The following is a 54,314-nucleotide window of genomic DNA, read 5'->3' as shown; positions in this document are numbered from 1 at the left end:
CTCATAGCCTGTACAAGGTTTTCTAACTAACATACAAAGTAAAATATAGCTAAGTGTGTTCATATAAATGTTGTCTCCTTATTCATTTAATTTCTCATATTCTTATTATATCATAAAAATTCATGTATAAAAAAACATGTAATTATTGACATGTATCTTTTTTTGTAGTATTTTTTTATAGAAAGAAGGGAATTAAATGGAAGAAACAGAATTTTTGGAAAAAGAAACAAAACGAGTAATAGAAAAGAGTGGTCTTCGATCAGCTTATGCAGTTGCCTTTACGTGTATGATCGCGTTTATGGGAATTGGTTTAGTTGATCCTATTTTGAAGACAATTGCTCAACAATTAAATGCAACACCTGCTCAAACAACGCTATTGTTTACGAGTTATATGTTAGTAACAGGTATAATGATGTTGTTTACAGGATTTATATCTAGTCGTATAGGGGCGAAAAAAACATTAATTTTTGGACTTGCTATTATTATAATTTTTTCTTGTTTAGCTGGTTTTTCACAAACGATTGATGGGTTGATTTATTTACGTGCAGGTTGGGGATTAGGGAATGCGCTATTTATTTCGACAGCTTTATCTGCTATTGTCGGTGTTTTGGCAGGACAAACAGAAAAGGCGATTATTATGTATGAAGCGTCCATGGGGCTTGGGATGTCTATAGGTCCGTTACTTGGAGGCGTATTGGGGAGTGTATCATGGCGTTTGCCATTCTTTGGTGTTGCTACATTGATGCTTATTGCAACATTAGCGATTGGGTTCTTGTTAACACCGATTGCTAAGCCGAAAAAGAAGGTTGAGCTTTTAGCTGGGTTAAAAGCTTTAGCCAATCATAAATTACGTTCAATTGGAACAATTGCTCTGTTGTATAATTTTGGTTTCTTTACGTTATTAGCCTACGCTCCTTTTTTACTTGAGGGTTTTTCTGAAATGCAGATTGGTTTTGTGTTTTTTGGCTGGGGGGCTTTACTTGCAGTCGCATCTGTTTTTATTGCTCCTGTGCTGGAAAAAATTATTAACACTTATCGTACGATTTTATTCGCGTTATTTTTCTTTTTAGTGTGTTTACTTTTTATTGGAGTCAATGCACATACTCCTGAATTGGTCGCTTTAGGTGTTATCCTAGCAGGTTTTTTCCAAGGTCTGATCAATACGCTTTTAACAACAATTGCGATGGAAATACCTGATATCGAAAGAAGTGTCGCATCATCTTCTTATAGTTTTATACGCTTTTTTGGAGGAGCAATAGCACCGTTTATTGCTGGGAAACTAGCAGAAGTTTGGAACACAAGTGTGCCCTTTTATTTTGCAGGATTTATGGTACTTGTAGGATTGTTGTTTGTATTCGTACACAATCAATATTTCGCAACAGAAGAAGAGTATGAAACAATTTAGGATAGTATAAAAAATTAAAATGAACATATTAGGCGAAAGTAATTTGCTGTGGGAAATAAGCTAATTACTTTCGCTTTATTTTTGCTTTAAATCAACGATTCATTCATAAAAAAAGCAGTAATATAAAATAATTCATCTTCAGGTATAGTGATTGCGTAAAATGTTTCTAGAAATTGACTATTTTGTCGAACCATATGTATTTCTTTTTTATATTTTTCTTGAAATACATGCATATGTGGAAAAATACTGACAGATTTTCCTTGGATTAGTCGATCGACCATACAAATAATATGACAAGCTAACCCAACTTTGATTTCATAGGAGATGTTCGGATTGATTTGAATAGCCATTGCTTCAACCCATTCTCGAATAGACGTAATTAATTTTTCTCCATTTTTGTATTCTAGCATACTGGAAATATTGAGTCGCATACCTTCAAAAGCAATTTCATAATCGATCAATGATTGGATTTTTTCTGTTTTTGTTTCATCTAAAGCATCTGTGATCGAAAAATGAGGAGCAGCCATTGAAAGTTGAAATGTGCCGATCGTACAGATAATTTTCCCCGATTGATTCAAATTTTCAATTGTCTGTTGTAGCAGTTTTTTATCTGTCATTTGCAGGGAGATAATTTCGCAAGCACCCCCTCGTAAATTCAAACGAGATATAAGCATTTTTTTGATTAGCTGTGCAGAACCTTCACCTGTTGTGCAAAGAGTAAGTACATACAATTTTGCTTGTTTCTTTTCAGAGATATCTTTGTTTTTGTACATAGAAAGGCCTTTGATATTAACGGTGGATTCGAATACTTCATTTAACGTATAGCCAAGAGAGGCTTTTCTACTTGCTTCTAAGACATGTAGTGTGCTGACGAGTTCGATGCAACGAATTTGGATAGTTAATTTTTTTTCTAAATCATCACTGAAGTTAATCAATGAGCCCATATCAACGAGTAATAAAACATCTTTTAATTGCTGTTTACCTGATAGATAATTTTCGATATTTGTTAAAGCCACAATTGGTTTTTCTTCAAGAGGCATGTCAAAACCTACGGCAATTTGTTCTCCTAGAAGCTTATTCACAACAGTAGCCATGCTTGTTGCAGTCGATTCTCCATGAGCCACGACAATCACTTCAACTTTGGCTTTCTTTTTTTTCTTGCTTTCTTCCGTTGTAAAAAACAATGCTAAAAAACCAGCTTCATCTTCTGGTAAATGAATACTAAAATCGGCTTCAATGATCGAAAGACAGTTTAGGGCTGCTTCAAAAAGTCGAGTATGTTCTTGTTTTATTTCAGTGATTCGCGGATTGATGATGGTTTGCCCACGTTTGACTCGCTGGATCGTATTATATAAATGAAGCGCTAATCCATAGCGCACATTATCAGAGAAATAGGTATTTAGTAATCTAGCTATTTTTTCACATACTTTATTTGTCGTAGCGACGATTTCTGCACCGACAATTTGTTCCAGGTTCGCTAAATCAACGACAGACTCATTCTTATAAGAGTGATAGTAATTTGAAATTGTTGTATCGATAATTTCAGATGTTTGAGAGTTATTGAGTCCAATTCGTTCCATATCGCTCATTTTTTGTTCAATAATTTGGTAGATATCGTTGGCTTTTGAATCTTTAGGTAAAAATAAAGTCGTTTCTTCTTCATTGAAGAGAAAAAATCGAGTACTTGTATTCGGTAGAAGTAACCATATTTTTTTGCGTTCTTCGCTATTATAGAGTCCTTCCCGAATGTAATGAGGCAGTTCATAGCTACTAATCTTAATCGTTTCTTCTTGTCGTGCAATAAATTGTGAGTAGGCTTTGGCACATAATAATTGGATATCTGCCTTGAGTTGTCCAACATTGTTTTGACATGGATACCCTAATAGTGCTCGAATCGTGTTAGTTGAGACTTCAATCGGTGTGTTCAATTTTTTTGTTTCAGCTTGGAAAAAGGTTGAAATCAAACTTAGTCGTTCCTCTAAGCCACGCGCTATTAAACTAGGGATCTCAATTCTCATGGGAATTCTACGGACGAATGTTTGTAATAAAGAAGAGGTAGTATCTTCTGTTGTTGCGCAAATTAGCAATACTTGTGCCGTTCTTTCACTATTCGTTTCACCAAGTTTTCGATAAACGCCTCGATCAATAAATGTGAATAACATTTCTTGACCTTCTGGTGGAAGGCGATGAATCTCGTCTAAAAAAAGAATACCGCCGTTCGCCTTTTCTAAAAGACCTACTCGATCATCCTCAGCGCCAGTGTAAGCTCCTTTTATGATCCCAAAAATCGAGCCAACTAATAATTGAGGGTTATTCGCATAATCTGCACAATTGAACGTAATAAAATTGGAATCCGCTTTCATTTTTTGTTTTGAATTTGCATAGTTAAAAATCAATTCAGCAAACATACTTTTTCCAACACCAGTCTCACCTGTAAGTAGAATGTGCATACCATTGGGCGGATATAACACAGCAGCCTTTGCTTGTTCTCCACAGTGAAAAAGGCTAGGACTTTTTTTGATAAATTCATCTAGAACATTTTGCTCATTCTTTTTCTTAGGCGCAGTTGAGAAAAAATAGACGGGTTTTGTTCCTTTTTTTTTGGCTAAACCTAGTTTAACTAACTGATTTAAATCACTACTGACATTTGCTCGAGTAATGTTTAGTTGTGTTGCGATTTCACTCGCAGTTGCTGGCTTTTCTTCATTGTAATTGGTGAGTAGTGCGTTTATTCTTTCAATTCTTTTCATATTTGCTCCCCGACCTTTATCTGATAATCTCTATGACTTAAGTATAATGTTGAAAAATGAATTAGTCAAAGTCATCTGTTTTCCTTTTCTTTCATGTGTTTCAGTATCTGTTTGGAAAGTGTTTTATTATAGAAAAAAATAAAACACATAGAAGAGAATCCTTAGTTTAAAGGTGTTACAAATGTTTGGCACGTTTATTGCTTATATATTAGTATCAGCAGAATGAATGTTTGAAAGGAGAAAGCTAAATGATTTCAGAAACGGATGTCATGCAAATTATTGTGTATGCGGGTAATGCCAAGTCACTTGCCATGAATGCCATTAAAGAGGCAAAAACAGGAGAGATAGCCAAAGCTCAAAATATGTTGGAGGAAAGTAAAAGTAATTTAAAAATTGCCCATCAACATCACACGGATATTTTGCAACAATTTGCAACTAATCCGGATGAGCCTACAAATATGTTTTTGACCCATGCTCAAGATCATATGATGGCGGCAATTACAGCAACAGATTTTACGAAAGAATTTATCGATCTGCATGAGGAGTTACAGCAATTACGCAGATTGATGAAATAAGAAAAAAATAGGAAAAGGTGATCAGAATGAAAATTACATTAGCATGTGCAGGTGGTATGTCAACAGGAATGTTAGTAAAAAAAATGCAAGAATACGCGGTTTCTGTGGGAATAGAGGCGGATATTTCAGCATGTGGACTTAGTGAATTAGAAGAACGGGTCGTAGGATCAGATATCATTTTATTAGGTCCCCAAGTTGGTTACCAACAAGATGACGTGAAAAAAGAATACCCTGATATTCCTGTTCTCGTAATTGAAATGATGGATTATGGCATGATGAATGGCGAAAAAGTATTTAAAAATGCACAAGAAATTATTGCATCGAAATAAAAAAAGTAAAAGGAGAATGACGTATGTCAGAAGTGAAAAAAAGTTCTTTTATTAATGGGTTGAATAGTTTTGTCAATAAATTTTCAAATAATACATTTGTTAAAAGTATTGCTAATGGAATGATGATGACATTACCGATTACGATTGTAGGAAGTTTGACAACGATTATTGGTATGATTCCAGGTTTACCTGAAACCGTGGTGAAAGCTTGTTCTTTGGGAACGTCGATTTCTAGTAATCTGATTACCATTTATGTGATTATTGGTATTTCTTGTGCGATGGCAAGAGAGAAAAAAGGAGACGCGATTGCATCAATTATTTTGGCATTAGCTTCTTTCTTCGTTTTAACGCCAATCACGTCTTTTGATATTGGTAAAGAAAAACCAGCGCTTGCTTTTGAACTAACTTATTTAGGATCAAAAGGAATCTTTGTCGGAATGATTGTAGCGTTAGTAATAACTTGGCTTTTTGCTAAAATGGTAGAAAAAAGAATCACCTTCAGAATGCCTGAAAGTGTACCTACCGCGATTGCCAAGACGTTTGAAGCTATTGTACCAGCGGCTATTATTTTTATTGTGGTGATCATTATAAGTACGATTTTTGCTGGAACAAAATTTGGTAATGTGCATGATTTTATCTATACCAATTTACAAACACCACTTGAGGCTTTAGGCGGTTCAATTTGGTCAGCATTGTTTATTATGTTTCTGTCGGAATTATTATGGTTTTTCGGCATCCATGGAAGTATGGTTGTAGGTTCTGTGATTGCAGTGTTATTTACAACTCAAGCATATGCAAACATGGAAGCCGTAGCGGCAGGTGAAGTGGCAACCAACATTATCAATTCATTCTTCTTAGATGCTTTTAAAGGGCCTAGAGCGTTAGCCTTAGCAGTTATTTTAGTTTGGATGAGTAGAAGTGAAAAATTCAAATCGATTGGGAAAATTTCTTTTGTTCCAAGTATTTTTGGTATCACTGAGCCAATGAAATTTGGCATTCCGATGATTATGAATGCGATTATTTTCATTCCATTAACACTTTCTGCAGCTGTGTGTGTCGGTATTGCCTATCTTGCAACGATTATTGGTTTTTTACCTGTAATCAGTGTGAATGTTCCTAAAAACTTGCCAACTTTCTTATCAGGATTTATGGCGGCGGGCTGGCAAGGATTAGTTGTCCAACTGATTCAGTTTGTTGTGGTACTATTGTTGTATCTGCCATTTATGAAAAAATTAGATAGCCAAGGTGTAGCAGAGGAAAAAGCTACTCTTGAGAACAAGTAGGAGTGTGAAAAAATGCAGGCACTGCAAGTCAAAAGAGTTGAGGAAAACTTAGCTATTTATATTCCTGATACAGTTGAACTTCCTGCGACTGTTTATTATGGTAAGGATTGCTCCAGCGATATAAAAGGAGCGGATTCTCTAGTATTTAAGGAGAATGGGTGGCAGACTTTATCAGATCCCAATCGTGACGAACGGCTCTATTTTAAATTTGAGACAAAGGATGATTTCTTTATAGGGGCAGAACGTCGCTTACCTTTGACAAACTTATACAACTGTCGTGATATGGGAGGTTATTCCACCAAAGATGGTCGTTTAACCAAATGGGGAAATGTTTTTCGTTCAGATGCTTTGCATCAAATTGATGAAGAAGGTCAAAGTTATATTGAACGGATGGACGTAAAAAAGATTATTGATTTTCGTTCACCTGAAGAGATTTCAAAAGACCCAAATAAACCTATTTCTAATAGCCAAACAGTTAACTTTAATCCTCATGCAGATGTTGCACAACAGGCCAGTACACAATCTGTGTCAAAAAAAGATGAAGATAAAATTGCGCAATTAGAAATAATGGTCAAAACAGAAGAAGGTCGAAATCAGTTAATCAAAAATCGAAATGTAATGATTAAACAAATGGAACAATTAGTTGTAGGAGAAAATGCGATTAAAGCGTATAAGCAATTTTTTAATACGCTTTTACAAGAACAGGTCACACCTTTGATTTTCCACTGTCAAGGAGGAAAAGACCGAACTGGATGGGCTGCAGCATTATATTTAGGCGCATTGGGTGTTGATAAAGACCAAATTTACCAAGACTACTTGTTGACAGATAAAATGAATGCACCTAGAAATGCTAAAAGAATGGCTATCTACAAAAAATACACAGATAATGAAGATGTTTTAGCTTTTCTAGCTTCTTTGCAACAAACCAGAAAAGATTATTTAGATGGTGCTTATCAGACCGTAGAAGAACGCTATGGAACAATAACAAACTATCTGAAAGAAGTATTAGAAATAGATCAAAGACAAGTAGAGACATTAAGAAATAGATATTTGTATTGACTGATTAAGCAGCGAGATAGAGGGTTGGATCTATCTCGCTGTTTATGTACAATAAGTAATACTAATAGTTAGTCAGTAGGACTTCTTTTTTTGAAAGTGGCTTTTTTTGTTTTTTCCTTTATTGACAACGCTTTATTTTCATGTTTTAATAACAAGAGAAATCAAGATTGTTACTGAGTTTTCAGGCTATACTTTATTTCTACTATCAACATTTATTAGCTAGCTGATCTAATCTCATTGAGGAGATATTATGGAAGTAAAAAAAGTAATCAACAACAATATTGTCAAGTCTCTAGATGCAGACGGTCATGAAGTATTAGTGATGGGAAAAGGTATTGGCTTTAAAAAAAATATTGGAGATGCCATTGATGACGCTCTAGTTGAAAAAATTTATACTAGCAATGAAGATTTAACAACCAATAAGTTAGCCCAGCTATTATCGAATGTTCGCTTGGAGCATTTACAAGTTGCCAATGAAATCATTGGTTTTGCTAAGCTATCTTTAGGGAAAAAGTTAAATGAGAATATCTATCTGACATTAACAGATCATATTGATTATGCAATTGAACGGTATAACAATGGATTGCCTGTTAGAAATGCTCTTCTTTGGGAGATTAAACGCTTTTACAATCATGAGTATTTGATTGGTAAAGAAGCACTGACGATTATTTCTAATCGACTGAATATAACTTTACCAGAAGATGAAGCTGGATTTATTGCATTACACATTGTCAATGCAGAATTAGACTTATCTCAAGTTAGTCAGGTTTCCGAGATGACCAAAGTGATTCAGAAAATTCTCAATATCGTTAAATATCATTACAAGACCGATCTAGATGAATATACGTTAAATTATGAGCGTTTCATTACGCATTTAAAGTTTTTCGTTCAACGTCTATTCAGTGGAATCGAGCTGGATAAAGACAAAGATGAAGGCTTCTTGTTTATGTTAAAAGAAAAGTATCAAGATGAATACCGTTGTGCATTGAAAATACGTGAGTATATAAGTAAAGAATTTGACCGTGAGTTAAAAGAAGATGAAATGATTTATCTCACGATTCATATCAGACGAATAACAAACAATTAATTAAAGGATTGTTACTGCGTAAAAGCAGGCTATACCTAAGAAAAATCTCTTTGGATGAAGAGGTTTCTTAGGTATTTTTTTGTGGCTTTGAACCATTTATTACGGAACAATACGCTAGTATGCTATCTAGCTTCACAGGCAATTTTTTAATAAAAAAGAGAAATCTGAACGAGCCTGTTACGCTTTTATTTTTAGGAGGAGAAGGAATGAATTATCAAGAATTAGCTCAAACGATTATCGGAAAAATAGGTGGGCAAGAGAATATTAAAGGCTTAACTCATTGTGCAACCAGATTACGTTTTAATTTAAAGGATGAAGGGAAAGCACAAACTGATTCATTGAAAAATACGGTTGGTGTAATGGGTGTTGTGTCAAAAGGAGGTCAATATCAAGTCATTATTGGTAGTGATGTGGGAAGTGTTTATAAAGAAATTTTGAAAGAAGTACCGTCTTTAGATGGCGAAAAAGTTGAAACAAATGAAAAAGACGACCGCAGCATGGCTTCAAAAATCATCGACACAATTACTGGTATTTTTACACCGATTTTACCAGCAATCACTGCTGCTGGGATGTTAAAAGCTGTTTTATCACTTTTAGTTGTTTTCAATGCAATCGATAAAACTGGACAAACATATATTATCATTGATTTTATGGCGGATTCAGCTTTTTACTTTTTACCTATTTTGTTAGCTGCTTCATCTGCACAGAAATTTAAAACCAATATGTATCTAGCTATGATGGTAGGGGGGATTTTATTACATCCTAACTTTGTAGGCATGGTGAATGCGATTAAAGAAGCTGGAGAAGGCAGTATTCATCTGTTTGGGTTGCCAATTTCAGCCGTGACATACGGATCGTCTGTTATTCCAATTATCTTAGCTGTTTGGTTTATGTCCTATATTGAACCAATTGCTGATAAAGTATCACCAAAAGCAATTAAATTCTTTAGTAAACCATTGATTACGATTGCTATTGTAGGAACTGTTTCTTTAGTAGTGGTAGGTCCAATTGGTTATTTCATTAGTGACGGCATTTCAAATGGAATCAAAGCTCTTGAAAACTTTAGTCCTTGGTTAGTGCCAACGATCATAGGGGCATTAACGCCATTATTTGTTGCTACAGGAACGCATTATGGTTTAGTACCAATCGGCATTAACAATCGAATGACAACAGGATATGACAGTGTGATTTATCCAGGCATGTTAGCGTCAAATCTTGGACAAGGTGCAGCATCTTTAGCAGTCGGTGTTAAAAGTAAAGATTCTTCAATTAAACAAGTAGCTGCTTCAGCGGGACTAACAGGATTATTCGGTATTACAGAACCAGCGTTATATGGTGTGAATTTGAAATATAAAACACCTCTATATGCGGCGATGATTGGTGGGGGAATCGGTGGTTTATTTATGGGAATCAGCCGAGTAAAAAACTTTACTGGCGGTTCACCTGGTTTATTAACCCTTCCAAGTTACATTGGTGATGATACATTAAAACATTTATACATGGCTTGTATTGGCGCAGCTATTAGTATTGTTATTTCGTTCGTTGTTTCTTATGTTTTATATAAAGATCCAGTGCAAGAGGAAGTGGGAACTGAAACTAAAAACGATGAAGCGGGTACTTTTGCAACGACAAATACACTAACTGAAGTGAGTGTACCCATTAAAGGTGAAATAGTTTCTTTAAGCGCAGTGGAAGATGGCATGTTTTCAGAAGAAATTTTAGGAAAAGGATTTGCAATAAAACCAGCAGAAGGCGTTGTTTATGCGCCTGTTTCAGGAACAGTGACAGCTGTTTTTGATTCTAAACATGCGATTGGTTTAACAAGTGATTCTGGAGTAGAACTATTGATTCATATCGGTATTGATACGGTTCAATTAAATGGTGAAGGCTATAATTATTTTGTTGAAAAAGGTCAAAAAGTTCAAACTGGAGACAAATTAATTGAATTTGACTTAGAAAAAATTGCAGGAAAAGGCTATAATACAATTACACCTGTTGTTGTGACGAATTCAGCTGATTTTGGTGATATTATTACGTTAACTAAAACATCAGCTGAACCTGGTGAGCAAGCGATGAAAGTCATTCGTTAATCAGACTTTTGTTTAAATAAATTGTTGGAGGATGAATCAGATGGCATTTAGAAAAGACTTTTTATGGGGCGGCGCAACAGCGGCCAATCAATGTGAAGGTGGATATAACGAAGGAGGACGTGGTTTAGCAAACGTCGATTTAGCTCCTGTTGGACCAGATCGTTTTCCAGTAATCACAGGGGAGATGAAAATGTTTGATTTTGATGACGAACATTTTTACCCAGCTCAAAACGCAATCGACATGTATCATCGTTATAAAGAAGACATCGCTTTATTTGGCGAAATGGGCTTTAAAACCTACCGTCTATCTATCGCTTGGAGTCGTATTTTCCCTCTAGGAGACGAAACAGAGCCGAATGAAGAAGGCTTGAAGTTCTATGAAGATTTGTTCAAAGAATGTCGTAAATACAATATAGAGCCTCTTGTAACGATCACTCACTTTGATTGTCCGATGCACCTGGTGGAAAAATATGGGGCATGGCGCAGTCGTGAATTGGTCGGATTCTATGAAAATCTATGTAACGTAATCTTCAATCGCTATAAAGGACTGGTAAAATATTGGTTGACCTTTAATGAAATCAATATGATTTTACACGCACCATTTATGGGTGCTGGACTTTATTTTGAAGAAGGCGAAAACAAAGAACAAGTCAAATACCAAGCGGCACACCACGAATTATTGGCCAGTGCCATCGCGACTAAAATCGCTCATGAAGTAGATCCAGAAAACCAAGTGGGCTGTATGTTAGCAGCAGGAACAAACTATGCGTATACGTGTAAGCCGGAAGACGTTTGGGCAGCACGGAAAGCTGATCGCGAGAACTTCTTCTTCATTGATGTTCAATCTCGCGGGGAATACCCAGCCTATGCGTTGAAAGAACTAGAACGCCAAGGAATTGACTTACCGATTGAAGACGGCGATTTAGAGTTACTAAAAGAGCATACTGTTGATTTTATCTCGTTCTCTTATTACTCTTCACGTGTGCAATCAACGGACCCAGCCATCAATGAACAAACCGCAGGGAATATCTTTGCTTCAGTGAAAAACCCCTATCTAGAAGCAAGCGAATGGGGCTGGCAAATCGATCCACTAGGTTTGCGTACAACAATGAACGACTTATATGACCGTTACCAAAAACCATTATTCATCGTGGAAAACGGCTTAGGAGCAGTGGACACGCCAGATGAACACGGCAATGTAATCGATGATTATCGTATCGAGTATTTAGCGGCTCATATCCAAGCGATGAAAGATGCCGTAGAACTGGATGGCGTAGATTTACTAGGCTATACAACATGGGGCTGTATCGATTTAGTGTCAGCTGGAACTGGTGAAATGAAAAAACGCTACGGCTTTATCTACGTGGATCGTGACAATGAAGGGAACGGTACATTGAAACGTTCGAAGAAAAAATCATTTGACTGGTATAAAAAAGTCATTGCCACAAATGGGGAAGATTTGACGAATTAATACAAAAATAAAGTAGAAAAAGAACAGAAAATCGAAGGACAATTCATTCGGTTTTCTGTTCTTTTTCTTTTATAAGCCTGTAACGTGTTCCGTGAAATGGAACACGTTACAGGCTGCTTTTGTCTTTATCAATAACTTAGAAACCGCTTTAAAAACTTTCAAAATAGCGTTATGCTTAACTCGTCAAAAGGAATACTCGAGTAGCCGACAATAAAATAGACAGATGGGCGGAAGACATGATGAAAAAAAGAGATTTTGTAGATACAAATGATTTTACAAAAGAAGAAATCGAATATCTTATTCAGTTAGCTTTAAAATTGAAAGAGGCAATAAAAAATGGTTATTATCCACCATTGTTAAAAGATAAAACATTAGGAATGATTTTTGAACAATCATCTACACGAACACGAGTATCATTTGAAACAGCGATGACTCAACTTGGCGGGCATGCACAATATTTAGCGCCTGGTCAAATCCAATTGGGTGGGCATGAATCATTAGGAGATACCGCAAGAGTCTTATCTCGTTTAGTCGATATTTTGATGGCACGAGTAGAGCGGCATCAAACAATTGTAGACTTAGCTAAGGATGCTAGTATTCCAGTGATCAATGGAATGAGTGATTATAACCATCCAACACAGGAATTGGGAGATATTATTACTATGACCGAGCATCTGCCTGTAGGTAAAAAATTAAGTGATTGTAAAATCGTTTTTGTAGGGGATGCGACACAAGTGTGTGTGTCTACGATGTTTATGGCAACAAAAATGGGGATGGATTTTGTTCAATTTGGACCAGAAGGTTTCCAGATTAAAGAAGAAACATTGGCAATTGGTCGTAAAAATGCAGAAAAATCTGGTGGTAGTGTCTTGATTACAGAGGATGCTAAAGAAGCAATGATGGATGCCGACTTTATTTATACAGACGTTTGGTACGGCTTATATGAAGCGGAATTATCAGAAGAAGAACGAATGGCGACGTTCTATCCTAAATACCAAGTGAATAAAAAGTTAATTGACTTGGCAGCACCTCATGTAAAATTTTTACACTGTTTACCGGCAACAAGAGGTGAAGAGGTAACAGACGAAGTACTAGATGCTCCTTATTCTCTTGTTTTAGATGAGGCGGAAAATCGTTTGACGGCAATGCGTGCGTTGTTAGTCTATTTCATGAATCCCTATTTAGATTACGCTGGTGAAGCAGTTGTAAAGTATTACGATGCTGAATTTGAATTGATGTTAAGAAATGCTGTCGCCGCTAAAAGATAAGAATTTGTGGTGAGATAAAAGCATGAAGTGATTATATCAACGAAAAAGACATTCATGCTTTTTTTCCAGCCTCTTTAATGAAAGGTGCGTACAAAACATGAAAGAAAAAAAGAAATTTCGGTTGTTTGACGCAGTGCTAATGGCTGTTGTAGTTATTTTAGTAGTTGAATCTGCAGCACCAGCTGCAGCGATTGGGTCGTCACAGTTTTTCTGGTGGGGAGTTCTTCTGATTTTATTTTTCTTACCCTATGGACTGATTTCAGCTGAATTAGGTACGACATATACAGGTGATGGTGGAATTTATGATTGGGTAAAAATGGCTTTTGGACGTCGTTTTGGTGCACGTGTTGCTTGGTTTTATTGGATTAATTTTCCAATTTGGATGGCCAGCTTAGCCGTTCTTTTTACAGAGGTCATGACACAAATCTTTGGACTGACAGTTGGTATGCCGATACTAATCTTTTGTCAATTGATATTTATATGGTTGGTAACATTGATCAGCTGTTACCCAGTTAGTGATAGTAAGTGGATTTTGAACATTGCAGCTTTTGCCAAAGTTGCAATCATGGTATGTTTAGGTGTTCTAGGTCTCTATCATGCGGTAACAAAAGGAATGGCCAACGATTTTTCGGGTAAAGCTCTTTTACCAAGTTTTGATTTAACTAGTTTAAGTTTTATCTCTGTAATTTTATTTAATTTTTTGGGGTTTGAAGTCGTTACTACTCTGGCTAGTGATATGGAAAATCCTAAAAAACAAATCCCTCAAGCAATCATCTATGGTGGAATTTTAATTGCCTTTTTCTACCTGTTTGCAGCATTCGGTATGGGGGCGGCGGTTCCGGCAGATCAATTGTCTACATCAGGAGGATTAATTGATAGTTTTATCTTGTTAGTTGGTGGAATCAATCCATTTGTTATTATTATCGGTTTGCTGTTCATGTACACCTTAGCGGCGAATTTAATTTCATGGGCTTTAGGCGTCAACTATGTGGCTTTTTATGCAGCAAAAAATCATGATATGCCAAAAGTTTTTGCAAAGGAAAATCCTAAAAACGAAATGCCAATCGGAGCATCTGTAATGAATGGAATCGTTGCATCTATTTTGGTTGTAGCAGCCCCATTTATTCCTAATGAAAATATCTTTTGGGCATTTTTCGCCTTAAATGTAGTTGCATTACTGCTCTCTTATATCATGATGTTTCCTGCATTTTTAAAATTGCGCAAAATTGATCCTGATACTAAACGGCCATTTAAAGTACCTGGGGGTCCAGTTTTAATAAAAATAATGGCTTATATTCCTTTATCTTTATTAGTAATCACACTATTTTTCTCAACGGTTCCATTGTCAAGTAGTGAATTTAGCGAAAAAATCCCGATTTTAATAGGAACGATTGTTGCAACTGTTATTGGAGAATTTTGTATCCGGATAGGTGATAAGGAGTATAACAAAGAACAAACAATAAAAGAAAATCAAAAAAAGGAGCTTTTAGATCATGAGGACAATTGATAGTTCACCAAAAAAAGATGGGTTCCGTATGCCAGGAGAGTTCGAAACGCACCAAGGTGTATATATTTTATGGCCAGAGCGTCCAGATAATTGGCGGAACGGTGGAAAGCCAGCGCAAAAAGTTTTTGTTGATGTTGCAATTGCAATCAGTCAATTTGAACCAGTAACTGTTGGTGTATCTGCTGAACAATATGACAATGCTCGACATATGTTGCCAGAAAATGTTCGTGTTGTTGAGATTGCCAATGATGATGCGTGGGTTCGTGATTGTGGCCCAACATTTGTTAAAAATGATGAAGGGGAGATTCGTGGTGTTGATTGGACATTTAATTCATGGGGAGGTTTAGTAGATGGGCTGTACTTTCCCTGGGATAAGGATGATCAAGTTGCACAAAAAATTTGTGAATTAGAATGGAAAGATCGTTATCGCCTGAATGATTTTGTTTTGGAAGGTGGCTCAATCCATGTGGATGGTGAAGGCACATTGATTACAACGGAAGAATGTTTACTATCAAAAGGAAGAAACGCACAATTGTCAAAGGAACAAATTGAGCAAGTTCTCAAAGAGTATCTTTCATTAGAAAAAATCATTTGGCTTAAACGAGGGATTTACTTAGATGAAACAAATGGGCATGTTGATAATATTATCAATATCGTGAAGCCAGGCGAAGTTGTGTTGGCTTGGACAGATGATGAAAATGATCCGCAATATGAAATTTCTAAAGAGTGCTTAGACATTCTAGAAAATGAAACAGATGCCAAAGGGCGGAAACTTGTCGTGCATAAATTGCATGTACCAACCCCCATTTTGATTACTGAAGAAGAAAGTACAGGTGTAGATGCTGTCGCTGGCACATTGCCAAGGGAAAAAGGAGATCGTCTAGCTGCTAGTTATGCAAATTATTACACAGCTAATGGTGGAATAGTCGTACCTACATTTGATGATTCAAATGATGAAAAAGCGCTTAGTTTACTCCAAACATTATATCCTGATAGAAAAGTGGTTGGTGTGCCGGCAAGAGAGATTTTACTAGGTGGAGGAAATATACACTGTATTACTCAACAAGTACCGAAATGAGGTGTAACAAATGAAAAAAAGAATTGTAGTTGCACTAGGCGGTAATGCTATTTTAACAACAGATGCAAGTGCAAACGCACAAAAAGAAGCATTGATTCACACAGCACAATATTTAGTTGATTTTATTGAAGCAGGGCATGAATTGATTATTTCTCATGGTAATGGACCGCAAGTTGGTAATTTATTGTTGCAACAACAAAAAGGAGCCACAGAAAAAAATCCAGCAATGCCTTTAGATACAGCAGTTGCAATGACACAGGGTAGTATTGGTTATTGGTTGGAAAATGCCTTGGTTAATGAGTTAAAAAAAAGAAATATTTCAAAAAAAACAGTAACGCTTTTAACTCAAGTTGTTGTTAGTGAAACAGATCCCGCATTTCAATTACCAAGTAAACCAGTCGGTCCGTTTTTAAGTAAAGAGGAAATGAATAGTGAGAAAAAACAAACGAAAGCAACATATGTAGAAGATGCTGGTCGTGGTTTTCGTAAGGTTGTTCCTTCTCCTAAGCCGATAGATATTGTGGAGTATCCTGTGATAAAACAATTAGTAGAACATGGAATTATAACGATTGCTGGAGGTGGAGGCGGAATTCCTGTTGTCATGAAAGATGGAGGGTATCAAGGAATTGAAGCAGTCGTTGATAAAGATTTTGCTTCTGAAAAAATTGCTGCTTTGGTACATGCAGATATGCTAGTCATTTTAACAGGGGTTGATTATGTGAGTATTAACTTTAATCAACCAAATCAACTTGATTTAAATAAAGTAACAGTGGCTGAAATGGAGCGATATATCCAACAAAATCAATTTGCTCCAGGTAGCATGTTACCTAAAGTTCAAGCAGCGATTGCGTTTATTAAAGAAAATACGAATGGTAAAGCTGTTATCACTTCTTTAGAAAATATAAAAAAATTACTTGAAGAAGATACAGGCACGATTATTACTGCCTAGTTGAAAAAGAGTAGGGCAGAGCTAGTACCTACTCTTTTTTTCTGATATATTAACATATATCGCTTACATAAAAACTAATAAAGATAAAAGGAGTACATTCTTTATGAAATTAACAACCAGCAATCCTAAAAAAGATGGTTTTTGGGCACCAGCTGAATACGAGCGTCATGAAGAGACGTATATGATATGGCCAGAACGAGCAGACAATTGGCGAAATGGCGGGAAACCAGCTCAAGCAGCATATGCAGAGGTAGCTCAAGCAATTGCTTATTTCGAGCCAGTTACTATGTTAGTTTCTTCTAAGCAATATCAAAATGCACGTCAGATGTTGCCAGAATCAATTCGTGTCATGGAAATGAGCAATAATGATGCTTGGATCAAAGATTATGGGCCAGTTTATGTGGTTGATAAATGTGGTAGGATTCGTGGAGTAGACTGGAGATTTAATGCATGGGGAGGATTGCTTGACGGTTTGTATTTTCCTTGGGATCAAGATGATTTGATTGCAGAAAAGTTATGTGAATTTAATCGAATCGATTACTATAGATTAAGTGAGTTTATTTTAGAAGGTTGCTCAGTCCACTTAGATGGAGATGGAACTTTATACACGACAGAAGAAGTTTTGCTTTCAGAAGGCAGAAATGGCCAGCTTTCCAAGGTTGAGATTGAAGGTATTCTAATGGACTATTTTAACGTTCAGAAAATTATTTGGCTCAAGCAAGGCTATTTTTTAGATGAAACAAATGGAGATATTGATAATATGTTAAATATTGTCCGGCCAGGAGAACTTGTTTTAACATGGACAGATGACTCAGATGATCCGCAATATGAAATTTCTAAAAGTGCTTATGAACAATTAAAAAATGAGACAGATGCTAAAGGGAGAAAATTAGTCATTCATAAAATGCCAATGCCAGAACCAATGTATATAACGACGGAAGAAAGTGAAGGGGTAGATCCAATTAATGGTATGTTGCCACGATTTCCAGGTGATCGGTTAACCGCAAGTTATGTTAGTTATTACACAGCTAATGGTGGTATTATTTATCCATTATTTAATGATAAAAATGATTTGATTGCGCAAAATTTATTGGAGAACTTATATCCAGATCGTAAAGTTATGGGAGTTTTTGCGCGTGAAATTTTACTAGGCGGAGGCAACATTCACTGTATTGCACAAAGTATTCCTAAAACCTGTTAGGAGAGAAGAAGATGGACTTTTTTGAAGTAGTGACCCCTCATGTTTCAGAACTAACCAAAAATGAACACTTACTTTTTGATTATGTTGTAAAAAATTTAAATGAGATCAAAAATAAAAGCATTCGTGAAGTAGCTGATGATTGTTTTGTTTCAACGACTACCTTTCTACGTTTTGTTAGAAAGATTGGTTTTTCAGGATATAGTGAATTTATTACGGTCATCAAATATACTCTATTAAATCAAACAAAAGAAGAAAAAATTAGTCCTTTCGTTGTCTCACAAACGGACTATCGAGAAGAATATTTAAAAAATATCAATGAATCAGTTCGTGTAATTGATAAAAAGAGTTTAGATATAGTAGGACGGTACTTAAAAAAGAAACCAATCATTTATTTATTTGCTAAAGGAATGAATAAGCAGTTGATGCAATATGTCAAATATCTCTTCATAGCTGCTGGTTTTTTAGTTGTTTTCCCGGAAGATCAAGCGATGCGAGCGGTAGTAAGAAAACAGATTAAATCAACTGATATTATTTTTATTTTGACTTATCAAGGTAAGGATGAAGAATGGATTGAGTTGATGCAATATTTGAAAAATGTTGTACATCCACTGTTAGTTTCTATTACAGGAGCGGATAACAATGTGGTTCAAAACATGAGTGATGTTAATTTCTATGTTTTTACTGATGAATTGTTTCTAAATAAAATGGAGATAACCTCTCACATTTCTATGTTGGCAGTTTTGGAATTAATTTTGTATCAATATTTAGACAATGCAGAAGATGGAGAGTATCACTTGGTTTTTAAATAATTATTTTTTCCGAAATTACTATCAAGCTAGAACAAAAAAGGGAGCGAAACAAAACGAAAGAACAGTTTTGTTTCGCTCCCTAAATTTGAATAAATGGGGAGTAAAAAGTGAATTTTTCATAAATTCTCTCTTTTTCTTGGAGTTACCCCATTATATCTCGTCCTCTTTTTTTATTATAGTTTTCCATAATCATATGGATGCTTTGGTATAAATTTCAAAAATGAATATGCGGTAAGTGAGAGTGCAGATAAGGTTGCAGTTGTGACTAGGATTTTTATCATAGATCCTCTTTCCCTTCTGTTAGCATTTTTATAATTAAGTACTGATTTACAGCACATACGTGGACGGTAGGATTCGAACCTACACCTCATCGGGTCGAGAATAAACATCCGTTAGTCCTCAAAGAGTTATAACACCACGTTCATCCACAAAATTTATTGCTTGTTTACTATGATTAAACTATACCCTTAATAGATTAAATCAAACATAAAAAAAATCGAAAAAAGTGTGAATTCGTTTGAACTTGTTATGAAGAATAGGATGATACTTGGAGAATGGGTTAAGGAATTCTTACGATTCAACGTTTATGCTATAATAATTAATAAATTTCTGATTTTAGTTTTAAAAGAGAGAGGGAAGTAAATATGTGGAAAAGCAAAGAAGAGAAGATCGCAACGTATCAATTACTTGTTCAACAACAAGCTGCAATCAGCGAAATAGAGCATGATAAAATCGCTAACTTGGCAAATTCTTCAGCACTTTTGGCAGATGCCTTACCTAATACTGTTTTTGCAGGTTACTATTTATTTGACGGAAATGAATTAGTCTTAGGACCATTTCAAGGAAAAGTTTCTTGTACACGAATTAGTATGGGAAAAGGGGTTTGCGGGGAGGCTGCTGAAAAACGTCTAACGTTGTTAGTGGATGATGTGAAAAATCATAAAAATTACATCTCTTGTGATTCGGCTGCACGTTCTGAAATCGTCGTACCAATGGTTCAAGACGGCCAGCTTTTAGGTGTTTTAGACCTAGACAGTTCTGTAGTCAATGGTTATGATGAGATTGATCAAAAATATTTGGAGGCGTTCGTTGTTGCTTTATTGGAAAATACAGATTTTTCATGAACGTTGAGCTTGTCTTTCGCTTAATCTACACTGTCATGAGATAATTATGGAAAATAGATTGAGAGGATGAGAAGCATGTTAGAAGTATATTTAAATTTTAAAAATGAAGCGACTGAGGCAATTGCATTTTATGAAAGAGTATTTGATGTGACTTGTAAGGATAAAATGAGATTTGTGGATGCGCCTCAAGATCCAAATCATCCAATACCAGAAGAATGGAACGAACTTATTATGAATGCTTCTATGACCATTGAGGGAGTACCAGTTATGTTTTCTGATGTGCCAGATGGTATGGGCATGACATTTATTGAGGGCAACAATGTTTCTTTAGTTATTAATACAACAGATGAAATAAAAATTGATCGTCTTTTTGCGAGTTTATCAGAAGGCGGCAAGATTACAATGCCATTAGGAGAAACCTTTTGGTCAAAAAAATATGGGATGCTTGTAGATAAATTTGGCATTAATTGGATGTTTAATTTGGATGCTAGTGAGTAATAGCTGAATACAATAATTTTAGGATGATCGATGGACTATTTCTATAATCTGTCGATCGCCTTTTTGTGTAGGGGAAATAGTTGTTATTGTGAAATCCTAGAATGGCAGATCAGTAAAGACAAAACCTTTAAAAAAAAAACGAATTATGTTATACTATGTTAAGCGTATATTATGCTATTTAATCTTAACGGGGACGTTACGGATTCGACAGGCATAGTTGAGCTTGAATTGCGTTTCGTAGGTTACGTCTACGTAAAAACGTTACAGTTAAATATAACTGCTAAAAACGAAAACAATACTTTCGCTCTAGCTGCGTAAAAACAGCGAGTGAAGATCCTCCTGGCATCGCCCATGTGCTCGGGTAAGGGTCTCAAATGAAGTGGGATACGCTACATTTTTCCGTCTGTAAAATGTAGAAGAGATCATCAGACTAGCGAGAGTTTGGGCCTGTTATGCGGCATGAACTTCAGCGAAGCCTTAAAATAGTATGACTATGAACGTAGAAGTTTAAGTGGCAATGTGTTTGGACGCGGGTTCGACTCCCGCCGTCTCCATTCTTTTTATGGAGACAGACAGTAAAAACGTTGATGTACAGAGGTTTGTACAGCGTTTCTACTGTCTATTTTTTTGTTTGAAGTAGCTATTGAAGTAGTTTTAATTTACTGATTGACATAGTTAGCAAATTGGAGGGCTATTACATACTCAAAATTAGGAGCTTGTAAAATGATGACGCTAAGTTGTATAACTAAAATTTGTAAGATAATGATGCTAAGAATTTTATCAAAGAAAAGAATGGTAATATACGATTTACGCAGAGCTAAAAAAAAGTCTCTACAGTAAAACCTAAGGGCTTAAATAGGTTTAAAGCGTTTTTGAAAATGGATACAATTCTGAATTTAAATTATGGAAAAAGTTTTAACCAGTGCAATAAATACTTTTTCGTCGAACTTAGTAGTTTGCGGGACTATTTTATGGTTTTTTTGTATAAATAAATCCAGAACCAAATCATCGTACGAGGTATTATTTAATACTTGGTTAAAACCAATCAAAATTTTTTTACAACCCATATTGTTCATTATTTTGTTTTACATTTGTAGATTGAAATTCTTCGATTGATTTATCATAAGGATGATAATTTTGGCCGTTTGCGGTAAGTGTACCATCAACTTCTTTTATCGTTTCTTGCTTCACTCCGTTTACTACAGTAATCATTAATAATCGTCCATCAGGTGTTTGAGAAAATTCAATGCTTTCAGGTGTGGAAGTTACTAATCCAGTGCCGATTAATGGTGTAGAATTTGTTTTAATAATAATTTCAGTTAAATTTATAGAGAAAAGTAAAAAAGTGAAGAGTATTAGATTGAAATCTAACATAGTACGAGAAAGAGGTTCAATTCCTAGGTTCTTTCTTATTCGTGTTCTAATATGTATCATAAAGCGAACCATAGAATCAGGAGATACAGCCAGTTTTCTTCATAAAATCTGACTTCGTTCATCACAACCTCATATGTATTTTTGAAATTTTTTGTATGCTTCGATTAGATTTATGTCATATCGCTCCATTTTTTCAAATGAAACAATTCGACATTTCTTATTTCATCATAGTGTACCTTTTGTAGTCCGATCATCAATCCAAGTTCATCAAACCCTTCTACAAATCCGATAGTATCATCGTTGTAATTGCCTTCTGAATCAACTATTTCAAGTTGAATAGTGACTTGTCGGTTATTATTAAAAGCAAATTCAAGCAATTGTCCAATTTCACCTTCAGTCATTCTTCTTTTTTGAGGTATATTTTTTTTTGCTGCTGTTTTTTCTTTATCTATTATTGACGTGTGTTCAGATAGGTAAAAGCCATTCCATTTCTTTATACCTCTGTCCTGATAATCGTTAAAATAGGGATCAGATAAATCTATTTTAGATGGCATAATGACCATCCTTTCTATATATTATTCTTGAATACCATCCATTCCTCCAGCATGACCTCCAACAAGAGAAGCTCTTGAAACGGCAGTTCCTCCTTTTGTTATTGAGTTTGCATGGATAAGTGACGTATATCCGTATTTTTTTCTAATAGTGTCAATTAATAAGTCTAGTTTTAAATCTTGAACTTGCTCGTTTGGATCATGAAATAAGTCTAACTGTACGCTATCGGTGTATACAAGGTGAGAATAGGTAATTCCAACATGACGTATCTCTTGACCTTGCCAATTTTGTCTAAAAAGTTCAAGACAATATGTCGTTAATAGTTTTGTGCTGCTGGTAACTGGAATTTTGAGTTGTTGATGAAACCCTTTTTTACCTTTTGAATCTAGATAACCTATGGAATAGCCTATGAATAAACTGACGCACTTTGTTTGTGCATGGTGCCGTCTGATTCTTGCTGCAACTTGATCGGTCATTTCTCTAATCACTACTTCAATTTCTTCTTTCTTTAAATAGTCTCTCGGCAATATTTGGCTATTACTGTAAGATTTTTCTCTTGGCGTGTAGGTGTCTGATAATTTACTTCGATCGATTCCCCAAGCATGTGCGTGTAATTGTTGACCGATAATGCCTATTCGTTCTTTAAGTAGATATTGATTTGCATGTGCTAAATCATATACGGATTTTATACCAAATAGTTCTAAACGTTTTGCTGTCCGATTTCCGATTCCCCACATTTCGGTGATAGGGTGAATTTTCCACACTGTCTCAGGAACATCTTCGTATCTCCACTCAGCGACAAAATCACGATTGTACTTTGCTGCATTATCTAATGCGAGCTTTGCGAGGAGAGGGTTATCGCCAATCCCCACAGTAACATACAAACCTGTTTCATCATAAATACGTCTTTGGATTTTTCTTGCTAACTCATAGGAGGTTGAAGCAAAAAGATGTTTACTGGCAGTGATATCTAAAAAAGATTCATCGATAGAATAAATAAGTAAATCTTCTTCAGCAACATAAGTTTTATAAATACTGTTGATTTTCATATTTTCCTCTATATAAAGCTTCATGCGAGGTGGAACGATTTTTAACTCTGGATGATCAGGTAAGTCCCATTTTCTCATCACATTTGACACCCCTAGCTTTTTTTTTGCCATTGGTGAGGAAGCTAGGACAAGACCACTGGTATTTTCTGAGTGACTCATTACAACAAGCATTTCTCTCAAAGGATGAAGTCCTCTTTGTACACATTCAACTGATGCATAAAATGATTTAACATCAATACACAAGACATCTCTGCGATCTTCTTTGTTATAGTCAAATTTCATAATGTTCACCTCAAAATAGAATTATGATGTGAATTTATTATACGAACGTTAGTTCTGTTTGTCTAGCATAAGATACTTGTCTAAAAGATAAAAGTTCATAATTTTTTTACACTGAATACAACTAATTTAGAGCCTGTGTGAATCAAAAATAAGGAATAGTATGTAAATAGTTAATCCAAAGGACAGGTCTTTTTTTATTACTTTATAAAAAATGTTGTTATTTTAATTAATAAGTATGTATTATTCATAAAAAAAACAAACCTGTCCGTGTTAGTCCGATCAGGTTTGTTTCGCTACTTTGGAATGAAGTAAATATCTCTATAATTCTATCTGAACAAGAGAGTTACTTTGGCACATTGGACAGGCAACTTTTTCTCCTGGATGATAAGTCAAGACAAATGAGTACTTACATAGTAAACAAGAATAGCGATAAATGAGATGTTTTTTTTGTTTTTTAAATATTTTCATGAGGTATATTCTAACGTAAAAAGAATGGAAAATCAAAATATTAGAACGATCTTTTAGTTTTTCTAAAAATCTGCATGGGTAAAAGAGTTTTTCTTGGTCGTTTAGTGCTCTATGACTCTTAAATTCTGATATAATAACGTAGGTATAACGAGGAGGAAAATTCAAATGTTAGGATATGTATATCTGGTTATTGCAATAATAAGCGAAGTCATAGCGACCAATTTATTAAAGGCAACAGATGGATTTAGCAAACTTTTACCATCGCTAGAATGTTTGATTGTATATATCGTTTGTTTTTATAGTTTATCTAAAGCAATCACATATATTCCGCTAAATGTAGCGTATGCATTATGGGGAGCGGTAGGTATCATTTTGATTACCCTTTTTTCTGTCATTTATTGGAAAGAACAAATCAATCTGCCAACCATTATCGGCATTGGATTTATCATTATTGGTACGGTTTTAGTCAATATATTTGGTACTGGTCATTAAGTAAAAATCCAATCGTCTAAAAAGTTAGTAGCGTTCAAAAAAGATCATCATTGAGATATATTTTCTCTAATGAATGATCTTTTTTTGTTATCTAATCAACATTATTTATCAGAAAGTTGATTTCTTCGAATCCATCTATTTAAAATAAGAAAACCAGCTAATAAGAGTGAAAAAAGAGTAGATAGTTTTTGGATAGTTGTTTTTTTATAAGAAATAGTCACTGTGTGAATTCCTTTTGGCAGTTTGACTGCCACTACGCCATCTTTGTTATAGTATTGAATCACTTTCTGGTTGTCTTTAACCTCGTAACCGATGTAATAAAATTTAGGGAGTTGCACTTCTTGCGTCCCATTTGTACGCAAAATATATTGGTCATAGTTATATTTTGTCAACGTTTGACTTGGTGAATTTTCATAAGGAACGCCGTCAAGAAATAGTGTAGGAGAGCTAAAATATTTCTTGAAATCGGTATCTTTTACTAGGTATTCTTTTCCATGACCAATCTCAGATTCATAGAAACTAGTCACATTTTTATTCGTAACAGTTAGGTTGTTTTGGACCATACTTTTTTCTATATTATTCATATTAAAACTAAGCGTTAGAAAACTCGATAGTCCAAGCAATATAAGAACATTTTTAGTAGAAAGTAAGTGAAACTGCTCCATTAGACAAACGGCAAGCAAACTAGTGAAAAAAGACGTAAACAGTAACAATCTCCAGGGAAATTGAATTGTTGCTAATATAGATACTTTAAACAGTGCCCATGGGAAAATGTTTGTAGCAAGTCCTATTGAACAGATAGCTAATAGAGTAAGTTTTTTATTGGTAGGCGTCAGTTTAGGATAGCAACACAAAGCAATCACCACTGTTCCGAGCAACAGTAAACCTATATTTGGTTTTAAATCTGTGAAAGGAGCACTCATTGAAGAAAGACTGTTTACAAACAAGTCTCCTAAACTAAAATTCAACCCAGTAGCCCATAATTGTACTTTGCTAAAATTAAATATTGTATGATAAACCTGTTCAAAATAAGGCAACAGAAACCATGCGGATAATCCAATAGCCAAAGCTCCTGATTTGAGTAAATTTTGAATTTGAGCCCATTGACATTTTTTCCATTGAATTAAGATGAAAGCCACGAGAAATATAAAGGAATACAAAGCTGTGATTAAATGACTCGCGATGAGTAAACTCATGCTGATGCCTAGTAATTGCCACCTCTGTGTATTTGTATAAAAAATTGAGTAGATACTTAATACTAATAATGGCAAAATGCTAAATGCCAAGGTTTCTCCAAGCGCAGCTCTTACAGATTGATCGATCAAACGATAGGTAGACAATGTATAAAAACAAGAAAATAAAAGAGCCATTTTATTTGACTGTTTGATTGAATACATAAAATAATATGCAGTGCTTGCAGTAATGAAGCTAATTAGTAGCTGGTACAAATAATAAGAGGCAACAAAGTCGATGCCAATGATTCTAAATAAAGCAAAAGGGAATAGTAGAATTGATGGATAAAATAAATCTGCGGCATAACCAAAGTTTAACCCCATATTTTGAAATACTCTTGGGAAAAAATTCAAATGCTTTACTGCTTGGTAATAACTTTCCAGTCTTGTTCGATGGAAGAGAAGATCGTCTTGGCTAAAAATGGAATCATTTAAGAAATAAGGAAAGATTGAAACGAGACTGATTCCTAATAAAATCGTTACTATAACGAAGGGTGCTTTGGTTATGTTAGTTTTCACGTTATTACTCCTAGATCATATCATTTTCTTTATTTTACCAGAAAATGAGGTATTTGGATAAGGTAAGATAATGGGGGCTAGGGAACAATAATAATAGATACAAACTAGAAGAATAAACCATTAAATTAAAGGATGAGATGAGGAATAGGTAAGCTAAGCCCAGCAAAAAAAGGAAGATGTTTTTATATAAGATTTGAGTAAATAAAAACGCTCGAACTTAAGGGTTGATATTAATTACAATATGTAGTATTATAAATGTACCCTAACAGTATTTTCATTTTACTCACTTTGAGTAATACTCCTTATCCCACCTTGAGAAAGGTGGGATATTCTTGTTTTATGGATGTTTAATAAGGATTAACTTTCTTTTAATAATCCAACTGTATAGTTTTTCAGCATTTTTTCGCTATCTCTTTCATGGGTCAACATCTTTACTTCTTTTTTTACATTGTTTGCATGAGCAATATCTCCAGCGTTTTCTAATAGATGAATAAAGTCATAAACGCGCTCCATATAAATTGGTTCACCCTCAAGAAGATAGTTTAAAAGATTATTTAGATATTGTAAGTTCAATTTAAAATGATAATTTTCATTTTGTTTATCTTGTTTTTTTGCCAATTTAATCATTTTTTCCGCACCATCGTAATCTTTAGCATATAACTTTAAAGAAATTAGATTAATTAGGATATTAAGAGCGAATTTCTTCGTAGTGAAATCTCGTTGCTCTTCAAATTTAATTGGAAACATTTTGGCAATAAGCAAATCAGCTTCTTTAGCGTTGAGAAAGCGAATAAGATTACTTGTAATAACATAATCGTATTGAAGATAAAACGATTTATTTAATAGTTCGTTTAAAGTAGTGGTAATTTCTTCTGGAGTAATTTCGTCAACTTCATGCCAATGTATATGGAAAAAATTCTTAATTGCGATGTAATTTGATAATTCTCGCAATGTTTTTTTTTCTTTACTTACTAGTGAAAAATAATAGCTTAGTAATTTTTGCTTAGTACTTTTATTTTCTAAATGATTAGCACAATAATAAAAGTATTTTCTAAAGTTTTGTTGTTCTTTATCAAAAGTTGCGAAATTGAAAAATTCTTCAGTATTGATAGATATATGGCTCAGTATTTCTTCTAGTTCACTTACTTTCAAGGAACGTCGGTGACTTTCGATTTTTGAATATGTTGATGGATCCGTATAATCAGGCATCATTTCTTTTTGTGTGAGTTTTAGTTTCAATCTAAAAAAACGTAAAGTATCTATGATATTCAAGGGTTTCCCTCCTTTGTTATGCGATTATAGCATAACATTAGTCTTTAATTGCTTTTTTTTATAAAAAATTGTGATATTTTTATGTTTTACATGCTAATTTCGCATTTTGAAAATTTTTTACTTTCCATTTTCAACTTTGTTTGTTATTCTTTACTTAAGGAAAATTATTTGTTTGCAAACACTGGTTTTTTTGAAAATTAAGTAGGAGGTGTTTTGAATGGTTTCTTTTTTGGCGTTAGTATCAGGAGCTATTAGTGTCTATGTCATTTGTGCTGGAGGCTAAAAGTGTATTTTTTCTTTGATTTTAAATAATCAAAACAATTCTTGTAAACAAACAATTTAACTAAAAAAAACTAAAATGTATTAGTAAAAAGTGCGTAACAAAAAAAAGTGCGAAATAATAGCTTCTGATTTACTTTTCCTGTTGAATGAAGTAAATCAGAGGCTGTTATTTGTTTTGCTCACGCTACTCTTTTAAATCCTCAGAAAGTACATATTCTTCTATGGCGTATTTAGTGGCCAAGGCTTTTGAAAACATTTTTTCTTGGACAAGTTTCATATAATTAAAAAATAGAATGTCATTTTCAGTAGGGGGTTCTTTAGATAAGACCTCTTTGTTATATGTTAAAGGGACTGCTTCTGAAAAAAAATAGGAATCATTTTTGGAAATAGAGAGTCTCAATGTATCGCCAAATAAAATATCATTTTTTTCAGAAAACGAATCTTGTTTTAGGTCGATCAGCCAAGTGTTGTGAAAACTTGTGGTTATTTTGATTAAGTTTTGCGCCATTGTTTATCCTCCAATTTGATAAAATACTAAGTGTTCTTTTTTATTATATCAAAAAGTGCTCAATTTTAAACATAAAGATTTTATCCCTTTAAATACTGTGTGGATAGCATAATAAAGTCAATGGTAGCAGAAGTTGGATGAATATTGTTTATCTTTTAATAGTTTGCTATGATAAAACGAGCGAAAATCAAAGGAGAAAGCACATGAAGAAAATCACCACTAAAATGTTTACCCTATTGCTAGAAAATAAGGATGAGCGATTTGTAGTTGTTATCAATCATTGGTTTTATTACATAGAAAAGGGACGTATTTATCGCTTTCAACAACATAGTAATACAAAAATGATTGCCTTGTTAGGAACATTTTATGACGGCGAGATTGATAATGAATCAATGCTTACAGAGGTGAAAAAAAGCATTATCAATCAAATTCAATACGATTGGTTTACAGACGTGTGGAAAGAGACGATTGTTGAACGAGTTAGCCAAATTCCATATGAATTAGAAGCATTTTTCTTTTGAGTTAAAAAAGAAAAATACTTGTGCATATCATTTGTAAAAGTCAAAACGGGAGAGTAATATGAACGTATCCTAACAATAAACTTTTTTTCATTTACTCTCATGAGTAAAACTCCTTGCCTATCTTCTAGAGAAGATAGGTTTTTTTGTTCAAAAAGGATAAGATGAACAGGAAGGATCAAGTAAGTGAACACTTAATATTTGTTGTAATTTAGCTGGAATTTTGCTAAAATAATTTTATATTAATAATAATGGTTGGGCGAAAGCTTCAAGGATCGGGTTCTTCAAGGGGTGAGAAGAACGATTTTTTGAACTTACGTCCTTTTTTATTTTTTATTTGTAAAGAGTAATAGGGATAGCTTATGTTTTTGATTTCTAAAAACATGATATATTCCTTTTTTAAATGTCTAAAAATATGTTTGAAATACTCTTTAGGTTATACTAACAATAGGTACCTATTATGGAAATGACAGGGGTGAAGAAATGGTTTTAGAAGCGTTAGATCGAATTCGTGAAGCTGAGGAAAAAGTTGAATCAATGAGACAAAAAACAAGAGAAGAATTGATTGCCTACGAACAAAAAAAGTCAGCAAGTCTTAAGAAGCAACAAGAAGACAGTCAAGAAAAAGTAACGACATTCCTTCACGAATTTGAAATGAAAAGGACAGACGAACTCCAAAAAGAAAAAGAAATTTTGCTCAAGGATGCGAAGAATCAAGACCAAGAGTTTAGAGAAAAATATCAAAAGAACAAAGAAACAATGATTGATCACGTAATAGAAAGGGTGAAAGAAATCTATGGCAGTCAATAAAATGGAAAAAATGACGATTATTGCCGCTGCAGAAAAAGAAGAGAACATTCTTCAGCTGATTCAAGGCTTGCAAACAATCGAGATCAAAGATTTTTTTCATTCGAATGTAGATAGCTCTTATGTAAAAGAACACTTTTCTTCAACAATGATGCCAATGGATAATACAAAAAAGAAACGCTATCAAACAATGCTTACAGAGATTCAAGAAGCGCTTATTTTTATAGAACGATATGCGCCGAGTAATGCTAAAAAGAAATCGTTAAAAAGACAAGTATCTACATTGTCTTTGCTTGAAGAATCATTTGATGAACAAACTATTAACCGCTATTTAAGCGAAATAGCTACCTTAAAAAAAGAGTTAACGCTCATTGAATCAACACGAAAAGAGTTACACGCCAAAGAAGAATGGCTGACACGTTGGCAGTATTTAGATATTGTTCCACGAAATAATTCCTTAGAAACAACAGCTATTTTATTAGGTACAATCAATACAGCGAATCAGACTGTTTTTTTGTCTGATATGAAAAATGTGGATTCCGTCTATGTAGAAGAAATCTATCATAGCCCAAATCACGTTTATTACAGTTTGATTTATCTAAAAAGCCAACAGATGGCTGTAACAGAGGTGACAGCGCGATATAGTTTTCAACCCTTTGACTATCCATATGATGTGTTACCTAAAGAGGCATATCTTAAAAACAAATCCGAACTTGTGCAGTTAGTAGAAGAAGAAAAAGAGTTGAAGACACGTTTATCTACTGTTAGAAATTATTTAACAGAGTTATATCAAGCGGAAGAAATGACCTATGCATACATTCACAGAGAAGCCGCTAAAAAACATTTATTGAATACTTCTTATTTTGTTTTGATGCAAGGATGGATTCCAGTTGACGAAAAAGCTGCACTAACGTTAGCGTTGCAAGAAGAACATCTTGAAAGTGAAGTCTATGTGGCGTTTGATCAGCCATCCGATGAAGAGATTAAAAAAGATATTCCTGTTAAGTTGAAAAACAATAGTTTAGTAGCGCCTTTTGAAATGTTGACTGAAATGTATAGTTTACCAAAATATGATGAAATTGATCCAACACCGATTATGACTCCTTTTTATATGGTATTTTTCGGTATGATGGTAGCTGATATAGGTTATGGTGTGTTGATGCTTCTTGGTGCATTTCTGGCTCGTAAATTAATCGTTTTGCCAAGAGAGATGAAACGTTTTGCAGATTTCTTTTTGATTTTATCTTTTCCCACAATTATATGGGGTTTTATATATGGTTCATTTTTTGGTGCATCATTGCCTGCATCTATCGGTGGTATCAACTTACCATTTCCTATCTTATCAACGACAGAAGATGTCAATACAATTTTAATCCTGTCTGTTATTTTTGGATTTATCCAATTAATGACTGGTTTGATGGTCAATGGCATCGAATTAACCAAGCGTAAGCGTTATTTAGAAAGTATTGGTGAAAGTTTCGCTTGGCAAGGGTTGCTAGTCGGGATTTTGATTGCTGTGTTAGGGATGTTAATTCTTGATAATGATGGTGTTGTTATGGCTGGTGTGATTGTTTCTGTGATTTCAGCGGTTTCGATTGTTATCGTTCCTATTTTCCAAACAAAATCTAAAGTAAAAGGATTGGCCAAAGGATTGTATGGTTTGTATGGTTTAACGGGCTATATTGGCGATTTAGTAAGTTATACGCGTTTGATGGCTCTAGGAATTTCGGGTGGAAGTATTGCTGCGGCTTTTAATATGCTAGTAGCATTTATGCCGCCAGTAGCTCGTTTTACAGTCGGAATAGTGTTGATTGTTGCCTTACATGCGTTGAATCTCTTTTTAAGCTTGTTGAGTGCTTATGTTCATGGTGCTCGATTGCAGTATGTAGAGTTCTTCGGAAAATTTTATACTGGTGGCGGTCGCGCGTTTCAGCCGTTAAAAACGGAAGAGAAATACATGAATATTGAAAAAAAATCAAAAGTCAAAAAATAGTGGAGGAATAAGAGTATGATTGATTATTTAATTAACAACAATGGTGGAATTATTTTTGCAGTTTTAGGAATGGCAATGGCAACAATTTTAGCTGGGATTGGCTCAGCTAAAGGAGTAGGCTTTACTGGTGAGGCAGCGGCGGCACTAACAACAGAACAGCCTGAAAAATTTGGTCAAGCGTTGATTTTACAATTACTTCCAGGTACACAAGGCTTGTATGGATTCGTTATTGCCTTTTTGATTTTTATCAACTTGGACAATAGTATGTCAATGGTTCAGGGAATGGATTATTTTGTTGCATCACTGCCAATTGCCTTCGCAGGTCTTTTTTCCGGAATCGCTCAAGGACGTGTAGCGGCGGCTGGTATTCAGATTTTGGCGAAAAAACCAGAACATGCAACTAAAGGAATCATCTACGCTGCAATGGTTGAAACATATGCGATTCTTGGGTTTGTTATCTCATTTTTACTTGTACTAAATGTGAAGTAACAGGAGGAAAAATATGGATGCAATTGAAAAAATTGTCGAACAAATTCTAGAAAAAGGTCAAGCCGAAGTTGAAGCATTACAACAAACTGAAACCCAACGTATTGATCAGGAATTTCAAGAACAAGAAGAGGCGCTTTTTTTGCAAGAGAGTACGATGATCAAAAAAAATGAAGTACAAGCCGATAAAGCGTTTAAACAAAAGCAAAATCGTCAACAACTAGAAATCAAGCAAGCGACATTGAATAAAAAACAAGGCTATCTGGAACAACTGTTTTCTGAATCAATTGAACGCATGAACCACTGGACTGAAGTTGAATTTCAAAACTTTGCACAACAAATTATTGCGCAGTTGCCGTTCGAAGGAGAAGCAATCATACGATTAGGTGAGTTTTCAAAAGAAAAACTCACTGAACAATGGCTATCAGAGCACTCAACTGAGCAAATTAGACTTGTGCTGGCAAGTGAAACAATCGCTGGTGTCGGAGGTTTTGTTGTAGCTAAAGCTGGGATTGAGTATAACTTTTTATTTCCAATTTTGGTTCAGGAAGTAAAGAAAATAGAGAGCTTTCATATCGCAGAAATGTTGTTTAACTAAGTGCAACAATGTAGCCGCTTTGACAATTTTTGAAAAGCAAAGCGGTTTGCTCCATTTTTTATGATAGGAGGATCATGATGAAAGAAACTGCGTACAATCAAATCAATCCTTTGATTCGTCTGAAAGAAACAGAGCTTTTGAGTAATACTCAGTATGAGCAACTATTACATGCTAAAAGCATAGAAGAACTGAAAGATAGTTTGAAGAACACTGTTTATGGCAATTACATGCTTGATGATTTCGTTGAGCGTTTTGAATATATCTATGCAAATGAAAAAGGAAAATTATACGAATGGCTGTATGAAATGGCACCAGAGCCTGAAGTTGTAACGATTTATACATCACGATTGACTTTTCATAATTTAAAAGTGTTAACGAAAGCAGAAGTGACTGGCAAAGAGTTAGAATATTTGTTTATTTACGATGGTTGTTATTCCTTGGAGACTGTTAAGAGTGCTATCCATACTCGAATGTCTACAGAACTACCTGAATTTCTAATGACTGCAATTAATGAGGTGTTAGATTATTTACAAGAATCTAATTTACTCCAGGCAATTGATATTATGTATGATCGAAGTTTTTTAACCTATCAACGACAGTTAGCTGAAAAGTTAGGGAACCAAGATATCTTGAATGAAGTAATGGCTTTTATTGATTTGACTAACATTTCAACTATGGCCAGAGGGATTATTCAAGAGCAACACGAAAACTTTTTATCTACGGTATTATCAAGTTCAGGAAGTATTCCTAAAGAGCAGTTTTTAGCTTATACAGGACAATCATTAGCTACATTTACCGATTTTGTATTGACAACGACTTACGGTAGACTTGTTGGATCAAGTGTTTCACCGGAAACGAAAGAACTTGATTTGGTTATTTTTGAAAAAATTAAAGATGACTATCTAACCAGGATGTATGAGAAAGCAAAAGTTGTTGCTTTTGGTCCCTTACCGTTACTTGCCTTTTTGAATGCGAAAGAAGTTGAATGGAAAAATTTGCGTTTGATTTTAGTCGGGAAGCGAAGTAATTTCCCTGTAGAAGTTATTAGAGAAAGGATGCGGATAACAGATGGCACATAAAATTGGTGTGATTGGTGATAGGGATTCTGTTATGCCGTTTAAGTTTTTTGGTTTTGAGGTCGTCTATGCCATTTCTGCAAAACAAGTGAGAGAAACGATTGAGTCAATGGCAAAAAATCAATTTGGTGTGATTTTTATTACAGAGGATGCATCAGTATTAGCTACAGAAACAATCGAACGTTATAAAAGTGAAGTAACACCTGCGATTATCTTGATACCAAGCCATAATGGTACGAAAGGGATTGGATTGAAAGAAATTCAGGATAACGTAGAAAGAGCTGTTGGACAAAATATTTTATAAGTAATTGAAATAGGTATTTATGTAATCCAGCTTCACAGGCTAATTCCTCGGAAAAAAGAAAAAATAAGCGGAGTCGAAGACCGACTCAGACATATTTTTCTATTTTTCGTTCGGAATCAAACGAGCCTGCTCAGCTTTTTGTGTAGTCTAGCTTTACAGGCTAATTCCTCGGAAAAAAGAAAAAATAAGCGGAGTCGAAGACCGACTCAGACATATTTTTCTATTTTTCTATCGGAATCAAACGAGCCTGCTCAGCTTTTTGTGTAGTCTAGCTTTACAGGCTAATTCCTCGGAAAAAAGAAAAAATAAGCGGAGTCGAAGACCGACTCAGACATATTTTTCTATTTTTCGTTCGGAATTAAGCGAGCCTGCTCAGCTTTTTGGAATAGGAGGAATGATTTTGCAAACTGGTAGAATTATTAAAGTATCCGGTCCTTTGGTTATGGCGGAGAATATGTCTGATGCAAGTATTCAGGATATTTGTCACGTTGGTGATCTAGGTGTTATTGGAGAAATTATTGAGATGCGGGGCGATGTCGCATCTATTCAAGTATATGAAGAAACAACAGGAATTGGACCGGGGGAGCCGGTTGTTACAACAGGAGAAGCGTTATCAGTTGAGTTGGCTCCGGGGTTAATTTCTGAGATGTTTGATGGGATTCAACGTCCGTTAGATACATTTGCAGAAGTAACTGAAAGCAATTTTTTAAGTAGAGGAGTTCAAATTCCTGCGTTGGATAGAGATAAAAAATGGTTATTTGAGCCAACTGTTTCACTAGGCGATGAAGTGTCAGCAGGAGATATTATCGGACTTGTTCAAGAAACGAAAGTAATACCTCATAAAATCATGGTTCCTTATGGTGTCAGTGGGACTGTGAAAGAAGTTAAAAAAGGCGAGTTTACCATAGAAGAAACAATTTACATTATTGAAACAGCAACAGGTGAGCAAGAATTTACAATGATGCAAAAATGGCCAGTACGTCGTGGGCGTCCGATTTATGAAAAACTAAATCCAGATGTGCCATTGTTAACAGGTCAACGTGTCATTGATACGTTTTTCCCTGTAACCAAAGGTGGAGCAGCAGCCGTTCCAGGTCCTTTTGGGGCAGGAAAGACGGTTGTGCAACATCAAATTGCTAAATGGGCAGATGTTGATTTGGTAGTCTATGTAGGTTGTGGCGAACGCGGCAATGAAATGACAGATGTGCTAAATGAATTTCCTGAATTAATTGATCCAAGTACAGGAGAATCTGTAATGGAACGGACGGTATTAATCGCTAATACGTCTAATATGCCCGTAGCGGCTCGGGAAGCTTCTATTTACACAGGAATCACAATTGCTGAATACTTCCGTGATATGGGCTATTCTGTAGCAATTATGGCAGATTCTACTTCACGTTGGGCTGAAGCGTTGCGTGAAATGAGCGGGCGTTTAGAAGAGATGCCAGGTGATGAAGGATATCCTGCTTACTTAGGAAGCCGTTTAGCAGAGTATTACGAACGTGCGGGACAAGTTGTGGCTTTAGGGAAAGATCATCGTGAAGGAAGTATTACTGCAATTAGTGCGGTGTCTCCATCGGGTGGGGACATTTCTGAGCCAGTCACTCAAAATACATTACGGGTGGTGAAAGTTTTTTGGGGATTGGATGCAACATTGGCGCAAAAACGTCATTTTCCATCAATTAACTGGTTGCAAAGTTATTCATTATATGAATCTGAGGTCGGCAAGTCTCTTGACCAAAAGCTACAAGTAAACTGGTCTGAAATGGTAATGGAAGGCATGCGGATTTTGCAAGAAGAGTCTCAGCTTGAAGAAATTGTCCGCTTGGTCGGAATTGATTCTTTATCAGATAAAGATCGTTTAACTTTAGAAGTCGCTAAATCAATTCGTGAAGATTACTTACAACAAAATGCTTTTGATGATGTGGATACATTCACTTCAAGAGAGAAACAATATAAAATGCTACGCTTGATTTTAACATTTTACAAGGAAGGACAAGAAGCGTTAGCTTTAGGTGCTTATTTGTCAGAACTTATGAATGGTACTGTTGAGCTGAGAGATCAAATTGCACGTAGCAAATATGTGCCAGAAGACCAAATTGAGCGCTTAGATGGGTTAGTTGATGAAATTAAGCTGACCTTGAAACAAATTGTAGCGGACGGAGGGATGTCTCATGATTAAAGAGTATCGTACGATCAATGAAGTCGTTGGTCCCTTGATGATTGTTGAAAAAGTTGAGGGAGTCAAATATGAAGAGCTGATTGAAGTTCGGATGCAAAATGGCGAAATCCGTCGAGGACAAGTGTTAGAGATCAATGGAGATAAGGCAATGGTCCAAATTTTTGAAGGAACTAGCGGGATTAATATCCGAGACTCAAAAGTTCGTTTTTTAGGTCATCCTCTAGAGCTAGGAGTATCAGAAGACATGGTTGGTCGAGTTTTTGATGGCCTAGGTAGACCAAAAGATAAGGGTCCAGAGATTTTACCTGAAAAAATGGTAGATATCAATGGAGAAGTAATCAATCCTGTTTCCAGAGATTATCCAGATGAATTTATTCAAACGGGGATATCAGCGATCGATCATTTGAACACGTTAGTTAGAGGTCAGAAATTACCAGTATTTTCTGGTTCAGGGTTACCTCATAAAGAATTAGCTGCTCAAATTGCTCGTCAAGCCAATGTATTGAATAGTGAGGAAGAGTTTGCTGTTGTGTTTGCTGCGATTGGTATTACATTTGAAGAAGCTGAATTTTTCATGGAAGATTTCCGTCAAACAGGAGCAATTGATCGTTCAGTAATGTTTATGAATTTAGCCAATGATCCCGCTATCGAACGAATTGCAACGCCAAGAATGGCTTTGACTGCGGCAGAATATCTCGCTTATGAAAAAGGGATGCATGTTTTAGTTATTATGACTGATATGACGAATTATTGTGAAGCATTGCGGGAAATTTCTGCTGCTCGTAGAGAAGTGCCGGGACGTCGTGGTTATCCAGGGTATTTATATACTAATTTAGCCACTTTATATGAACGTGCTGGACGAATTCGCGGGTTGAAAGGATCAGTAACACAAATTCCGATTTTGACGATGCCAGAAGATGATAAGACGCATCCAATTCCCGATTTAACAGGGTATATTACTGAAGGGCAAATCATTTTATCGAGAGAGTTGTATAAAAGCGGTATCCAACCTCCAATCGATGTATTGCCATCTTTATCTCGATTAAAAGATAAAGGAACGGGTGAAGGGAAGACCCGTGGTGATCATGCACCGACTATGAACCAATTATTTGCGGCATACGCTCAAGGAAAACAAGCAAAAGAGTTAGCTGTGGTTCTGGGAGAATCGGCACTGTCTGAAGTAGATAAAATTTATGCGAAATTTGCAGATCGTTTTGAAAAAGAATACGTAAATCAAGGGTTTTATGCTAATCGTTCTATTGATGAAACGTTAGATTTAGGGTGGGAATTATTATCTATGTTACCAAGAACTGAATTAAAACGAATCAAAGATGAGCTGTTGGATCAATACTTGACTGAAGGAGAGTGATCATAATGGCGCGTTTAAATGTAAACCCCACTCGAATGGAACTCTCTCGTCTAAAAAAACAATTAGGCACAGCCAGTCGCGGACATAAACTATTAAAAGACAAACAAGATGAATTAATGCGGCGTTTTATTTTAATGGTCAAAAAAAATAATCTTTTGCGTCTTGACGTAGAAAAAGAAGTAACGAGTGCTTTATCACGTTTTGTTTTAGCGAATGCAACATTAAACGAAGCGTTTATAGAGGAATTAGTAGCTGTGCCGGCAGACGAGGTAACTGTAGATGTAATCGAAAAAAATATTATGAGTGTTACAGTTCCCGTCATGAATTTTCATTATGACGAAACAGTTGCTGATGCACCGTTAAATTATGGATATTTAAATTCAAATGCTGAATTGGACAGTGTTTTTGAAAAGATTTCAACTATTTTACCTAAACTTTTAGAATTAGCAGAAGTTGAAAAGACGTGCCAATTGATGTCAGAAGAAATTGAGAAAACTAGGCGTCGCGTGAATGCTTTAGAGTATATGACAATTCCTCAATTAGAAGAGACAATTTATTATATTCAAATGAAACTAGAAGAAAATGAACGTAGCGAAATCACCCGCTTGATTAAAATCAAGAACATGGGAAGTAATGCTTAAAAAAATAGAGTTAAGATAGGTAAAATGCTATCTTAACTCTATTTTTTGGGGTATTCGTTACTCTGGGTTGTCCATAGCTGATCCGTTATAGTTGAAATAAATGGGATACCAGCATCTGTTGGGCCATTTGTAAAAACCGTTAAAATAAAAGGATGCTCTGTTTCCAAGATACCCATATCATGTAAATAGCCACCATAGGAACCGATTTTATGAGCAACTTTTCCTGATGTTGTTGGTGTATCCATTCTTTCATGGAAAACAGTGTTTTTCATATAGTCATAGATGGCTTGGTACTCTGAGTTTGATGGTTTTTCCTTATATAAAATATTAAGAATTTTTGCAGCATCTTCAGAGGTAAATTTTGCATCATCCCATTCTGTTTCTTTTTGAAGAAAATGAGCATAGAGGGCTTGTTTGGCTTTAATATCGTCGCCAAAGGTATCGTACAACATATTTTTAGCGATATTGTCTGAGTAAATAATATTGTATTCTTGTAGTGTTCTTACTGAATATTTCGGTTGAATATTGTTGATAATAATACCTGTTCCGTCTTCATAATCTTTTTCTTCATTATAAGTGAGTTGATCATCCCAGTTTAAAGATCCAGCTTGAACCTTGTCAGCAATCATCATAGCTAGAGGTACTTTGATTGTACTAGCAGTATAGAATTCTTTCGTCCCATTTACAGAGAGCTGTTTATCAGTTGTTAAATCAACATAAGTTATGCCGATCTCGCCCTTAAAAGAATTGGCAGCATCAGTCATAATCTGTTCGATTTTCTTGTAAAAAGCAGTCAATTCTGGACTTTTTTTAGGTTCAGATTCCTTACTGTCAACGGTTGGCGACTGTTCTATTTTCTTTGAATTGGTATTTTTTTGACTAAATTCAGTCTCAGTTGCGTAATCTATTGTATCGGTCGAAAAAAAGAACGATACAATTAAAAAGAAGCAGATAGAGAAAATCATTCCATATAAAGTCATTCTCTTTTTTTCCAAATAACCTTCGTTCCTTTCGGTAAAAATGTGAATAGAAGAATCATATCAAAGAATGATTAAAAGCGGCTTAAAAATAAATCGCTCTTTCAATAAAAATATGATCAACAACTATTTAATCACTTTTCTATTGATTTTGCAATGTTTGTTAAGAGGTGTGGATGGATTAAAACACAAAAGTGAGTGAGACATAACTCTTTGAGTCATATCCCGCCCACTTGGAGTCTATATAAACGGTAGAAGCAATCTCTTTGTAAAAAAGTTGAAATTGCTGTGAAACACGGTGAGGTATAAGCTGGCGGTGATCAGTCGTTTTTAGCTATAAAAAATCGAATTTGATTGCGTTTCTAATTGTTTTTTTAGTTGGTTGGTTTCCTTGAGAAGCATTTGACCGATTGATGTATCTTTCACTTTTAAACGAGTGATTTGTCGATCCACAATTTGTCTTGTAGAAACAATATCATCATTTTTGTCAATGGCCGCTTCTTTATTTGAGAACGGTTTATGGGCGGCTAGTTGCATACCAAAAGAGTTGTATAAGAGGGTATAGCCTCCAATCCCTGTTACTTTTTGATAAGACCTTGAAAAACCGCCATCAATAACGATCATTTTACCGTCTGCTTTGATGGGCGATTCCCCGTCAATCGATTTTACAGGCGTATGTCCGTTAATAATATGAGCATATGGTTTTTTTAAGTCGAAGGCACTTAAGATACGTTGACAGATTTCAGGGTTATTTCTTAACTCATAATAGGCATTTTTTTCTTCCACATGGGTTTCTTGTTCTTTGATAAAGTAACGTTCAAAGGTTTTCATTGCTTTTTTTCCAAAAAGTGACGAACGTTCTCCACACCACAGATACCAAACGATATCTGTTGAAAAATTCTCTGTTTGCCAAGGTTCTCTGAAGGCTTGCTTGATATTTTCTTCAAAAAAATCAAGGAGGGATCTTCCAGCATACGTTTTTTTATTGAAAGTAGCACTTTGAAATGTCCCGTCTTGATTTAGCGGAATGCAACCATGAATTAACAAATTGTGATTATATGAAAGATAAAGAGAACCCTTATCAATGAGAAAGGTCATATGATAATTCAGCTTTTCAGAATGTTGGAATTGTCTCAGTAAATCATCAATAATGTCTTCTTCTTCTTGGGATAATTGAAAAGGATCATTCCAATTAACTGTTTGAAAGCATCCGTTGACCAAAGGATAGCACTTATTGTCTATCTGGACTTGGTTAACTTCGATTTTATCTAACAATAAACGATGGTCCATTTGAAATTCAGGACGACGTTTAATTATCTGACCTTCTAGTTTTTCTTGAATGATTGCCATCGCTTGTTGTATTTTCATCGCGTCCGTTGTTTCTGCAGTAGAAAGGTGTCTATAAGGATTTTTTTTCGGTTTGAAATGAAGATTTTCCTGATAGGTTTTACGACTAAAGGATTTTAATGAATCGAGATCAATACCATATGCGTCTTCTAAAAGATCCAGATTGCCATAGCGAGCACAAATTCTCAAGACATTAGCTAAACAAGCTTTTGAACCACTGACAGCGCCAAGCCAAATGATATCGTGATTGCCCCACTGAATATCCACTGAATGATAATTTATCAGTGAATCCATGATTTTATCAGGGGAAGGTCCACGATCATAAATGTCTCCGATAACGTGTAGATGATCGATAACAAAACGTTGAATCAAATAAGATAGGTCGGTGATAAAGCGTTCAGCTTCACCTAATTCGATGATTTTCTTAATGATTTGACGATAATAGGCTTTTTTATCGGTTGTTTCATCATATTGGTAAATCAACTCTTCTAATATATAAGCATAGGTTGTCGGCAATGCTTTTCGAACTTTAGAACGAGTATATTTACTAGAAGAAAAGCGTGCCATTACCAATAAATGTTCAATTGTCTGAAACCACCAGTCTTGAGATAAGTTTTTTTTGTTTTTTAGTGACAGGACTTTTTCTTCGGGATAATAAATCAAAAAACATAATTCATCCATCTGTTCTATGGAAAGCTCTTGACTGAATAATGTGTGGATTTTATTACGAATACTACCTGAGCCGTTTCTTAAGATATGATTGAATGCTTCGAATTCTCCATGTAGGTCACTAATAAAATGTTCCGTTCCTTTGGGAAGGTTTAAAATAGCTTCTAAGTTGATGAGCTCAGCAATCAATTCATTTGTCTGGAAAGTGCTCATTTAAAAACCTCCTTATCGTCTGTTCGGCGCTAAATCTTCAATAATCGTTGTTGTTTCTTCGATTGATTTTTTATCTACATTGATCACAAGAGCATTATATTTTTTAAAGATGCTATCGGCGTAGTCCAATTCTTCTTGAATTCGTTGGGCATTTGTATAAGCGGAATCTTCTTTAAGGCCTAAGGAATGTAAGCGAGATTTACGAATGTCCATCAAGCTTTCTACGCTCGTTGTCAGGCCAATAATTTTTTTAGGATCGATTTGGTCAAGTTCAGCAGGTAAAGCAACTTCTGGAATTAAGGGTAGATTTGCTACCTTGTGGTTTCTGTTTGCCATGTACATACTTAATGGTGTTTTTGATGTACGGGAAACACCTAATAATACATAGTCTGCTTCTAAAAAGCCTTTTGAATCTTTACCGTCGTCATAGCGAACAGCAAATTCAATTGCTGATACGCGGCTAAAATATTGTTCGTTTAATTTGTGAATCGCCCCTGGCTCTTGTAAGGGCTGAACACCAAAAGTACCTTCAACTATTTCACTTAATGGACTCATGTAATCAACAAATTGTAGTCCAGTACGATTGGCGAATTCTTTGACTAGATTAACCAAATTTTTGTTTACTAATGTTGTAACTACCACAGCTTTATCATGTAAGGCATCTCTTAAAATCGGTTGTAATAATTCTTCGTCTGTGATAAATGGGAAACGCTGAACATCACTCATATCAATGCTTGGGTATTGAGCGGATACGGCTGAAATAATTTTTTGTGCTGTTTCTCCAACTGAATCTGAAACTAGGTAAATCTTGATTTTATCGTTTTTCATGAATATAGGCTCCTCTTTTTCATACATAATTTCTATAGTAAGTTTTTTTTAATAGTTTTCTTTCTCAATATCATTACCTGCGTTGATAAAATAAGCCATCATTCTGGTTTTGGTTACTTTACCAATGACTTTTTTTGGTTGGTCATTTTCTACAACGGGTAATGTATCAATGCTATGTTGAATCAATAAACCTCCTGCTTCCAAAATAGTGCGGTCGCGAGTAATAGTAACTATATTAGGCATTCGACTCATGATCATAGCAACAGGTGTTTTTTCGCTATTCGGGTTGCTGATGGCTGCGCGTAATAAATCTTTACGAGATAAAATACCAATCAAATCATCGTTGTCATCTTTGACGTACAAGGAACCAACATCGTACATAAATAGATTTGTTACAGCGTCATAAACAGTCGTACTCTGATGAATCAAAATCGGCGGTAACATAATGTCTTCAACAGTTTTTTTGTATAATTTTTCATAAAGTAAAGGCTCTACTGTTTGACCTGTATAAAAATAGCCTACTTTTGGTCTAGCATCAAGCAAACCGGTCATCGTCAAAATAGCTAAGTCGCTTCTCAAAGTGGCACGGCTTAAGCCAAGTGTCTTAGCGATACTATCGCCACTAATCGGCTCATTTTCCTTCACGATTTTAATGATCTCCAATTGTCTTGAGGTAAGTTTCATTCTATCGACCTACTTTCTAAATGTGACACACTAATTATTATATATTTCTTATAAAGATAAATCAACAGTAAAATAAAAGTACTATATTTCCTGTTGACATCAAATGTGATACACAATATAATCGTATTTAGTTAAATGTGATACACTAATAAGGCGAAAAGGAGAGTTTTATCGTGAATTATGTGATTGATTTTTTTAATGGAAGTAAAGAACAAGCGGATTTACTTGGAGGAAAAGGCGCAAATTTAGCTGAAATGACAAAATTAAACTTGCCTGTGCCCACAGGTTTTACAATTACAACAAAAGCATGTTTAGATTATTTACAAGAAAAACAGAGTATTTCAAGTGAACTTAATGAAGAAATTCAAGAACATGTTGCCAGTTTGGAAGTTAGAACGAAAAAGCGATTTGGCAATCAAACAAATCCGTTACTACTTTCAGTGAGAAGTGGATCAAAATTTTCAATGCCAGGAATGATGGATACGATTCTAAACTTAGGTCTTAACGATGAAACTGTGGTTGGTTTGGCGCAAAAAACTGGGGATAGCCGGTTTGCCTACGATTGTTATAGAAGGCTTTTACAAATGTTTGGTGATGTTGTTTGTGGTATTGGTAAGGATCGATTTGAAGAACAGCTTGAATTTTACAAGTCAAAGAAAAAATATCGCTCAGATACTGATATGAAAGCGGAAGATTGGCGAGAATTGGTAGCGGTTTATAAAAATATTTATTTGGAAGTGACACATCAAGCATTCCCACAAAACCCACATGAGCAACTTATTTTATCAATAGAAGCTGTTTTTCGTTCTTGGAATAATCGCAGAGCAGTTACCTATCGTCGCTTGCATGATATTCCAGATTCGTTAGGGACAGCTGTTAATATTCAAGAGATGGTTTTCGGGAATTTTGGATCCAATAGCGGAACTGGTGTTGCCTTTACGAGAAATCCTGCAACTGGAGAAAGAGGAATATTTGGTGAGTTCCTATTAAATGCTCAAGGAGAAGACGTAGTTGCCGGTATCAGAACACCTCAACCAATCAGTGAACTTGAAGTATTGATGCCTGAAGTGTATCAAAAATTTTTGCAATTAAGTCATTTGTTGGAAAAACACTACAAGGATATGCAAGATATTGAATTTACAATCGAGAACGGACAACTTTATCTTTTACAGACGAGGAATGGGAAACGCACTGCTAAATCTGCTTTTAAAGTTTGTATTCAATTAGTAGAAGAAGGAATCATTACTAAAAAAGAAGCCCTTCAACGAATTAATGCAACAATGGTGACCCAATTACTTCATCCTGTGTTTGAACCTGCACAATTAGCGCAAGCGAAAATTTTTGCCAAAGGCTTACCCGCTAGTCCAGGTGCGGCCAGTGGAAACATCTATTTCACCGCAGAACAAGCGAAAAAAGCGAGTGAAAAAGGAGAAAAGGTCATTTTAATCCGCCAAGAAACCTCACCGGAAGATATTGAAGGAATGGTGGTCAGTGAGGCTATTGTGACTTCTAGAGGTGGTATGACTTCCCATGCTGCTGTGGTAGCCAGAGGGATGGGGGTATGTTGTGTCGCAGGATGTGAAGAGATTTATGTTGATGAATTTCTACAGCAAGCAACTGTCGGAGAAATGACGGTGTATCAGGGAGACCGGATTTCAGTTGATGGTACAACAGGCACAATCTACCTAGATGATATTCCTTACGTTGAAGGTGACGAATGGCAATTGTTAGAAACGATTACTAATTGGGCGAAAGAAGAGGCAAAAATTGATGTCAAAGCGAACGCAGAAACACCAGCAGATATCAAAACAGCTCTGAAATTAGGCGCTCAAGGCGTTGGACTAGCAAGAACAGAACATATGTTTTTTGGAGAAGAGCGGATCATTGAGATGCGTAAAATGATTCTTGCAGAGCAAGAAGAAGCGCTGATTTCACCTTTAAATCGATTAAAAGAATTTCAAAAAGAAGATTTCCGAATAATGTTTTGTTTGTTGAGAGGAAAGGCCTGCACGATTCGTTTATTAGATCCGCCACTGCATGAATTTTTACCACAAACGGAAGAGGAAATTATCCATTTAGCTGAAGCGACTGAACGGACTGTGGCGCAGATCCATCATAGAATTGATGGATTACATGAACAAAATCCAATGCTGGGGCATCGTGGCTGTCGTCTGGCCGTGACTACTCCCCAAATCTATGAAATGCAAGTAGCTGCTATTATTGAAAGTGCAATAGAAGTCTCTCAACAGGATATAGAAGAAATTGTTGAGCCGGAAATTATGATTCCGTTAATCGGCAGTCAAGAAGAGATGAGCTGGCTGAGAGAACGTTTAGTCCGAGTCGTTGAAAGGGTTTTTGATGAAAAAGGTCAATCGGTTCCGTATAAAATAGGAACAATGTTAGAAATCCCACGAGCATGTTTAACAGCGGATAAAATTGCAGAAGTTGCCGATTTTTTTAGTTTTGGTACCAATGATCTGACGCAATTAACGTATGGCTTTTCCCGTGATGACTCTGTCAAATTTATTGGAGCGTATCAAGAGAAGCACTTGTTAAAGGAGGACCCATTTCAGCATATAGATGAAATGGGGGTAGGGGAACTTATGAAAATAGCTGTAGATAAAATTAGACAGGTCGATTCGGACATTAAAATTGGTGTTTGTGGAGAAGTTGGGGGAGATCCACAATCTATTCGCTTTTTAAAGAAAATTGGAGTAGATTATATTTCTTGTTCTCCATATCGGATTCCAGCGGCGATTTTGGCAATTGCTCAAGAATGTTAGAAATAAAATAACTGAATTACTATACGATACTAACTTATTATTTCTGGCTTTTTCATAGCGTTTATCTGGATTCCAAGTGAGTGGGATATGACTCGAAGAGTTATGTCCCACTCACTTTTTTTACGAACCTTCAGTAGTCCGCTTTATTTTAAGACATGGTATAATTTGAAGTATCTGTGTAAGAAAGAAGTGAAGTAAGTGAATAAGCGATTAAAGTGGTATAGTTTGCTTGGCGTGATCGCTCTGAGTAGTATCCTTCTTTGTGGTTGGTTTTTGAATCGGTCGGAGGATAATCCAAAGAATATACCTACACAAACAAATGAGAAAAAAAAGATAGATCAAGAAATCAAAAATGCGCATTTTCAAGGAACAGCACTGCTCATTCGTCAGGGAAACATTTTTCTTCAACAAGGATATGGATTTGCAGACGCAGATAAAAAAGTGTCCAATCAAGCAAACACTATTTTTCCAATTGCTTCTTTACAAAAAATAATTACTGGTGCAATTATTTTAAAATTTGTTCAAGAGAAGAAGCTTACATTGAATACCACATTGGCTAGCTTTTATCCAGAAATAAAGTACAGTAAAACCATTACAATCAGACAGCTGCTTAATCATACTTCTGGTATCATGATGCCTGAAGAAGAGCCTGAGACTCTTTTGACTAATGAAGACAGCCAAATTGATAATGCTTTAAAAACACTAACTGTTACGCAAGATAAAGAATTTTTTTATTCAAATGGAAACTATACGCTTTTAGCGGGAATTATTTCGAAAATAGCTGGACAATCATATAAAGAAGTTATTCAAAAAGAGGTGATTGATAAGCTAGCACTAAAACACACTTATTTCTGGGACAATTTGCCTAAAGGCGAGGCAAAAGTCTTGCCGTATTATTATATAGAACAAGATTTTCAAGAGGATCCATTTCCAGCGAGCGAAAAACTATTTTCTAGTTTATTAGGTGCTGGTAACATGTATATGTCTGTTGAAGATTTTTTAACCTTTATTAAAGGATTATCAAATGGTCAATTGTTTAAACAAAGAGAGTATGACCAACTTGCAGATGTCAAAACAGCAGGATATCAAGCAGGAATGATCTATTTTGATGGAATGAAATATTCAGAAGGTAGTTTAGGTGGATACAATACAGCGATTTATGGTGATCAGAATAATCAAAATTTAATTATCCTTTTTGCAAATCAGCCAGCAAACGATGGTCTACGAGAGTTGTGTGAACGTTTATATGAAGAGTGGTTGAATACGTAATTGGATAGTTGTGAATAAAATGAAAAAGAGATAGGAAGTTTTTCATTTTTGTGCTATTATTTTTAATAAATCAAATTGAAGAAGGTGAAGAGATGCCATTATTATTTGGAACAGCGAAATTTAATGAACAAAAACATTTGACGATTGGTGGATGTGATACTGTGGCTTTGGCTGAAAAATACGGTACACCGCTATTTGTTTATGATGTTGAACATATTCGCCAACGTGCTAGAGGCTTTAAACAAACATTTAACTCTTTAGGAGTAAAGAATAAAGTTATTTATGCCAGTAAAGCTTTTTGTTGTTTGGCAATGTACAAGCTTCTTGAAGAAGAAGAACTAGGTTGCGATGTCGTTTCCGCTGGTGAAATCTACACGGCTATAAAAGGTGGGATGTCTCCAGAAAATATCGAATTTCACGGAAATAATAAAACGAGTGAAGAATTAGCTTTTGCCGTAGATCAAGGTGTTGGGACCATTATTATCGATAATTTTTACGAAATTGATTTATTAAGTGCTATTTTAGAAGAAAAAGGGAAGAAACAAGAGGTTATGTTCCGTATTACACCTGGCGTTGACGCCGAAACCCATGATTATATTTTAACAGGTCAGGTAGATTCTAAATTTGGTTTTGACGTGGCCAGTGGGCAAGCAACGGACGCATTAGAGAGAATTTTGGCTGATGAACACTTAGTTTTAAAAGGCGCTCATTGTCACATTGGGTCTCAAATATTTTCTGCAGAAGGATTTTTAGCAGCTGTGGAAAAAATGTTGTTGATTTTAAATGAATGGAAGCAATCATTTGGTTACTCTGTAGATGTTTTGAATATGGGGGGCGGTTTTGGTGTCCAATATACTAAAGCAGATGATCCTCTTGAGCCAGAAGCGTTTGTAAAAGCGATAGTAAATGCTGTAACAGGTCAGTGCGAATTGTTGGATTATTCTTTTCCAGAAATTTGGATAGAGCCAGGTCGTAGCATTATTGCTGAAGCAGGGACAACAATTTATACTGTTGGTTCACAAAAGAGCATTCCAGGGGTTCGTCATTATGTGGCAGTAGATGGAGGAATGGGCGATAACATCAGGCCTGCGTTGTATGATGCTCAGTATGATGGATTTTTAGCTAATCGAATCAGTGCAGAGCCTAGCGAAGAAGTGAGAATTGTTGGTAAATATTGTGAATCCGGTGATGTGCTGATAAAAGGAATCGAACTGCCACCAGTACAAGCAGGTGATTTATTTGCTATTACAAGTACAGGTGCATATGGTTATTCAATGGCGAATAATTACAATCGTAATTTAAAACCTGCAGTTGTGTTTGTAGAAAATGGCGAAGATAGACTAGCCATACGTCGAGAAAGCTTTGAAGATTTAATTGCATTAGATTGTCAGTAGTAGATTAGATAATAGAATAGACGATGTTGAAGCAGAAGCTTATTTCCGAAAGGATGGTTTCTGCTTTTTTTTATTTGCACTCAGAGCTTGGAGTGGAACTGCTTTTCGTTTTCTAACGGGCTTGTTTTTTTAGTAGTAAAGTGACAAAAGGATTTAAAGCTTGAGGTTGGAAATGAAATAAATCTAGTTGTAAGATAGATTTATAGACAACAGGAGGGATTAATATGACTGTCAAATCAAAAGGAATCGACAAAATCAAATTACTACAGGCTATAACCACAATTGTAACAGGGATTATCATGTTGAATGCAGTATTGAAAAAAAGTAGAAGATAAAAGTATTTTCCATCCGTCGTTTATTTGGTTTGGGTGTGACTAGGATATGACTCACAGAGTGATGTCCCGGTCGCACTATTTTTTATTTGTTTTAAAAATATTATTCAAATAATTCGAAACTGTGTTTACTTAACACTTATTGTCTTGTATAATTGACTCGGAGATAGATGGGCGGAGGTGGAGCTGAAAAAAGTGAGCAGAAAATTACAAAAAAACTAGGATTTAAATAAAAAATTATAGATTATAGGATGAAAGCATTCAAAAAAGCCTTTCAACAATTATGACTAAGCTAATTGTTGAAAGACCGTATTTTTATTTTTCCAATTGGAAGTAAGATGATGAAGCTATTGTCTGATCATACAAAGTTCTATTGATAAAAGTCTTGTTATATCAGCTTATCGAATTCCTAAAGCAATCCGAGCGTAACGCGACATTTTATCTGTTGTCCAAGCAGGATACCAAACTAATTTTACTTCTGGATTCCTTACTTCCGGAATTTCTTTTAATGCTTCGTGAATTTGATCAGTTAAGATGTCTGCTAATGGACAACCCATTGTTGTCAAGGTCATTTTGACAACAGTATCTCCATTTTGAGCAAAATCAACTTCATAAATTAAACCTAAGTTAACAATATCAATCCCTAGTTCAGGGTCAATAACTGTTTCTAACGCTGTTAAAATTTGTTCTTTAATGTCTTCAATTTCTTCAGCAGACCATTCTTGATTTGTTTCAGTCATTGTATCCACTCCTTTGTGATAATAGCGCTGTGGTCCTGTATAAGAAAATACACTTGCATGCGCGCAGTTGCTCATAAACAGGTACATCTTTTCATATAATACCTTTTTTTAAATACTTTGTAAATGAGAATCTTTTTCAATAAGAGTATGTTAAAGAAATAGTAGCTAACAAACATAGATGATCATCTAAAATTGCAGAGTAAAAAGCATTAATCCATCGTCAGTGGCATTGATAATATTATGTTGAGTATAGGCTTCTAGAAAAATTGCATCACCTTCATGTAAGATGAGTGTTTCGTCCTGCAACTCAATAGTAGCCTCACCTTTAATAACGTAATTTATTTCGCAAAGGTTATGAGCGATTTTTCTACCACTTGAAGAAGATTGCGCGTCTATATAGATTTTTGAGATAACCATATTATTCGTATGTACGGGTAAATTGAACAAAGTATCATAATAAGTAGAGTTTGCCTGCCACGGGTTATAAATCGTGCCGGAAGAATTTCGAATGACTTTGTAACCATGTTCAGTCGTTTCATTTTCTTGAATAACTTGGGGTGCTTCATTAGCTAACAGGGAAGCAACTGTGACATCCAATGCGTCCGCAATTTTTCTTAGTGCTTCCAGAGAGGGACGATTCGTTCCACGTTCAATTTGTGATAAGAAACTAGCAGAGTAACCTGTTTTTTCTCCTAGTTCTGCTAAGGTAATCTTTTTTTCTTTTCTTAAATTTTTGATTTCTCTAAATTCCATTTACAGCCGTCCTTTATTTAGAATCCTTTTTTCATTCATATTATCTCGAATTCATTACAAAATTACAAGCACTTAGATTTCAATTAGAAAAAACACATCTAAATCTCATTAATATGTTGACATTTACATAGAGTAAACTTAAAATTGTAACCAATAATTCAAATTGTGTAATGAAATTTAACTAGGAATTAAAAAAAGACTATTTATTTTCTCTTTAAGGATGATATACTATTTCTGTAAAAGATTAAAAAATGTCCAAGTAAACACTGTTTCATAATGAATATTATTGGGGGATAAAAAGTGAAAATCACAAAAGTAAATGTAGCGCCAAAGTCTGTAAAGTTGAAAGAACCAATTACAATTTCGCTTGGTACGATTGAACATTCAATGAGTGCTGTTGTTGAAATCGAAACGGACGAAGGGGTCGTAGGATATGGCGAAGGAGCACCCGGTATTTTGATTACAGGTGAAACCTTAAAAGGAACGACAGAATGTATTCAATTATTTGAAAAGCAATTACTCGGGGTTGATCCGTTAGATACTGAAAAAATTCATTCGATCATGGATGCCAGTGCAGCACTTGCGCCTTCAGCAAAGACAGCAATTGATATTGCTTGTTATGATTTGTTTGGGAAAAAAGCGAATTTACCATTATATAAACTTTTAGGTGGTTTTGAATCGTCTGTTAAAACAGATATGACGATTGGCATTGATACGCCAGAGAGGATGGCTCAAAAAGCGGTGCTTGCAGTTTCACAGGGTTTTGATACGTTAAAAATCAAAGTAGGAACTGGAGTTGAATCAGATGTTGCTCGAATACATGCGATTAGAGAAGCTGTTGGGAATGATATAAAGCTACGTTTAGACGCTAATCAAGGATGGAAAGCAAAAGAGGCCGTAAATACAATCAATCTTCTAGCACAATACCAAATTGAACTCGTGGAACAGCCAGTTGCTTATTATGATATTGAAGGACTGACTTATGTAACGAATAATGTTTCGACACCAATCATGTCTGATGAAAGCTGTTTTAATTCCAAAGATGCATTGCGATTAATCAAAGCACGTGCCGTTGATTTTGTGAATATCAAATTAATGAAATGCGGAGGGATTCATGAAGCACTGAAAATAAATAGTATCTGTGAAGCTGCTGGTGTGGAATGTATGATTGGCTGTATGGTGGAGGAGACGAATATAGGAGTGACTGCCGCAGCACATCTAGCTGCTGCAACTAAAAATATCACAAGAGCTGATTTAGACGCAACATTTGGTTTAAACGAAGTGGCGATTCCTGGAGGTGTTGGATTAGAAGCAACGAGTATGATCTCTTTATCCAATAAAGCGGGCTTAGGTTTGAGCAAGTAAGAAAGGAGAATGTCAAATGTATTATGATTTAAAATATATGAGCGTACCACTACCAGAAGACATTATCAAATTAAAGAATTATGGTGATTTTTCTGGTGCAAAGAAATTGATCGAACATTTATTATCAAATGAATTGCCAGAAGCATTGAGAAGACGCTTAGAAATTGAACAAGATATCATTCGGATTGTGGGTATTAACGAGTATCCTTTTGGCTTTGAAGAAGCTACTAAGATGATGAAAGAAACCTTTAAAGACTATCAAGAAGAAGAATTGACGGCTTTAAAAGAGAATGGGAAAGTTGACTGGCTCTATATAGATGGACAAGTTCACTTTCAGCGTCGTTTCTTAATGAATTTGATCAAGACACAAGCTAATTATGAAGCTAGATTAATCGTTAAAGAAGACAATGAAGTGGATCGTTTAAGAAAACAAGAGCTAACCCAAAATGTTCTAATGATGAAAGAAAAAGGGTATAGAAAAGTAAGCATTCATTTAAAAACGAGTATACAAGTAAAGAAAGAATATGAACGTCCAGGAGAAAAGGTTCGCGTGTCTCTTCCGTTGCCAAAAGAATGTAAACAAGTATCTGACATCCAAATATTAAAGACGACACCAGAAGCAACGTTTATTGCACCTGAAAACGAGGCACAACGAACAGTTTATTTTGAAACTATCTTAGAAGAAGATCAGATTTTTTCAGTTGAATATCGTTATGTAAATCAAGTTGATTATGTTGAATTAGAACCAGAAAAAGCGTCTGATTTACAGCCGGAGTTCGATTTAGGTGAACAGTTGCCTCATATTCGCTTTACACCTTATTTAGAGCAGCTACTTGAGGAGATTTTGTCTGGTGAAACAAACCCGATTAAAAAAGCACGGAAAATTTATGATTTTATTACAACAAAAGTGAACTATTCTTTTATGAGAGAGTATTTTACCATTGAGAACATTTCAGAGTATGCTGCTGTTAATTTAAAAGGGGACTGCGGGGTTCAAGCAATTTTGTTCATTACCTTATGTCGAATGGCAAAGATCCCTGCAAAATGGCAATCAGGCCTGTATGTATCACAATATTATACGGGGTGTCATGATTGGGCGCAATTTTATGTCGCACCATACGGTTGGGTCTTTGCTGATTTATCCTTTGGGGGAGGAGCTCGCAGAACGGGTGATTTAGATCGTTGGAATTATTATTTTGGAAATCTAGACATTTTCAGAATGCCTGCTAACAGCGAAATACAAACAGATTTCAATCCTCCAAAGCGCTTTTTAAGAGCAGATCCAATTGATAATCAACGGGGCGAATTTGAATATGAAAACCAAGGTCTTCCATATGCTTACTTAGACGTAAAACAAGAGTTGGTTTGTATGGAGGAACTTGTGTAACAAATAAATAAATAAAGAAGGAAATGGTGGATTGTATGAAAAAAGGGTTAAAGCAAAGTCTTGTATTGGCAACAACAGTGCTATTACTTTCAGCTTGCGGGGGGAAAGCAAGCAATAAGACAGAGGATAGTACAAGTAAAAATGTATCGGAAGGGCAAAAATCTTCAAGGGTTCTCAACTTGATGGAAGCATCAGAAGTAGGATCGATGGATACGATTTTCACACAAGATGAACCAAGTGTAAATGCACAATCAAATGTTTTTGAAGGATTGTATCAATTAGACGACAAAGACAATGTTGTTCCAGCTGTAGCCAAAGAAATGCCGGAAATTTCCGAAGATGGTAAAACCTATAAAATCAAACTTAGAGAAGATGCGAAATGGTCAAATGGAGACAACGTAACTGCGAATGATTTTGTTTTTGCTTGGAAGAAAATGGCTGATCCGAAAAATCAAGCCAATTACTTTTTCTTGATGGATGGAACGATTCTTAACGGAACGGAGATTGTAAACGAAGAAAAATCAGCGGATGAACTAGGTGTAAAAGCACTTGATGATTACACACTTGAAATCAAAATGGAAAAACCAGTAACCTACTTTACTTCATTATTAGCTTTTTCACCTTTCTTCCCGCAAAATGAAAAATTCGTGAAGGAAAAAGGCAAGCTGTATGGAACATCTAGTGAGAATATCGTTTCTAATGGGCCTTTCTTAATGGAGAATTGGGATCAGTCATCTATGTCTTGGGATTTAGTACAAAATCCAAACTATTATGATGCAGACAAAGTGAAATCAGAAAAAATTCATTTTGAAGTGCTAAAAGAAACCAATACAGTATTCAATTTGTATGAATCAGGTGAATTAGATGTTGCGATTTTAACAGGAGACTTTGCGAAACAAAATAAAGATAATCCTGATTATCAAGCCATTCAACGCTCAAAAGTGTACTCTTTAAGAATGAACCAAAAAAGAAATGACAACCCATCAATTTTTGCCAACGAAAACGTTCGTAAGGCTGTAGCCTATGCATTGGATAAGAAAAGTTTAGTAGAAAATATTTTAGCAGATGGTTCAAAAGATATTTATG

At 35.3% G+C, this 54,314-nt stretch carries 47 protein-coding genes, 1 other RNA gene and 1 other annotated feature (2 of these 49 running past the window's edge); of the genes, 34 read left to right on the top strand and 14 right to left on the bottom strand.

Translation table 11 applies throughout. The annotated features are described in order from the left end of the window. On the bottom strand, nt 1-63 hold the 5' end (the start) of the coding sequence (locus A5880_RS01325; protein ID WP_086330282.1) for a PadR family transcriptional regulator. Its footprint begins 477 nt before the window's first position; only the first 63 of its 540 coding nucleotides appear in the window; its start codon is at nt 61-63; the stop codon falls past the left edge of the window. Nucleotides 64-196: 133 nt separating this feature from the next. On the opposite strand from A5880_RS01325, the gene A5880_RS01320 reads away from it, so the two are divergent. Beyond that, entirely contained in the window at nt 197-1,405 is a 1,209-nt protein-coding gene (locus tag A5880_RS01320) for an MFS transporter (protein WP_086330281.1), read from the top strand. Between the two features lie 86 nt (nt 1,406-1,491). Here A5880_RS01320 and A5880_RS01315 read toward each other — a convergent pair whose 3' ends face one another. Then, on the bottom strand, nt 1,492-4,155 hold the full coding sequence (locus tag A5880_RS01315; protein ID WP_086330280.1) for a sigma-54-dependent transcriptional regulator: 2,664 nt from the start codon (nt 4,153-4,155) through the stop codon (nt 1,492-1,494). 248 nt (nt 4,156-4,403) lie between these two features. On the opposite strand from A5880_RS01315, the gene A5880_RS01310 reads away from it, so the two are divergent. From A5880_RS01310 to ssrA, 16 genes are all read left to right on the top strand, one after another. Beyond that, a complete protein-coding gene (locus tag A5880_RS01310; protein WP_086330279.1) occupies nt 4,404-4,730 on the top strand; it encodes a PTS lactose/cellobiose transporter subunit IIA in 327 nt (108 codons plus the stop codon). A 26-nt stretch (nt 4,731-4,756) separates the two neighbouring features. Beyond that, nucleotides 4,757-5,059: a PTS sugar transporter subunit IIB gene (locus A5880_RS01305; protein ID WP_086330278.1), complete on the top strand. Its 303-nt coding sequence runs from the start codon at nt 4,757-4,759 to the stop codon at nt 5,057-5,059. Nucleotides 5,060-5,082: 23 nt separating this feature from the next. Further along, nucleotides 5,083-6,342: a PTS sugar transporter subunit IIC gene (locus A5880_RS01300; protein WP_086330277.1), complete on the top strand. Its 1,260-nt coding sequence runs from the start codon at nt 5,083-5,085 to the stop codon at nt 6,340-6,342. Between the two features lie 12 nt (nt 6,343-6,354). Continuing rightward, on the top strand, nt 6,355-7,401 hold the full coding sequence (locus tag A5880_RS01295; RefSeq protein WP_086330276.1) for a tyrosine-protein phosphatase: 1,047 nt from the start codon (nt 6,355-6,357) through the stop codon (nt 7,399-7,401). A 250-nt stretch (nt 7,402-7,651) separates the two neighbouring features. Beyond that, nucleotides 7,652-8,488 carry a BglG family transcription antiterminator LicT gene (licT, locus tag A5880_RS01290; RefSeq protein ID WP_086330275.1) on the top strand — a complete coding sequence of 279 codons (837 nt, stop codon included), beginning with the start codon at nt 7,652-7,654 and terminating at the stop codon, nt 8,486-8,488. A gap of 206 nt (nt 8,489-8,694) precedes the next feature. Further along, on the top strand, nt 8,695-10,578 hold the full coding sequence (locus A5880_RS01285; protein WP_086330274.1) for a beta-glucoside-specific PTS transporter subunit IIABC: 1,884 nt from the start codon (nt 8,695-8,697) through the stop codon (nt 10,576-10,578). 40 nt (nt 10,579-10,618) lie between these two features. After that, entirely contained in the window at nt 10,619-12,049 is a 1,431-nt protein-coding gene (locus tag A5880_RS01280; protein WP_086330273.1) for a 6-phospho-beta-glucosidase, read from the top strand. 239 nt (nt 12,050-12,288) lie between these two features. Then, a complete protein-coding gene (gene ptcA / locus A5880_RS01275; RefSeq protein ID WP_218776214.1) occupies nt 12,289-13,317 on the top strand; it encodes a putrescine carbamoyltransferase in 1,029 nt (342 codons plus the stop codon). A gap of 97 nt (nt 13,318-13,414) precedes the next feature. After that, nucleotides 13,415-14,824, top strand: coding sequence for an amino acid permease (locus A5880_RS01270; protein ID WP_086330271.1), 1,410 nt, complete (start codon nt 13,415-13,417; stop codon nt 14,822-14,824). After that, nucleotides 14,811-15,902 (top strand): agmatine deiminase, encoded by a 1,092-nt coding sequence (gene aguA, locus A5880_RS01265; RefSeq protein ID WP_086330270.1) that lies wholly within the window; start codon nt 14,811-14,813, stop codon nt 15,900-15,902. The genes A5880_RS01270 and aguA (A5880_RS01265) overlap by 14 nt, the downstream gene beginning before the upstream one ends. A gap of 10 nt (nt 15,903-15,912) precedes the next feature. Continuing rightward, on the top strand, nt 15,913-16,851 hold the full coding sequence (gene arcC, locus A5880_RS01260) for a carbamate kinase (protein WP_086330269.1): 939 nt from the start codon (nt 15,913-15,915) through the stop codon (nt 16,849-16,851). 103 nt (nt 16,852-16,954) lie between these two features. After that, the gene (aguA, locus tag A5880_RS01255; protein WP_086330268.1) at nt 16,955-18,052 is read left to right on the top strand and encodes an agmatine deiminase; all 1,098 of its coding nucleotides are present in this window, start codon (nt 16,955-16,957) and stop codon (nt 18,050-18,052) included. Between the two features lie 11 nt (nt 18,053-18,063). Then, the gene (locus A5880_RS01250) at nt 18,064-18,861 is read left to right on the top strand and encodes a MurR/RpiR family transcriptional regulator (RefSeq protein WP_086330267.1); all 798 of its coding nucleotides are present in this window, start codon (nt 18,064-18,066) and stop codon (nt 18,859-18,861) included. 644 nt (nt 18,862-19,505) lie between these two features. Next, on the top strand, nt 19,506-19,985 hold the full coding sequence (locus A5880_RS01245) for a GAF domain-containing protein (RefSeq protein WP_086330266.1): 480 nt from the start codon (nt 19,506-19,508) through the stop codon (nt 19,983-19,985). Nucleotides 19,986-20,051: 66 nt separating this feature from the next. After that, nucleotides 20,052-20,483 (top strand): VOC family protein, encoded by a 432-nt coding sequence (locus A5880_RS01240; RefSeq protein ID WP_179190387.1) that lies wholly within the window; start codon nt 20,052-20,054, stop codon nt 20,481-20,483. Between the two features lie 189 nt (nt 20,484-20,672). Then, nucleotides 20,673-21,040, top strand: a transfer-messenger RNA (tmRNA) gene (gene ssrA, locus A5880_RS01235). A gap of 499 nt (nt 21,041-21,539) precedes the next feature. Here ssrA and A5880_RS01230 read toward each other — a convergent pair. The 3 genes from A5880_RS01230 to A5880_RS01220 all read right to left on the bottom strand — a co-directional run bounded on the left by A5880_RS01230 (nt 21,540) and on the right by A5880_RS01220 (nt 23,740). Further along, on the bottom strand, nt 21,540-21,917 hold the full coding sequence (locus tag A5880_RS01230; protein ID WP_143353632.1) for a hypothetical protein: 378 nt from the start codon (nt 21,915-21,917) through the stop codon (nt 21,540-21,542). Nucleotides 21,918-22,027: 110 nt separating this feature from the next. Next, entirely contained in the window at nt 22,028-22,411 is a 384-nt protein-coding gene (locus A5880_RS01225) for a hypothetical protein (protein ID WP_086330263.1), read from the bottom strand. A gap of 21 nt (nt 22,412-22,432) precedes the next feature. Then, on the bottom strand, nt 22,433-23,740 hold the full coding sequence (locus A5880_RS01220; RefSeq protein WP_086330262.1) for a Y-family DNA polymerase: 1,308 nt from the start codon (nt 23,738-23,740) through the stop codon (nt 22,433-22,435). 633 nt (nt 23,741-24,373) lie between these two features. On the opposite strand from A5880_RS01220, the gene A5880_RS01215 reads away from it, so the two are divergent. Next, a complete protein-coding gene (locus A5880_RS01215) occupies nt 24,374-24,700 on the top strand; it encodes a DMT family transporter (protein ID WP_086330261.1) in 327 nt (108 codons plus the stop codon). Between the two features lie 101 nt (nt 24,701-24,801). On the opposite strand, the gene A5880_RS01210 is transcribed toward A5880_RS01215, so the two are convergent. The 3 genes from A5880_RS01210 to A5880_RS01200 form a co-directional block, all read right to left on the bottom strand. Continuing rightward, nucleotides 24,802-26,451 (bottom strand): YfhO family protein, encoded by a 1,650-nt coding sequence (locus tag A5880_RS01210; protein WP_086330260.1) that lies wholly within the window; start codon nt 26,449-26,451, stop codon nt 24,802-24,804. A gap of 357 nt (nt 26,452-26,808) precedes the next feature. After that, the gene (locus A5880_RS01205) at nt 26,809-27,723 is read right to left on the bottom strand and encodes a helix-turn-helix domain-containing protein (protein ID WP_086330259.1); all 915 of its coding nucleotides are present in this window, start codon (nt 27,721-27,723) and stop codon (nt 26,809-26,811) included. A gap of 466 nt (nt 27,724-28,189) precedes the next feature. Continuing rightward, complete coding sequence (locus A5880_RS01200) at nt 28,190-28,513, bottom strand: hypothetical protein (RefSeq protein ID WP_086330258.1); 324 nt, start codon at nt 28,511-28,513, stop codon at nt 28,190-28,192. 203 nt (nt 28,514-28,716) lie between these two features. Between A5880_RS01200 and A5880_RS01195 the strand changes: the two genes are divergently transcribed. The 10 genes from A5880_RS01195 (at nt 28,717) to A5880_RS01150 (ending at nt 38,487) form a co-directional block, all read left to right on the top strand. Further along, nucleotides 28,717-29,034 (top strand): hypothetical protein, encoded by a 318-nt coding sequence (locus A5880_RS01195; RefSeq protein WP_086330257.1) that lies wholly within the window; start codon nt 28,717-28,719, stop codon nt 29,032-29,034. Nucleotides 29,035-29,284: 250 nt separating this feature from the next. Then, nucleotides 29,285-29,332, top strand: a sequence feature (sodium ion sensor (DUF1646 type); this cis-regulatory element may regulate processes involved in with the transportation of sodium ions). 182 nt (nt 29,333-29,514) lie between these two features. After that, nucleotides 29,515-29,841 carry a hypothetical protein gene (locus tag A5880_RS01190; RefSeq protein ID WP_086330256.1) on the top strand — a complete coding sequence of 109 codons (327 nt, stop codon included), beginning with the start codon at nt 29,515-29,517 and terminating at the stop codon, nt 29,839-29,841. Next, nucleotides 29,828-31,831: a V-type ATP synthase subunit I gene (locus A5880_RS01185; RefSeq protein ID WP_086330255.1), complete on the top strand. Its 2,004-nt coding sequence runs from the start codon at nt 29,828-29,830 to the stop codon at nt 31,829-31,831. Before A5880_RS01190 ends, A5880_RS01185 begins: the two co-directional genes overlap by 14 nt. Before the next feature lie 15 nt (nt 31,832-31,846). Continuing rightward, nucleotides 31,847-32,320, top strand: coding sequence for a V-type ATP synthase subunit K (locus A5880_RS01180; RefSeq protein ID WP_086330254.1), 474 nt, complete (start codon nt 31,847-31,849; stop codon nt 32,318-32,320). A 13-nt stretch (nt 32,321-32,333) separates the two neighbouring features. Continuing rightward, nucleotides 32,334-32,915 carry a V-type ATP synthase subunit E gene (locus tag A5880_RS01175; RefSeq protein WP_086330253.1) on the top strand — a complete coding sequence of 194 codons (582 nt, stop codon included), beginning with the start codon at nt 32,334-32,336 and terminating at the stop codon, nt 32,913-32,915. A 77-nt stretch (nt 32,916-32,992) separates the two neighbouring features. Then, nucleotides 32,993-33,994, top strand: coding sequence for a V-type ATPase subunit (locus tag A5880_RS01170; RefSeq protein ID WP_086330252.1), 1,002 nt, complete (start codon nt 32,993-32,995; stop codon nt 33,992-33,994). After that, a complete protein-coding gene (locus A5880_RS01165) occupies nt 33,984-34,295 on the top strand; it encodes a V-type ATP synthase subunit F (protein ID WP_086330251.1) in 312 nt (103 codons plus the stop codon). The genes A5880_RS01170 and A5880_RS01165 overlap by 11 nt, the downstream gene beginning before the upstream one ends. A 400-nt stretch (nt 34,296-34,695) precedes the next feature. Then, complete coding sequence (locus A5880_RS01160) at nt 34,696-36,477, top strand: V-type ATP synthase subunit A (protein WP_179190386.1); 1,782 nt, start codon at nt 34,696-34,698, stop codon at nt 36,475-36,477. Beyond that, nucleotides 36,470-37,846, top strand: coding sequence for a V-type ATP synthase subunit B (locus A5880_RS01155; protein ID WP_086330249.1), 1,377 nt, complete (start codon nt 36,470-36,472; stop codon nt 37,844-37,846). Before A5880_RS01160 ends, A5880_RS01155 begins: the two co-directional genes overlap by 8 nt. 5 nt (nt 37,847-37,851) lie before the next feature. Next, complete coding sequence (locus A5880_RS01150) at nt 37,852-38,487, top strand: V-type ATP synthase subunit D (protein ID WP_086330248.1); 636 nt, start codon at nt 37,852-37,854, stop codon at nt 38,485-38,487. A 38-nt stretch (nt 38,488-38,525) separates the two neighbouring features. Here A5880_RS01150 and A5880_RS01145 read toward each other — a convergent pair whose 3' ends face one another. The 4 genes from A5880_RS01145 to A5880_RS01130 all read right to left on the bottom strand — a co-directional run bounded on the left by A5880_RS01145 (nt 38,526) and on the right by A5880_RS01130 (nt 43,205). Further along, a complete protein-coding gene (locus tag A5880_RS01145; RefSeq protein ID WP_086330247.1) occupies nt 38,526-39,467 on the bottom strand; it encodes a serine hydrolase in 942 nt (313 codons plus the stop codon). 327 nt (nt 39,468-39,794) lie between these two features. Next, nucleotides 39,795-41,693, bottom strand: coding sequence for a fructose-1,6-bisphosphatase (locus A5880_RS01140; RefSeq protein ID WP_086330246.1), 1,899 nt, complete (start codon nt 41,691-41,693; stop codon nt 39,795-39,797). A 12-nt stretch (nt 41,694-41,705) separates the two neighbouring features. After that, a complete protein-coding gene (locus A5880_RS01135) occupies nt 41,706-42,521 on the bottom strand; it encodes a pyruvate, water dikinase regulatory protein (RefSeq protein ID WP_086330245.1) in 816 nt (271 codons plus the stop codon). 48 nt (nt 42,522-42,569) lie between these two features. Continuing rightward, complete coding sequence (locus tag A5880_RS01130; RefSeq protein ID WP_086330244.1) at nt 42,570-43,205, bottom strand: transcriptional regulator CcpN; 636 nt, start codon at nt 43,203-43,205, stop codon at nt 42,570-42,572. Nucleotides 43,206-43,378: 173 nt separating this feature from the next. Here A5880_RS01130 and ppdK point away from each other — a divergent pair, with 173 nt between their 5' ends. The 3 genes from ppdK to lysA all read left to right on the top strand — a co-directional run bounded on the left by ppdK (nt 43,379) and on the right by lysA (nt 48,651). Next, nucleotides 43,379-45,988, top strand: a complete 2,610-nt coding sequence (gene ppdK / locus A5880_RS01125; RefSeq protein ID WP_086330243.1) for a pyruvate, phosphate dikinase — start codon at nt 43,379-43,381, stop codon at nt 45,986-45,988. Between the two features lie 198 nt (nt 45,989-46,186). After that, nucleotides 46,187-47,257 (top strand): serine hydrolase domain-containing protein, encoded by a 1,071-nt coding sequence (locus A5880_RS01120; RefSeq protein WP_086330242.1) that lies wholly within the window; start codon nt 46,187-46,189, stop codon nt 47,255-47,257. A 92-nt stretch (nt 47,258-47,349) separates the two neighbouring features. Next, entirely contained in the window at nt 47,350-48,651 is a 1,302-nt protein-coding gene (gene lysA, locus A5880_RS01115) for a diaminopimelate decarboxylase (protein ID WP_086330334.1), read from the top strand. A gap of 730 nt (nt 48,652-49,381) precedes the next feature. Here lysA and A5880_RS01110 read toward each other — a convergent pair. Together A5880_RS01110 and A5880_RS01105 are read right to left on the bottom strand one after the other, a co-directional pair. Then, on the bottom strand, nt 49,382-49,723 hold the full coding sequence (locus A5880_RS01110; RefSeq protein ID WP_086330241.1) for a metal-sulfur cluster assembly factor: 342 nt from the start codon (nt 49,721-49,723) through the stop codon (nt 49,382-49,384). Nucleotides 49,724-49,909: 186 nt separating this feature from the next. Next, the gene (locus tag A5880_RS01105; RefSeq protein WP_086330240.1) at nt 49,910-50,476 is read right to left on the bottom strand and encodes a helix-turn-helix domain-containing protein; all 567 of its coding nucleotides are present in this window, start codon (nt 50,474-50,476) and stop codon (nt 49,910-49,912) included. Between the two features lie 300 nt (nt 50,477-50,776). Between A5880_RS01105 and A5880_RS01100 the strand changes: the two genes are divergently transcribed. The 3 genes in view from A5880_RS01100 to A5880_RS01090 are tightly spaced (at most 35 nt apart) and all read left to right on the top strand, a layout consistent with a single transcriptional unit that may run on beyond the window. Continuing rightward, entirely contained in the window at nt 50,777-51,841 is a 1,065-nt protein-coding gene (locus tag A5880_RS01100) for a dipeptide epimerase (RefSeq protein ID WP_086330239.1), read from the top strand. 16 nt (nt 51,842-51,857) lie between these two features. Further along, nucleotides 51,858-53,228: a transglutaminase-like domain-containing protein gene (locus A5880_RS01095; protein ID WP_086330238.1), complete on the top strand. Its 1,371-nt coding sequence runs from the start codon at nt 51,858-51,860 to the stop codon at nt 53,226-53,228. A 35-nt stretch (nt 53,229-53,263) separates the two neighbouring features. Next, a protein-coding gene (locus A5880_RS01090; protein ID WP_086330237.1) for a peptide ABC transporter substrate-binding protein crosses the window boundary here: on the top strand, nt 53,264-54,314 show its 5' portion. The gene runs 620 nt beyond the window's last position; the window shows 1,051 of its 1,671 coding nt (coding positions 1-1,051); it begins with the start codon at nt 53,264-53,266; the stop codon falls past the right edge of the window.

It is taken from the genome of Enterococcus sp. 4G2_DIV0659 (genome assembly GCF_002140715.2).
Taxonomy (GTDB): Bacteria; Bacillota; Bacilli; order Lactobacillales; family Enterococcaceae; genus Enterococcus_L; species Enterococcus_L mansonii.
The sequence above is the reverse complement of the archived record's forward strand: the minus strand, read 5'-3'. Positions and strand labels throughout refer to the sequence as shown.

What these genes read in the sequence shown, in the direction of transcription:
- A5880_RS01240 (WP_179190387.1), top strand. Translation starts at nt 20,052, where the DNA reads ATGAGAAGCATGTTAGAAGTATATTTAAATTTTAAAAATGAAGCGACT.
- A5880_RS01170 (WP_086330252.1), top strand. Translation starts at nt 32,993, where the DNA reads ATGAAAGAAACTGCGTACAATCAAATCAATCCTTTGATTCGTCTGAAA.
- A5880_RS01145 (WP_086330247.1), bottom strand. Translation starts at nt 39,467, where the DNA reads ATGACTTTATATGGAATGATTTTCTCTATCTGCTTCTTTTTAATTGTA.
- A5880_RS01140 (WP_086330246.1), bottom strand. Translation starts at nt 41,693, where the DNA reads ATGAGCACTTTCCAGACAAATGAATTGATTGCTGAGCTCATCAACTTA.
- A5880_RS01225 (WP_086330263.1), bottom strand. Translation starts at nt 22,411, where the DNA reads ATGCCATCTAAAATAGATTTATCTGATCCCTATTTTAACGATTATCAG.
- A5880_RS01185 (WP_086330255.1), top strand. Translation starts at nt 29,828, where the DNA reads ATGGCAGTCAATAAAATGGAAAAAATGACGATTATTGCCGCTGCAGAA.
- A5880_RS01190 (WP_086330256.1), top strand. Translation starts at nt 29,515, where the DNA reads ATGGTTTTAGAAGCGTTAGATCGAATTCGTGAAGCTGAGGAAAAAGTT.
- A5880_RS01135 (WP_086330245.1), bottom strand. Translation starts at nt 42,521, where the DNA reads ATGAAAAACGATAAAATCAAGATTTACCTAGTTTCAGATTCAGTTGGA.
- A5880_RS01095 (WP_086330238.1), top strand. Translation starts at nt 51,858, where the DNA reads ATGTATTATGATTTAAAATATATGAGCGTACCACTACCAGAAGACATT.
- A5880_RS01310 (WP_086330279.1), top strand. Translation starts at nt 4,404, where the DNA reads ATGATTTCAGAAACGGATGTCATGCAAATTATTGTGTATGCGGGTAAT.
- A5880_RS01285 (WP_086330274.1), top strand. Translation starts at nt 8,695, where the DNA reads ATGAATTATCAAGAATTAGCTCAAACGATTATCGGAAAAATAGGTGGG.
- A5880_RS01270 (WP_086330271.1), top strand. Translation starts at nt 13,415, where the DNA reads ATGAAAGAAAAAAAGAAATTTCGGTTGTTTGACGCAGTGCTAATGGCT.
- A5880_RS01280 (WP_086330273.1), top strand. Translation starts at nt 10,619, where the DNA reads ATGGCATTTAGAAAAGACTTTTTATGGGGCGGCGCAACAGCGGCCAAT.
- A5880_RS01315 (WP_086330280.1), bottom strand. Translation starts at nt 4,155, where the DNA reads ATGAAAAGAATTGAAAGAATAAACGCACTACTCACCAATTACAATGAA.
- A5880_RS01320 (WP_086330281.1), top strand. Translation starts at nt 197, where the DNA reads ATGGAAGAAACAGAATTTTTGGAAAAAGAAACAAAACGAGTAATAGAA.
- A5880_RS01250 (WP_086330267.1), top strand. Translation starts at nt 18,064, where the DNA reads ATGGACTTTTTTGAAGTAGTGACCCCTCATGTTTCAGAACTAACCAAA.
- A5880_RS01110 (WP_086330241.1), bottom strand. Translation starts at nt 49,723, where the DNA reads ATGACTGAAACAAATCAAGAATGGTCTGCTGAAGAAATTGAAGACATT.
- A5880_RS01195 (WP_086330257.1), top strand. Translation starts at nt 28,717, where the DNA reads ATGAAGAAAATCACCACTAAAATGTTTACCCTATTGCTAGAAAATAAG.
- A5880_RS01175 (WP_086330253.1), top strand. Translation starts at nt 32,334, where the DNA reads ATGGATGCAATTGAAAAAATTGTCGAACAAATTCTAGAAAAAGGTCAA.
- A5880_RS01130 (WP_086330244.1), bottom strand. Translation starts at nt 43,205, where the DNA reads ATGAAACTTACCTCAAGACAATTGGAGATCATTAAAATCGTGAAGGAA.
- A5880_RS01215 (WP_086330261.1), top strand. Translation starts at nt 24,374, where the DNA reads ATGTTAGGATATGTATATCTGGTTATTGCAATAATAAGCGAAGTCATA.
- licT (WP_086330275.1), top strand. Translation starts at nt 7,652, where the DNA reads ATGGAAGTAAAAAAAGTAATCAACAACAATATTGTCAAGTCTCTAGAT.
- A5880_RS01180 (WP_086330254.1), top strand. Translation starts at nt 31,847, where the DNA reads ATGATTGATTATTTAATTAACAACAATGGTGGAATTATTTTTGCAGTT.
- ptcA (WP_218776214.1), top strand. Translation starts at nt 12,289, where the DNA reads ATGAAAAAAAGAGATTTTGTAGATACAAATGATTTTACAAAAGAAGAA.
- aguA (WP_086330270.1), top strand. Translation starts at nt 14,811, where the DNA reads ATGAGGACAATTGATAGTTCACCAAAAAAAGATGGGTTCCGTATGCCA.
- A5880_RS01105 (WP_086330240.1), bottom strand. Translation starts at nt 50,476, where the DNA reads ATGGAATTTAGAGAAATCAAAAATTTAAGAAAAGAAAAAAAGATTACC.
- A5880_RS01220 (WP_086330262.1), bottom strand. Translation starts at nt 23,740, where the DNA reads ATGAAATTTGACTATAACAAAGAAGATCGCAGAGATGTCTTGTGTATT.
- A5880_RS01245 (WP_086330266.1), top strand. Translation starts at nt 19,506, where the DNA reads ATGTGGAAAAGCAAAGAAGAGAAGATCGCAACGTATCAATTACTTGTT.
- A5880_RS01295 (WP_086330276.1), top strand. Translation starts at nt 6,355, where the DNA reads ATGCAGGCACTGCAAGTCAAAAGAGTTGAGGAAAACTTAGCTATTTAT.
- A5880_RS01155 (WP_086330249.1), top strand. Translation starts at nt 36,470, where the DNA reads ATGATTAAAGAGTATCGTACGATCAATGAAGTCGTTGGTCCCTTGATG.
- lysA (WP_086330334.1), top strand. Translation starts at nt 47,350, where the DNA reads ATGCCATTATTATTTGGAACAGCGAAATTTAATGAACAAAAACATTTG.
- A5880_RS01200 (WP_086330258.1), bottom strand. Translation starts at nt 28,513, where the DNA reads ATGGCGCAAAACTTAATCAAAATAACCACAAGTTTTCACAACACTTGG.
- A5880_RS01165 (WP_086330251.1), top strand. Translation starts at nt 33,984, where the DNA reads ATGGCACATAAAATTGGTGTGATTGGTGATAGGGATTCTGTTATGCCG.
- aguA (WP_086330268.1), top strand. Translation starts at nt 16,955, where the DNA reads ATGAAATTAACAACCAGCAATCCTAAAAAAGATGGTTTTTGGGCACCA.
- arcC (WP_086330269.1), top strand. Translation starts at nt 15,913, where the DNA reads ATGAAAAAAAGAATTGTAGTTGCACTAGGCGGTAATGCTATTTTAACA.
- A5880_RS01300 (WP_086330277.1), top strand. Translation starts at nt 5,083, where the DNA reads ATGTCAGAAGTGAAAAAAAGTTCTTTTATTAATGGGTTGAATAGTTTT.
- A5880_RS01230 (WP_143353632.1), bottom strand. Translation starts at nt 21,917, where the DNA reads ATGATACATATTAGAACACGAATAAGAAAGAACCTAGGAATTGAACCT.
- A5880_RS01150 (WP_086330248.1), top strand. Translation starts at nt 37,852, where the DNA reads ATGGCGCGTTTAAATGTAAACCCCACTCGAATGGAACTCTCTCGTCTA.
- A5880_RS01305 (WP_086330278.1), top strand. Translation starts at nt 4,757, where the DNA reads ATGAAAATTACATTAGCATGTGCAGGTGGTATGTCAACAGGAATGTTA.